Source organism: Aeribacillus composti, assembly GCF_007827555.1.
Lineage (GTDB): Bacteria > Bacillota > Bacilli > Bacillales > Aeribacillaceae > Aeribacillus > Aeribacillus composti.
Map to the genome: position 1 here is coordinate 1 of NZ_VISS01000031.1, position 51,524 is coordinate 51,524.

The following is a 51,524-nucleotide window of genomic DNA, read 5'->3' on the forward strand; positions in this document are numbered from 1 at the left end:
TCGGAGAGAATTCGCAAACATTTTGCGAGGTATTTCCGATTTTAGTCCAAAATAATTTGAAAAAAGTGGTTCTAAAATAGTGTGCTAATTTACATTTCTATCATTAAAAGGATTAAGTAACGGATTAGGTTCAGGTACATTCTTTATGAGTTCTCCCTTTTTTAATGGAGAAGTTCCTTTTTCCTTGGTTTTGGCTGGGGCATCCATATTATGTTTATCTTTTTTAGGGTTTGATTCAGTGACAACCTTTGCAGAAGAAACTATTAATCCGAAAAAGACAATACCAAAAGCAATTTTTCTTGTGGCATTAATAGGAGGAACAACATTTATACTAGTTTCCTATGTTTGCCATCTTGTGTTTCCAAATTATCAAGCATTTCAAGATCCAGATTCTGCAGCTTTGGAAATTGCTTTGTATATTGGTGGAAACCTCTTTCAGTCTATCTTTCTAGCAGGATATATAACTGGGGCAATCGCTTCTGGACTTTCTTCCCATGCAAGTGTTTCTAGACTTCTTTACGGGATGGGACGCGATGGTGTGCTTCCAAAGAAAATTTTTGGTTACATCCATCCTAAATTCCGGACACCAGCTTTAAACGTATTAATCGTTAGTGCATTTACATTATCGGCACTATTCATTGATCTTGTCATGGCTTCTTCCTTAATAAATTTTGGGGCGCTAGTTGCTTTTACCTTTGTTAATTTATCTGTCGTTGCCCATTATTTTATTAAAGGGAAACAAAGAAAAGGCATCGATATAGTAAAATATCTTATTTTACCTATCATTGGAGCATGTTTTACTTTATGGCTTTGGACTAGTTTGGATACAAAAGCTCTCTTGCTCGGTTTTGGATGGTTTGTAATCGGCTTTATTATCCTGTTGTATATAACAAAATTCTTTACTACTAGACCACCAGAACTTTCCGTTGACCAAATCGATGATGTAACAATGTAAACGCTTATAAGGGGGAGAGTGTGATGGAAAAGGCAGATATGATTCTATCAAGTAATTATGTTTTTACGGGATTGGAAAATACTCCAAAAAAGGCTTCTATTGCGATTAAAGGCAATAAAATCATGGCAATCGGCACAAAAGAAGAGGTCAAATCATTCGCAGGTAAACATACGGCTATTTATGATTTTGATCAGGAATTGATTCTTCCAGGATTCCATGATTTTCATATGCATTTAATGATGGGGATAATATTTCAGAAAGAAAGTGTACAGTTATATAATGCCAGATCTTCGGAAGAAGTGGCAGAAATGGTAGCAAAATATGCTGAAACAAGGCCCGACGCTGAATGGATTTTTGGGATTGGATGGGATCATACAAATTGGAAAAATAAACAGCTTCCACATAAATCTATATTAGATATGTATATTTCTGATCGTCCTGTTTTATTATTTAATACCGAAGTTCATTATGCATGGATTAATAGCAAAGCTATTGAAATCGTTCAACTAACAAAAGATACCCCTGATCCTGATTATGGGGAAATCGGCAAGGATAGTGACGGTGAATTAAACGGACTTCTTTTTGAACATGCAATTGGGTTTGTATCTGAAACAGCCTTTAACTTTTCAAAAGAAAAACGGGCAGAACTTTTCCAGGAATTGCTAAATAAATTGGCCAAATATGGGATTACATCGGTCCATGATTTATTTGCCGCGAAAATTGCCCCTAATCAACTGGATGATTTAAAGGTTTATTCGGATTTTGATAAGAAAGGACTCCTTACAGCACGGATTCATTTTTCACCTGAATTAAAAATGGATCTGAGCGAGGCTAAACAATTAAAGAATAAATATCAATCTAGCAAATTAAGGATGACAGGCTTAAAACAGTTTATCGATGGAGTTGTTACGGGACATACAGCTTATTTGCTTTATTCTTATAAAGATCGGCCAGATACGAAAGGGGGAACCACCTTACCTCCTGAAAAAATCAAGCAATTAGTGAAACAAGCTGATAAAGAAGGATTCCAAATTCGCTTTCATGCAATTGGAAATGGCGCAGTCCGCCTAGCTTTAGACGCCTTTGAAGAAGCTAGAAAAGAAAATGAAATCAGAGATTCGAGACATGTGATTGAACATGTGGAAGTATTGCATCCTGACGATGTGAAACGGTTTGCAGAGTTAGGAATAATTGCTTCTTTTCAACCATATCATATTGCTTTAATGGAGCAAGAAGCTTATACAACAATGGTTGGAGAAAATCAGCAACCCCTTTTCTTCCCAATTAATACAATTTCAGAAAGTGGAGCTGTAATTGCATTTGGTACAGATTTTCCAGTTGTTTCATTAAATCCAATGCTTGGCATATATAATGCTGTTGCTAGAAAGGATTTAAAAGGCAAGCAATGGGGAGAAAATGAAAGCATTTCATTATCAGAAGCACTGAAAAATTATACGTCAACACCTGCTTATGGTTCATTTAGAGAAAACGAACTCGGCACATTAGAACCTGGGAAGCTCGCTGATATTGTCGTATTAGATAAAAACTTATTTGATATATCCATCGAGGATATTCCTTCTACAGAAGTAAAAATGACAATCATGGATGGTAAAGTAGTATATACAAATGAAAAAGTGTCGTAAATATGACTGCCGAAACAATTTTAAGAGGCTGTTCTAAACAGCAATGTACTTCTCAATATTAGAACTGCTCTTATAAAAAATACTAGGGAGGAGAAAGAAAATGACCAAAGTAAAGATAGGTCTTATTCAATTAAGCTGCGGGGAAGATATTGACAAAAACATCCAAAAAACTATCAAAAAAATTAAAGAAGCTGCCAATAACGGAGCAAAAATTATTTGTTTACAAGAATTGTTTGCCTCTCAATATTTTCCCCAATCCGTTGATGTCCAAAACTACGAATTGGCAGAAGATGTAAATAGCGCTGTTCTATCCAATATGAGTGAATTAGCAAGAACTTTACAAATCGTATTAATTGTTCCTTTCTATGAAAAAGCTGGCTCAGGTATATATTTTAATAGCGCAGCAGTATTTGACTCAGATGGAAAACGCTTAGGCATTACGAGAAAAAATCATATTCCAGACGGTCCTCAATACCATGAAAAATATTACTTTGTCCCAGGCAATACTGGATATCCCGTTTATGATACTGCCTATGGGAAAATTGGAATTGGCATCTGTTGGGATGAATGGTTTCCAGAGGTTGCAAGAATTTTAAGTTTAAAGGGAGCAGAAATTTTATTTTTCCCTTCCGCAATTGGATCTGAACCAGATTATCCTGAATTATCAACGAAACCATCATGGCAAAAAGCCATTTTGGCACACGGAATTTATAATGGAGTATTTGTAGCAGCAGTTAACCGCGTAGGAAGAGAAAAAGAGATGAGTTTTTACGGAGGATCCTTTATTAGTGATCCGCTTGGAAATATTTTATCTTCCCTTGATGACAAAGAAGGTGTCATCGTACAAGAAGTAGATTTAAGTGAAATTGAAAAAACAAGGAGAATACTACAGTTTTTTAGGGACCGTCGTGTAGATACTTATGAACCTTTGTTACAAAAGGAAATACTAACTAGATATTAATTATAGAACAGGACCCAAACCGTATAGCGAATTGGGCCCTTTCTTTTTTATTTACCCGAAACAATGACCTATGATCTATAAAGGAGGGGGGGCTAATAAGTCGTTTTTACGGCTTATTGACGCCCCATTAATGTTTTAGAAACGTTGATATATCGGTGTTTATGATTTTTTGCTTTCATTGGCGATTTGACTTTCTGGACACCCCCATGGACACATCTCAATCCACGCATCCATAAAGGATGCGACTTCAACTTCAGCAGGTGTGACAACGTCATAGAGATTTCAATCCACGCATCCATAAAGGATGCGACTTCAAACTCACTCGCTGTTCGGACTAGATTCCGAATTTCAATCCACGCATCCATAAAGGATGCGACGTTTTAGTCAGTTTTGGATCAGCCGTCGTAAATATTTCAATCCACGCATCCATAAAGGATGCGACACGATCTCCATTAATCGTGAAATCAATGAGCTAAATTTCAATCCACGCATCCATAAAGGATGCGACGGGTTGTGTGGAAGTCTCGATTACAATTAATCAACATTTCAATCCACGCATCCATAAAGGATGCGACTTCAATGTCATGTTCGCCTTCGCCGTGAAGGTCATTTCAATCCACGCATCCATAAAGGATGCGACGCGTTCTTTATCAAACGACAGGCGGACGTTCGTACATTTCAATCCACGCATCCATAAAGGATGCGACTTTTCTTTTTGGCCAATGAAGCGCTGTCTATCCTCATTTCAATCCACGCATCCATAAAGGATGCGACTTTGTTTCAGCATAGTCAACCGGGTATTCAGAATATTTCAATCCACGCATCCATAAAGGATGCGACGTCAATACGGAACGGCAGCACTAAACGACATAATCATTTCAATCCACGCATCCATAAAGGATGCGACGGAATTATTCGAAAAAGTGTTGTATATGAAGACCATTTCAATCCACGCATCCATAAAGGATGCGACTGCGATGGGACACGCAGACTGCTATGGCAATGTTATTTCAATCCACGCATCCATAAAGGATGCGACGCAGGTCTAAAAATATTAACGACTTTGCTTGATGATTTCAATCCACGCATCCATAAAGGATGCGACGCCGTTAGGGCTTATCGCAGGTATCAAACGAATATTTCAATCCACGCATCCATAAAGGATGCGACGAGCGTTGCGACAAGGCCCAAATGCCGTCATTCAAGATTTCAATCCACGCATCCATAAAGGATGCGACGTAAAATATTCGTAATTCTGTACGAACGTTTTTATTTCAATCCACGCATCCATAAAGGATGCGACCATTGCAACAACTGCAAGCATTAATGTTGCAAAAATTTCAATCCACGCATCCATAAAGGATGCGACATTATTCGCGGCGAATCGATTAGTACGATGATACGATTTCAATCCACGCATCCATAAAGGATGCGACCGAGATTCTCGCTATCGACAAAAAAGGTATTGGCATTTCAATCCACGCATCCATAAAGGATGCGACAAATGTTCCGTTAAAATCAACAGACTACGAACAAATTTCAATCCACGCATCCATAAAGGATGCGACGTAACTAATAATTGATATAAGGGGAATGATATGAATTTCAATCCACGCATCCATAAAGGATGCGACGTATATAAATAAAAGTAACGTTAAACAAACGATAATTTCAATCCACGCATCCATAAAGGATGCGACACGTTGACCAAGCGATTAGCTTCACGTTATTCATATTTCAATCCACGCATCCATAAAGGATGCGACAGCGATTTTTCCTCAAAATTACTTAAATTGATGTAATTTTAACAAAAAACCGCCATTTTCTTTATAAAAATAAAGAACTTTTTTCAAAAAAAAATAAAATATGGAAATGATTTCAAAAAAATCAGGTGCGAATGTATCAAGAATTTCAAGCTCACTATACATTCGCACTAAAAAATTATAGGATCCTCTAAATCAAGTGATGCTTTCACACCTATATGCTCTACTCTAGACTTATAATTGTTTCCTAGTTGATAGAACCTGAGACTATCTTTATTTTCATCAATAATATTGGTGAGTTCTAATTTTAAAGCTGTAAATTGGGCTGCATCGACGTTACATTCAAAAACTGAATTTTGGACTCGTTGGCCATAATTTTGGCATACTTTCGACACTTTCCTTAATCTTTTTTGTCCTGCACTGCTTACAGTACTAACATCATAAGTTATTAAAACTAACAAAATTTACACCTACTTCCATAAAAATGGTGGGTACTCATCCAAATCATCACGTAAATAACGGGCCAATAGTAAAGCTTGTGCATGTGGAACTAATCCCCAAGTTATTTTTTCGCCTAAATATGGATGTGTTATCTTGTCTTGTTTTCTATTTTGCCATGCAGATAAGAATTTCTTTCTAGCTTCATCTGTCATAATTACAGCTCCATTTTCTTTTTTTATAAAATCCTCTTTGTTAACAATTTTTTTATTAATCAATGTTAAGACAAACTTATCTGCGTAAACACCCCGCAATTCTTCCATTACATCTAAAGCTAAAGATGCTCTTCCTGGCCGATCTCGATGCAAAAAACCTACATATGCATCGAGACCAACCCCCTCCAACGCTGATGCCATATCATTTGCCAATAACGTATAAGCAAATGAAAGCATTGCATTCACGTTATCTAATGGCGGTCTTCGTGATCGCGAGTGGAAATAAAAATCTTCTTTTTGCTGTAATATCATCTGATTAAACAGTTTATTGTAACTTATAGCAGCTTGTCCTTCCAAACCTCTTAATCTTTCTAAATCTTCACACTCTCGCACATCATGAATGATAGATGATAAATGTTGAGAGATTTCTTTAAAAAGAGCTACATCCACTCGTAATGGATAATCTCTAGTCATTCTTTCTATTATCCATTTATTGTTATAAATCTTTCCAATAATAAAGTTACGTGCAATTTTTACCGACATAACTTCATCTTCAGACACACGATATTGTTTCTTTCTAAGGATGACGTTACCTTTGCTTTTTCCGATCACTCTTGCCAGAAATCGACCGTTCTTAGTTAAAAAAACTAATGAAATATTTTTTTCTGCACAATATCCCATTAATGCAGGACTTGCACCAGTATAGCCAAAGGATACGATTGATTCTAAATTATGAAGCGGTAATCTACCTATCTTCTCATTCTCTTTTAAAAGGACAATATTATCGCCGTCTAATGATAAATAAACATCTGATTGAGTGATAAATAATGTGTTAAGCAGTTTTTTCATTCTTTTATCTTTCCTTCAATATAACTTTTTACAGTCCGCTTATTCATTAAATTTGGCAAACAAATATTTTGGAGGGAACAGTTTTTGCAAAAAGATCCAGTTTTCACTTTAGGCGTATACTTGCGCTTATAATGATCATGCATTTCTAAGACAATTGACCTTACTTTATTTTTATTTTCTAATGTTATAGGTATTTCTACTCTCCGTTTTATCTCGTTATAAAACATATATCCTGTGTTTATTTTGCAAAGTAACATCTCCTCTAAACACATAACTTGTGCTGTTAATTGCAATATATCTGAATCATTTATTTTCGGCTTTCCACGTTTATATTCTATAGGATAGGCAACATATTTTCCTTCAGCACCCACTATTTCTACACCATTATTATCTTTAACAAATTCAACAACATCACAAACACCGGTAATTTTCAGTTCATTTGACTTTACAGGCATTGCTCGAACAATCAGTTTATTGCCACGCTTCTCTCGAATAAATGGCTTGTCAGCTTTTCGGTGAAGATATTGTCCTTCAATCGTTCTTACATTTTCTTCCCATTGCTGTTCAATATGAATGAGAGCCCATTGGCGTCTACAAAATTGAAAATGCTGAATACCGGACAACATTAAATAAATTTCTTCCTCATTATTTACCATCGATGACCACAGCTTTTAAACCATCTAGCTCATTTAAAGTGATCGTATAATCATCAATCGATTTTGGTTCTTCCACATTTTTTTCAATTTTTAATAAACGATGAACTTTAGCGGAAGAATATTGTCCCAGTTTTGAATTGTGCTCCCACCAATAAACTTTGTGCACTTCCATGCTTCCTTCAGGTCTCGCAGCAGATGCGTCATTCTCAAACAATGTAACAAGAGCTTGTTGGATTTTTAGCGCATCTTCATTTGTAAATCCTGTTTTTTCTGCCAATTGTGTGTTGATACTGCCGTAAAAAACATATACCCCAAAATCAACACGATGCTTCATTCCCATAGTATCAGAGCTTCGTTTCTCATTCGTTACAGAGTTGACACTTTTTGTAATCTGCATACTGACAATATCAACAGGGTCGACACTTGTTGCCGTATGGATTGAAACAGGACCACGAACACCGACAGATAAATCGGATCCTTTAAAGGCAAAAACTTGACCAAAAGCGCGGACATCGATCCATAACTGGCAAGCTATCTTGGCAAACTCTTCACTTGAACCGTTTTTAGAACTCATAATTTTCTTTAATTCCGGGTGTGCTTCTGCACGCTCCTTTAAACTTTGAAAATCATCGACTCTTCGATCATTTGATTGAACAAAAATGGACTCTCCCATATCCTGCAGTCGATTTCTGATTTTTCGTTTAATGGCCACATCCGAAATTTCCCCATGTCCGTCATAATTTTGTCTTGGACGATTTCCATTTAATGGATCTCCGTTTGGGTTGGCTTTTTTTACCGATAATACAACAGCAAAATCAATTTTATGATCTAAGATTGACATATTACATTCCTCCTACTTCATTAGTTGGTTCAGTATTTTTTTCTGATTTCTGATATAATGCATGTCGTTGGCTATAAAAACCTAATAGGTATTTACCAGATAACGGTTTGTTATTAAAATCTTCAAATTTCATTCTAGAAGCCACTTCATCAATTAGTTTGGACAAATATAGTCCTCTTGTCCCGAGCCTCATTTGATAAGGTTGAATACTTTCCTGAATGATCTTCCATGTTCTTTCGGGGTGTCTGGAAAAAGCGTTCATATATCTGATGGCATTCGTAGCTCGCGTTTCATCAGAATCCAAAGCTCGTCTTTCCAGCACATCCGCAATGGCCAATAACCTCCCAAATAAATAATCGCGGTCGTTATTTTCTGTATCTAGCGCCATATTTAATCCCTCCTGTTTATTAATTAAAGCGCAGGCAATACTTAGCGTTTTTTCCCATTCCCAGTTATCCATTGCTACTGGATTTGAAGCGCGATAAAAAGCGCTTCTGATAATATCCAGTGGAATTTTTTTACCATCGACAATACAAGGCAAGATGCGCTCCATCAGTCCTTTCACTACTTTATCGTTTGCATTCGGCCCATAAGCAGCAAACGCAATATCTTTAGTCGCGGGAGCTCCATAAAATTGAACCGCTTTCTTTTGTTCATCTTTTCGATAACGGTGAAGCCACGCGCAAGTTGAGTGCCATTCAACCAGTCGTTGTAAATACAGTTCCCTATTCATATTTCGATAATAAAGCACAGCAAGACGGCCCGTAGTAGCAGAATCAAGGATTAAAATATTCACCTCGGACTTTGTTGTCAGATTCGCTTTATACCCTTCCAAAGCTTTGGCTATTTCATTAGCAAATTCCTGATTCGTAAACGATTTTCTTTCTTTTTTTTCTAATGGTATGGGATGGATAGCAAAAGTATCTTCTGTCGGATCTGGTAGAGTAATTTCATCATTTCCCCATACGAGAAACACGCGTTGGTCAATGATTTTTCCCTGCCTGTTAATCAACCATTTCAGTGCATTATGCGCCTTTTGGGAAACATCATAACTAATGGTGGCTACCTCATTACTTTTATCGAAACGTCCCCTAAATGTAAAACCACTCGTGTCATTGGCTGAAATTAGTTTCGCTTTATCGCCAGCATTTCTAATTTTGTTTGCGTGTTTATCAGTGACTGGCAACTTTTTTCCTGTTACATAACAAAAATCTTCGTCGTTGTTCTTTAAGAGGTCTTTGTAGTAAGAAATAAATGAATCGTACATTTCAGAATCGTTCCAAACCTTTGTCAATATAGTATGAGGTGAATAAACATTGAAACGAACAAAAGCACTCTCCACTCCACCGCTAATGACTGAAAAGATAGGCGGTTTGCTTCCATATAAAGCTTCGTGTTTTTTATTCCATTTATCAATTAAACGCCCATTCGGATCTAGATACAAAATGTTTGCAGCCACTAAATCTTTAATAAGCCGCTTTTGGCTTAAATAGTGATAAATACTTTTTACTTTCTTTGTTGCATAAGGGGATTCTGCCCAATCTTTCAACTGTTGAATATAATAGCTAAAAGGTTCTTCTTTTTTTATTTTTCCACCATATGTAACAAAATCGCCTGCTACATAGCTTAATTTATCGTGAAGCGGGTAAGGAGCTATTTTTGAACCTGCTCGATTGGCAGAATCTTCTGTGCAAGGGATGACAGTCACTTCCTTAATGACTGTTGCCGAATGAAATTGCCCGTCTTCTGTGATATTCACTTCAATATGCGCGGTTTGAGTCGTATGAGAAATCGGCAACAAAGTATACTCTTGTTCATTATGCTTTTTTTCCATTACACCTACACGATCTAAATTGGCTTCATATGTCTCATATAAATTTAATAACCAGCTCATTTATTCACCTCCCCCTCCTAATTGATTTAGCAGTTCATCAGCAGATTCAATATTTGTTTTATCGAAATGCTTCGGATCCATTTTTTTGATTTTTCGAACATGTGTGCATTGATCCGGTCTAATAAACTGGATAATTCCATTCTTCATCACAGGATTCCATAAACGGACTTCCATTTCATTTCGACCCGTCTCATCTGGATAATTGATGCCGTGAACCATAGTGCCTAGATGAATATCGCCATAATCATCATAAAATCCTTCACCTTCACCAAATACACACGGTTCAACATACCCTTGGCATTCTCTAGTGCCTAAAAAGATATCTCTTCGCCCTCCAGCTTTCAGTGAACGTTTTAGTATGTTGTGATGCTTATGTTCGTTGCGATCAAAAGCAAGATCAGGACGGTGCGGATTAAAAACAAAATGTGCACGCACTTGATATCTTACGTCTTTTAAATACGTATAATGAGCCAGTGTATTTCCCCCACCATATTCAATTGGCCGAATGCCTTTGGATTCCATTCGAATCGGATTCATCACTCGAACTTCATCAATGATAAAAAGTATGGTGGGCTTCCAATAAATCGACTCAAGAATTCCTTTCAACGCCTGGTAGGTTGGCACTTGATAGGACAGCTTTTCACCTCCCATTTTTGTCAAAGGATCCGTGAATAAGGCGTAATCACCATAAACTTCAAATTCAATAGCGTTTCTCAATACAGACACCTCCTTTTTGAATTTTTTAATAATTTAATAATAATCTTTTTTCAGAAAATATTCAATTTAAATAATATATTATATGAAATATAATATTTGAATCTTGATTATGGTATAATAAATTGTCGCTTTTAAAAGCGTGGATTGAAAAATATATTATATTATTTGAAAGAGGGTGCACCAAAAGTAATTGGCACCCTTTTGATTGTACTTTATTTTATTTAAGACCCCAGACCCCTCTTAAGTAAGCATCTTTTAAAATATACTTACATCCAAATGGCTGTCATTTTCAAGGTTGAGGCCGAATTCCTTATCATATGCTCCCTCTTTTAAGGCTAGGACTTTGCCGTCTAAATAACGCACTAACCCATCATTTTTGATTAATTGTTCGCGTTCATAATCGAAGATGTTGATCGTATATTGCTGAGCCTTTCGCAAAAGCTGGGAAAATTCATAAATGCTTTTATTGCTATTGAATTCAGCGATAATTTCTTTACCATCACCATACGGAACAATTACGGAAGTAGTCATGTCGTCAATCACTCGGAAATGTTCAGCCGCTGTTTTATAGCTATTTACTAAAAATAACGGAGGAAGCGCACCATTTTTTTGAAAATATGCTTGGCTATAGGAGCTTTTTCTTCTATTGGCTATCAATAGCTCTACCATTTCTTTTTTCAATTTCGGTATAAAATAATTCAAACTCTGCTTGAATTCCGTATAATACTCTTTAAAATATCTTTCCATCGCTTGCATAGACAAGATGCTGCCACCATGATTGGCCTGATCGCGGCTTATATCAATCAAAATTCTTTTCGCAACTTCTTTTCCAACAGCTATTTCTTTTAAACGATTTAACTTTTCTTCTTCATGGTCTATAACATAAACATTTTGTATGTCCTTTTCACCGTGCCGATTGCATCTGCCTGCAGCTTGTGCAATGGAATCTAATCCTGCTAATGAGCGAATCACACAATCGAAACTAACATCTACCCCCGCTTCAATCAGTTGGGTGCTTACACAAATTACTTTATTACCCTCTTTCAGATGATCTTTTATTTCACCTAAAATTTTATTACGATGAGCAGCACACATTGATGTACTCAAATGATAAATTGGTAAATTTAACTTCTTCATTTTCAATTGAGTATATAGATCTTTCACAACTGATTTCGTATTTAAAATAACTAACACACTTTGTACTTCTCTTATTTTTGCCTCAATAAAATTGGATAGTTTTTCATTATTAAATGTTTCATTTGTTGCTTTATCAATGATTTCCACCCGTTTAAATGCATTAATTACATAATCTAGGTTTTTGACCATTTCCGCATCCGTATTTATTTCTAATTTATGCTCAACGAAGTCTAATGCTGGTTGAGTTGCAGTGCAAAGCACGATGCTGGAGCAACCATAAGTTTTTAAAAAGTTTAGTGCCTGATTAAATAGAGATACACATGAAATAGGAACTTTTTGCACTTCATCAAAAATAATCACTGAATGACTTAAATTATGTAGCCTCCTAATATTTCTACTCCCATTTGCGTAAAAAACGTTCAAAAATTGCACAATCGTTGTAAAAATAATTGGTGAATCCCAATTATCTTTGGCTAATTTTAATTTTTGTTGCACACTAATCAAGCCATCTTGATTTTCATCATCATCTATATCTTCAATAACGTTTGAATGATGCTCTAATATATTGGCATCATCTTTTAATATTTTTCTAACTTCTTCTGCGTTTTGTTCAATAATAGTTGTATAGGGGACTACAAAAATGATGTGTTTTTTGTTATAAAGTTTCGCGTGTTTAAGAGCATATCTTAAACTTGCTAATGTTTTCCCTCCACCAGTTGGGATAGATAACGTATATATTCCTGATGCTCTCTCAGCAAATTTATCACACTGATCAGACATTTCTTTTCTTAGAAGATTAATAGGTGTACAGGCATCCTTTTGTTTACTAAATGAATTGATTTTTCTCATGAGCCTTTCGTAGTATATATCAAATAACTCTTCATGATTGTTTATAGGGTCATTGGTTTTATTTTCTTCAAATAATCTTGTATTCGTTCTATCAGCATCAATTAAAGCACTAAATACAAATTTGGTTAAAAACATTAGTTGCTTTTCATAATTTCCTGATGACTCTTTTGCTAAAAATTGTTTTAACTCTTCAGCTGCTTTGTCAACATAATTATGAAAATCTCTCTCATTCATAACATATTTAAAAAAATATTGCTTTATCCTATCAAATTCAGGCAATTCTTTATCACGAACTCTTTTTAAGTAATTTGATTCTAAATCTGGATTTAAAAAATCTTGAAGATACGAGTGATGAGAAATTATCGCATTTCCCACCACTTCTGCTAAGAGACCTTTATGAGGATCTAACTTCTCGCTTGTATGAAAAATCTCATAGAGAAGTTTCCCACCTGCAGTTGAATGGTCAACACTTCCTCTTCTAGGCGGTGCATCAGGATTATTTACTGCTTCTAATATGTATTCTCTAAATTCATTTGTGCATTTTCCAAGATCATGAAGCACACCCGCAAGACCAGTTAAATGTCTTACACCTAGCTTTTCCCCATAGGATTCAGCTAAATCTCTTACTTCTAACAAATGATCTTTAACAGTTTGTATTTTATTATCACTTTCGCGTATATGGGCAATAAACTTCATTTAATCCCGCTCCCTGCGATATTTTTAAATATTTGCACCTACTCTAGATACACTAAAATTTCATATTAATATTCGATAAAGCAACGGGTAGCCTTTCAACCTCAAATTGGCATCGAAGTCTCATTTCTTTTCCCTCCAAGCTTTTCTATCATCATCCTATCATCTATTCCGGAACTTAATATGTCAGTTTAAAAAATTTTTTGACATTTTTTCTACTTCTTCCTTGACGCTTTGGCGAAGTTCACTCGGACCGAGCACCTGAACTGAAGATCCCATGCTTAATACAAAACTAGTTAATTCCGGCAACCCGGACATCGTCGCCCGAAAAATGATGGATCCATCTTGTTGTTGCTCTATTTCTTGATCCTCTGAATAGATCTTTTCACTTAAAATCTTGGAAAATGGTGGTTTTACATGCAATTCAACAAAATAGGTATCAGCATAAATACTCGTTTTACCAATATAGTCTTCAAGCCGAAATGATTCATCACGCTGAAACCTTTCTTCATATATTTGATAATCTTGAATTCTAGTTAATTTAAAATCACGATAATCATTTCTCAGCTCACAATAAGCAATGCAATACCAAAATTTTTTATACGGAATCAGTTTGTAAGGATGAATGATGCGTTCAGTGCGGTCTGAATTTAAAGCCTCATAAACAATCTTCACTTTTCTGCGAGCCGCGATTGCAAAATCTAATTGTTCATACTTATCTTTTTCATGATTCCAATCGACATTTGCTTTTTCCTCTAAAATAATTGGCTGCCATTCAGACGAAGACTGAATCTGCTGTTTGGAAATACTTTGAATCTTCATGACGGCACTTTCAAAATCATCGAATTGCAAAAAGGTAGGATGATTTTTTAAATATTCACTTGCCTTTACTAATGCTTCTAATTCTTTTGGTGAAAGCGACAAGTATTCAAAAATATTGCTTTTCGGCAGAACATAACCTCCATATCTTCCCCTAGCTGTCTGAATATGGAATCCAGCCATTTCTAATTGATCTCGATAAACTCGAATAACCCTTTCACTTAATTCAAGTTCTTCTGCTAATTCTTTAATTTGCATTCGTCCTCGTGATTTCAATAAAAGAAGCATTCGAAAAGCATTGACAATTTTCGACATAATGATACCTCCAAAATACCTAACAACATTTACGTGTAATATTTTACCATAGTAAATTAATCCTATAGATAATCTGTATGGAAAATTTATAAAACTTTTGAAATTAGGTCTATTAGAACAGAGTGTGATCGCTTCAACCACAGAAGATGCTCTTGCCATCGGCTTTTCATAGTAAAGGTATCTTTAGCACACGTTAGGTGGACAAAGGCATGGACATTTCATAAAAAACCGTCGAGCAGAAATTGAGGAAGATATTTTTGAAGGAAAACTTACAGAAGATAGGATCATTTTGAAAATATAGGTGAATTGGTATTCTTGATATTCTTTATCCACAACTAAATGCAAGACAACTTGATTACGTGTCAAAATTTTATCCTCATTCCTGCTCTTTTTTCGCGCATACAAGCAAGGCTCTTTGCAGAAGGACAGTGCTCGCAAACGGCGTCATTGTTTTTTTGCTAATAAAATCCTAAAGGGGAAAAGTTACAATGAATCCATCTTTATTTCCTTTTTCACTGATTTCCTAAGTCAGCTAAATCAATTGCTGGGATATACAGTTGAAAATAATGAAGAAAACGTTGATAGTTGATCTCGTTAACAGCAAAACAGCTGCAGACATCGGCAGATTCATTTTTACCACATGAAAAGCATTGTTTCTTTGATTTCTTCTCTTGCTCTGTTCATGAACGAACACAGAGGACTGTGTGTGAAAGCGGGACGAATAACGTAATGCAGATTTCCATAAAATAACGGTGATTCGCTCTGTTATTCTTTTCAGCCGAACCATTTCTAAATTTGCAGCATGCTTTTTAAAAAAATGAAGCAAAAGTGTTGACTAATTTATAGTAATCTTATAGGATTTAATTGACTAATTAGTCAGTCAGGGGGGGTATAGTGCAGGCAGAAGCTCGAAGACAGGAAAGAAAACAGCAATTATTGCAAATTGCATTAGAATTATTTGCGACAGTTGGCTATGAAAAAACGAAAGTCTCAGATATCGTCGCAAAAGGCAATGTGTCCCAAGGGACATTTTATTGGTATTTTAAAAGCAAAGAAGCGATCGCGCTTGAGATGCTGGAAATAGGTCGTGCCCAACTTTTAGATGCAATCAAACTAGGGTACCGCACAAAAAAAGTGGACTTGCAAGATTCCGTTGCTTCCACGACACAAATGTTTGAACGTATTTTTCATTTCGCTGAAAACAATAAGTATTTCATGAACATATTGCTAAAAGGCATTCATTCTCAGCCAAAGATACAAGAAAAAGTGGAAGAGATTAAAGCAGACATGGAAACAGCTTTTGCGGAAAATATTGCACAGGCCAAAGAACTGAAAATGATCTCGCGTGAAGTAGATCCAAAATTACTGGCAGTATTCATCATGAGCCTCCTGGAAGGAGTTTTAGCCAGATGGCTATTTCAATCGCCATCATCAAAAGATGCATTACAGCAAAAAACACTTCAACAGCTCATTGAAGAAACTGTACACTTTGAATTTTTTGGAATCTTTGGTGTCTAATGAAGGAGGATAAACATGAAAAAAATAAGATGGTTCATTTCACTCATTGCAATAGCAGCTCTAATACTTTCAGCATGCGGCAATAACAATGATCAAAAAGAAAAACAAACTCAAGATCAAGAGAAAAACGCATTACAGGAAATCAAAGATAAAGGCGAAATCACTGTCGGCATTATGGGTACTTATGCACCTTATAATTTTATGAATGAAAACAAAGAATACGACGGCTTTGACGTTGACATTGCGAAAGAATTGGCAAAACGTCTAGGAGTTAAAGCAAATTTTGTTGCACAAGAATTTTCTGGTTTAATTCCTGGGCTTCAAAAAGGTAAATTTGATATTTTAGTAAGCCAAGTGACAATCACAGATGAACGGAAAAAACAAATCGATTTTACAGAACCATATATTACAAATAAAGTCAAAGTGATCGTTCGGGAAGACAATAATGACATCAAATCTGTTAATGATTTTAAAGGAAAAACAATCGGAGTTGGACTTGGTACGAATGATGAAGCATATTTGCGAAATGAATTATTGCCAAAAGTGGGCGATTTTAAAATCAACACATATGATGACGTGATTACAACATTAAAAGACTTGGATGCTGGCAGAATTGATGCAACGATCAACAATGTCTATGCATTAAAACCAGTCATTGAAGAAAACGGCTATAAAATTAAAGCCGTCGGCGATCCAATTAAGGAGGACCAAGCTGGCGTTGCTGTGAAAAAAGGCAATAAAGAATTGGTAAATGCTTTAAATAAAGCATTGAAAGAAATGAAAGAAGACGGAACATATAAAGAAATTTATGTAAAATGGTTTGACGAAGAGCCGACCGAAGAATGATGAAAGTAGGTTGCCAAAATGGACTTAGTCATTGAAAACTTGCCATTTTTGTTAAAAGGGGCATATTATACATTACTCATTACTGTAGTTTCCATGTTCTTCGGTTTAATCATTGGTTTAATCATTGCGATTGCCCGGCTTAAGGGCAATCGCATTCTGCGTGGTATAGCAAGAGCCTATGTGTCCATTATTCGGGGGACACCGGCATTGGTGCAAATCGTCATCGTTTATTATGGCTTAGTTGATTATGGGATTGAATTAGGCCCATTAACTGCTGCGTATATTGCACTAAGTATTAACATCGGTGCTTATGTTTCAGAAGCGTTTCGCGGTGCGATTCAATCCATACCAAAAGGGCAAACAGAAGCAGCGCTCGCAACTGGTATGACGGAACGCCAGGCGATGCGCCGAATTATCATCCCTCAAGCGATTCGCTACGCTATCCCCCCACTTGGCAATACATTTGTCGGAATGTTAAAAGAAACATCGCTCGTATCCGTTATTGCGGTCACAGAATTAATGCGCTCTGCTCAATTATTAGTGGCGCAATATTATGTTTACATGCCGTTTTATGCAGCCATTGCAGCGATGTATTGGATTATGAGTACATTCTTTACATTTTTATTAAATAAAATCGAAAAACGGCTGTCTGTTTATTAAGGTGGTGACAGCATGATAGAGATTAAAAATTTACAGAAAAATTTTGGACAGCATGAAATATTAAAAAATATTTCATTATCCATTCCAGCCCATCAAGTAGTGGCAGTCATTGGTCCAAGCGGTTCAGGAAAAAGTACGTTTTTAAGATGCATCAACGGACTTGAAACAATTACAGGCGGCACCATTACAGTCGACGGTCACGTGATTGATGCAAATGCTTCAAAAAAAGCACAACAAAAAGAAATTTATGCCATTCGTCGAAAAACAGGGATGGTGTTTCAACAATTTAATTTATACCCGCATAAAACGGCCGTCCAAAATGTAATGGAAGCTTTATTAGTAGTGAAAAAAATGCCGAAGGAAAAAGCATACAGCATCGCAGCCAATTTGTTAGAAAAAGTCGGGCTTGCAGCAAAAGAAGATGCTTATCCGTCTCAGCTGTCAGGCGGGCAGCAACAGCGTGTAGCGATCGCAAGAGCTCTTGCGATGGAACCGAAGTTGATGCTATTCGATGAACCGACTTCTGCACTTGATCCGGAGCTTGTAGGAGAAGTATTAAAAGTAATGAAAGAATTAGCAGAAGACGGCATGACGATGATTATTGTAACGCATGAGATGAAATTTGCCCGGAGTGCCGCTGACCGCATTTTATTTATGGCAGACGGCGTTATCGTAGAAGATGCGAAGCCAGCAGCATTTTTTGAACATCCGCAAACAGCGCGGGCACAAAAATTTTTGCAACAAGTTACAGAGTTTTAAAAGAGAGGAATTGAACAATATGCAAATTAAAGCAACATGGCAGGGCGGCCGTGCTTTTGAAGCAGTCGGTCCATCCGGATACAAAATGGCAATGGATGCCACGGAAAACTACGGTGGAGAAGGAAGTGCCGCAACCCCAACAGAAATGCTCCTAGCGGCTCTTGCCGGCTGCATTGGAATTGATGTAACGATGATTTTAAGACATGAATTAGATCATATTGAGGCAATTGATATTACAGTCGACGGCACGCGTCGCGAAGAATTGCCCTCTTCTTTCACCGCTTATACCATCACATTTACAGTAAATGGGGATATAACGCCGAAAAAAGTTTGGCGCGCCATCCAATTAGGCAAACAAAAATATTGTGCGGTTTCTGCATCTTTAAAGGGCGACGTTACGTTCAAACTAATATTGAACGGCAAAGAAATTCCTGCTGAAAAAGAGTGAAAAAACGAAGTAAAGTTTTGATTACAAAGGATATTGAAAAATCTTTTGCAATCATTTTTTATACAAATTTTGTTTTAGCAACTGCCTTTAACTACCTATTTTCTTGTTTCTAACAGCTGTTCCGCTGTCCAAGCCGGAGTGTTTGCGGTTTTAACTAACTATTTTCTTGATTGGGGCTGTCTAATAAGTCGTTTTTTCGGCTTATTGACGGCCCCCCTTTTATGAAATATCGATGTTAATGATTTTTGGTTTTCAATAGGGATTTGACTTTCTGGACAGCCCCGTGCCACATTTTTTGTTTTTGCTGAAAAAAATAAACGACCTTTTCCCGCAATTCATTTGGAAAAGGCCGCAATTCGGATATCTATTCTTTTTCCAATCAATTTTTGTAACCTTCTTCACAAAAATCGTTCTGCCATTTTTTATTTATAAATTTTCGACAGCACGCTCATCTTCTTTTACATAGGAATATGCTAGCTCATGGAAGGACACTTGATTTCCAATAACATAATCATGTTGTTTTCGATTTTCATGCGCTTTTTGGAACACATCGCTGTGGAACCAGCCTTCGAAGCTTTCTTTGTTCTCCCATGTTGTGTATACACGAACTTCGTCATAATCTTTTAATCCGTCTGTTACTAAGAGATCTAAACGAATGAACCCAGGAAATTTCTCAATTCCCTTTCTAATTTTAAAACGCTCCACTAACTTTCCGGAATATCCTTTTTTCACGCGAATGGAATTGGTAACGATGTACATTCTTTTTTCCCCTTTCTTTTGAATCGTTTTGGAATAAACATTGGTTTTCCATCCATATCATGGATGGAGACAGAAATACCAAATACCTCTTCAAACATTTTTTCCGAAAATACTTCCTCTGGACTGCCTTGTTGATAAATCGTCCCGTCTTTCATCACGATTAAGCGGTCACTATACTGTGCGGCTTGATTCAGATCGTGAAGAATCATGATGACCGTCCTGTTATACTGTTGATTGATCGTTTGGACAACCTCCAAAATTTCCAATTGATGTACAATATCTAAAAACGTGGTCGGTTCATCCAATAATAAATATTCAGTACTTTGGGCAAGAACCATCGCAATCCACGCTCTTTGCCTCTCGCCTCCTGATAAGGAAGACAAGTGTTGATGTTCATATTGTTTCACATTGGCAAGAGCTAACGCCCAATCAACGATTTCTTTATCTTCTTGACTGAATGGGGCAAATTTGCGTTTATAAGGGTTCCTGCCGAACTCTACTAATTCACGTACGGTAAAATCGAGCGTAACATCATGTGTTTGCGGCAGCATAGTTAATTGTTTTGCAATATCTTTTCGATTCGCAGAAACGATATTTTTTCCATCGAGAATGATCTCGCCATTTTGGGGCTGTAATAAGGCAGCGATGAGCCGCAGCAAGGTGGATTTTCCTGATCCATTAGGCCCAATAATGCTAATCACTTCACCCTTTGGCAATTCCAGATTCATTTCGTTGATGCCGAATCGTTTGGAATGGTGGTAAGTCAGATCTTTAACGGTGAGCATGCTTCACTCCCCCTTTAAAGACCAAATATAGGAAAAACGGACCGCCTAGAAAAGACAGCAGGATCCCTACCGGCAGTTCAATAGGATCAAACCAGCTTCTTGCCGCAGCATCTGCGAACACAACGAGTATGCCGCCGCCTACACAGGATAATGGCAGCAAATAACGATAATCGTTTCCGACGAGCAATCGAATGATATGCGGAACGATAAGACCTACAAATCCTACCAGTCCGGCCACACTGACGGCTATTCCAGCTAAAAGAGCACTGACAAAAATTAAGAAAAATCTGCTTCTTTCCACTTGATGGCCTAATAAAGTGGCCACCTCATCCCCCAGCATCAACATGCGGATATGTTTGATGGAAAAAAACGCTAATGCCAGTGCAAAAATGGCATAATAAACAATCATCTCTACATGCACCCAGCTTACGCCGCTAATCCCGCCATTTAGCCACGGCAGAACCGCTTGAACTTTGTCGCTATGTAAAATCATAATACATGACATGATCGCACCTAAAAAGGCGTTGATTGAAATCCCGACCAGCATAATTCGAACAATGGAAGTTCCATCTTGCCAAGCTAGCAAATAAATGAGCATAGCCGTAAGAAAAGCGCCTAGAAAGGCTGCTAAAGGCAAAATGTGCAGTTGATCGGGATACAGCACCATGATCACCGTCGCTGCCAGTCCTGCCCCAGACGTCACGCCAATAATACCGGGATCCGCAAGCGGGTTTTTCATTACACCTTGTAAAATAGCACCCGAAACCGCTAAACACATGCCGACAAGCAGCCCAACGAGAATCCTTGGGAGCCGCAAATCCCAAACAACACGGTACACTAACGATTCCTTATCGCCCATATCCGCAAAAATTTCCTTAAATGAAATAGAGATACTGCCTGCTGTCAGGCTATAGAATACGCTTAGAAACAATAAGATGATCAGAATGATGATAAGCCATATTCGTTTCTTTCGATTCATCATGAATCCTTTCCTATATCTTTCAAGCTTTGACGCATATATTCCACTGCTTCTGTGATCTTTGTCCCCGGATTAGTGCCAAACAAATTCGATGGCAGCACCACAATGTTTCCTTTTTTTACTGCATCTAAGTTTTTCCAAGCTGCATTTTTTTCCATTTCTTGTTTAAATGCTTTTTCTACCCCGCTAGGATCACCGTGTGTGATTAAGTAAATGATATCTGGATCAGCTTCCACCACACGTTCTACCGCTAATTGAGCGTATTGCGGATATTCTTTTAACTTTGGAAAGTTCGATGCTACATTGATTCCACCCGATTTTTCTAAAATATCTCCTGCCAATGACGTTGGGAGAGCTGCTAAAAATGATCCAGGTGCTCCATAAACAAGCAATGCTTGAGCTTCGGAAGCTTCCGTTTGCTTCTCAACGACTTGCTCGATTTGTTTAATCAACTCTTGAGCTTTCGATTCTTTACCGAGAAGAGTTCCATATGTTTCGATGTTTTTCTTTATATCTTCAATGGAATTCGCTTCCGTCATGATAGTTTGTATTCCTTGATTCTCCAATGCGGGGATGTTTTTATCAAAACCAACATTGGCAATTAACACATCTGGCTTCAAACTTACGATCTTCTCTATATTCGGCTGGTGTGTATTTCCGATTTCTTCTACTTTTACTAATTCTTCCGGTATCTCTACCTTCGTACTAGGCCTGCCGACAATTTCCCCTCCTAATTGATGAATGATATCCATATCACCGATCGTTAATGAAGCAAATTTTTTCGGATGAGTGTCAAAAGCAACTTCACGACCTGATGCATCGGTCACTTTCACTTTGCTTTCTGTTACTTTTGTCCCTCCTGTTGATTCAGTTCCTTTTACCCCGCATCCGGTAAATAAGAGCAATAAGAAAAACGTGAGGGTGATTTGGAAAAGTTTTGTTTTCAAAAGTATCCCTCCTTTATCATTTTAATTAAAAATGATTATCATTGTCAATTGTTATTTTCAAAATTTTCAACCATTTACTTGTTCTTCTTTAATTTTGCATGTATGACAAGTCTCCCTTCTCCTCCAGGAAACGTGTAATCACAAGTAGATAAAGTTAAAATTTGATCATTCGGTTCGATATCAATATCGGTCTTATAAATGGAACGATTTTTTAACTGATTGACAAATGATAAAAATTCGTCATCAGAGGAAAATTCAGTATCGATATAATAAAAATCTGTAGTCGTTTTATATACTGAAAATATTTCAGCATCGTAGCTTTCATATAACGTATCAAAATAAATGGTGCGGTGATGCTGGAAAAACGATTCATCCAGATATTTATCTAATTGTCCAAACATCGTGTCATCTTTCATACGATGTCCGTAAAGGATAACATTTTGATTTAGGCCTTTCACATCATTTCGATAATCCATAAAAATGCTTCCAGCCCTCGATTTCTCTTTTTTATAATTTCTTGTTAAATAAAACTCATTGTTTTCCGCTTGAAGAATCGGATACGAAATGTATGTGTCGGGAATTTCAATCCAACCAACAATATCTTGGTTAATGCGCTGCAATTCAATAAAAGACGAACGAATTCTTTCAAAGTCCTTGCCTTCGTGAGAAGTTCTCTCGGTACGATTTTCTTGATAAACCTCTTGTATTTCAGCTAAAACTTGCCGGTTTGTATAGTAATCGTAAAGGATACTTATAATTTGATACGCTGAAAAAAACAAAATCCCAATGCAAACAATGCTAACGAGTTTCCCAATGATCTTTCTCAATCCCCGATCATTCATGTCGCATTGTCATTCCTTCTAGCAACTCCCATTGGCACAACATAAAATCCGCTTTGATCATTATGATTGACTATGGCTCTTACCCCATAAATGCTTTCAATCATTCCTTCCGTGATCACTTCTTTTGGAGAACCTTCCGTCACAATTTCGCCGTTTTTCATCACAATAATCCAATCACTATAACGAATGGCTTGATTCATATCATGCAGCACCATCACAATCGTAATGTTATACTCCCTGTTTAACTTCTTGATGAGCTCTAAAATTTCGAATTGATAATAAACATCCAAATATGTTGTCGGTTCATCCAAAAACAAAATAGGGGTTTTTTGCGCCAATGCCATCGCTATCCAAACTCGCTGTCTTTCTCCCCCAGACAGCTGTTCTACTTTTTCTTTTCGTTTTGATTGTAAATTGGTAATGGAAAGCGCCCAATCAATCACTTCTTCATCCTCTTCTGAGTTATGATGATGAAAAAATCTTTTATACGGCATGCGGCCGTAGCTCACCAGGTTTTCGACATTGATATCAAAAGGAATTTCATTTTTTTGATGAACAACCGATAGTTTCTTCGCCAATTCCTTCGGCTTATATTGTTGAATCAATTTTCCGTCCAAAATAATCTGGCCTTTTTGCGGTGCATTGTGGCTAGACATAACTTCTAATAATGTGGACTTTCCGCATCCATTCGGACCGATAATCGTCGTAATTTTACCAGGTTCAACAGCAAGGTTAATTGATTTTAACTGATCCTCTTTTTGATTATATGAAAATGAAACATTTTTAACCTCCATAGATGCGATCACTCCTTCTAATCAATATAATCAAAAAGGGACCGCCGATTAATGACATAATAATGGATGCAGGAAGTTCCGTCGGCGCTAAAAACACCCGTCCGATTGTGTCGGCCGTTAAAATAAGCAAAGCTCCTGATAAAATGGAGAATGGTGTTAATATTTTATAATCTGAACCGACTAATAGCCGTCCAATATGGGGAATTAGCAAACCGACAAATGCAATGACCCCAACAGTTGCGGTTGTGACGCTTGCCAAATAAACTGCAATCGCAGATATAATAACCCGAGCTCTTGTCACGTGAAGCCCCAGATTTCGCGCCGTTTTATCTTGTAAAGCCAGCATGTTGCACCAAGAATAAACGAGCAAGGACAATATTAAACCGATGGAACCATATATAACAATTGTTTGAACATCGTCCCACGTTTGTTGAGATAATGTTGATGCAGTAGCTTTCGCAGAACTGGTTGTCGTATAACCTCTGTAGTTAAAGGATTCATATAATGCAGTAAACACCGCATTGACTGCCACCCCAACTAAAATTAATCGAAGGGGGCTGAGCCCTGATTTCCATGAAAAGGAATAGACAAGAAAACAGGCAAGTATCCCTCCAAGAAAAGCAAACAGCGGCATCCAAAAAAACAACGTAGGAAAGAAGCTGATCATAGTTAATGCAACAAAATTGGCTCCTGAAGAAATCCCGATGATCCCAGCTTCCGCCAAAGGATTTCTCATGACTGCCTGCAATAATAATCCCGATACCGCCAAATTTGCTCCAGCAAAAAGGGACACAATGATCCGCGGAAATCTCATATCTTTTATGACTTCTACATCTTCATTTCCACCAAACAAAAGGCCTCTGATCAACTCAGCAACGCCAATTTCCAAACTTCCGTTCACAATAGAGAAAAAAGTGACAACAACCAGCATTGTGGTCACCACTGCAAAAGTTAGCCACGTTTTCTTCATGGATCAGCACCCTTTTCTTTTTTGTCCGCTTATTCATGAAACTCAGGATACAAATATTTCACCAATTCATCTAAAGCTTCATCCGCTCGAATGGTTGCGGTAGTCGGGAACAATTCTTCTTCCAGATCATACACCCTGCCATTTTTGACAGCATCAAAATGCTTCCATATATCGTTCTTCTTAAATTCTTCATCGAACATTTTGACTACTTCCTCCGGCATGCCGTGAGCAAGCCTTAATATGACATCGGGATTGGATTCATATAAATATTCTGTGTTAGATTCTAAATACTCCACTTTCTCTCCTTGAATCACGTTGTTTCCACCCGCCAATTTCACTAGATCGCCAATATAGGAATGCTCTGTTGCCACTAAGTAACTTCCGGGAACTCCGAGTAAGATTAAAACATTTGGTTTTTCCAAGTTACGAGTTTTTTTCTGGATTTCTTTTACTTTTTTTTCGAATCTATCAACGATCTTCTTCGCTTGTTTTTGTCGTTCATATTTTTCTCCGAGTGCAAGAATTTCCTTTTCCATTGATTGAAGACTGGTTAAATCCAAAAAATCTACTTGAACGTTATGTTTTTCAAACACTGGCTCTAAATCATATTGAATAGTTGAAACAGAGTATACATCAGTAGGTTTTAAAGACATCAAAACTTCCATATCAGGATTTTTAGCATACCCCACTCTTTTCGCATTCTTATACCGCTCCGGCAGTTTTTTGCTGCTTGTGGGGACGCCAACTAAATCAATATCTAACGCATCAAAAATTTCCGTAACGGCAACAGATAATGAGACAACTCGATGATCCTGTTTTTTCGGCTTTTTTTGTTCCGTTGATTCAGCAGCAGATGAAGAACAACCGGCGACGACAACCAGCAGCATTATCAAAAGGATCAGCCATCCCATTCTTCTTTGTTTACACACTTAAACAAAGCCTCCCCGCTTTCGACCGACCTAAAAAGTCGTTGTCATATTTTTTTAAATAAGAAAATGTTGTCTTGATGCGCATGTCCGCATCAAGACAACAGTCAGGTTATTTTTTCAAATGAATAAGGAGCCTTGAGCGATTCTTCCAAACTATGATGGCAAGAGATCCTAGCAGCAATGCCAAATACAAACCAATTTGGGAAAGATCAGCCGTTTTGGCATTCACGGTTGAATTATTTGAGTTATTGGAAGCGTCATCGTCTGTCGACTGTTGATCTGCATCTCGGTTAAAGGTTAGTGAATCGTCATCGCTATTGCTATTTTGTTGATTTTGATCCTGATTTTGGTTTTGATCTTGATCGCTGGAATTCGTATTCCTCGTTGGAACATCTGTTCCATCATATGGTTTTACACTATCTGGATCAAAAGCAATTTGGATATCATACGTATTGTGATATTGAAGATCTGGAATATCCACCTTGATCTTAGCATTCACTTTTTTAGATAAATCTTCGATCGGGAAACCTACTACTCTTGTATCTTCTTTTTCATTTTTGCTTCGCACTTCCACATCTTGATATTGGCCGTTTCTTTCCACTTGTAATTTCGTGATCCATGAGCTTTTTAGCAATGTGAACGCAACATCTAATTGTCCATTTTTTACAGTTAATAGTGCCGGGCTGACAACATAATCATTGACCATTGACGGTTCTTCTGTACCATTTTTTAATACAGTAAATTCCACGGTATATAGACCGTCAGCCAACTCATTTCTTGTTTGTCCGCCATTGTTATTTCCAGAATTTTGATTGTTATTGTTCGATGGATTGTCTCCAGGCTTATTTGTACCCGGATCTTTCCCAGGATCTTCTGGTTTTTGTCCATCCTCATCCGGCTGATCCTTCTTTACTGGTTTGATGCTGTCTACATCAAACTGGATTTGAACCGTATAAGATCCATCATAACCATATTGCGGTATAACAACTCTTGTTTGAACATTCAGTTTTTTCGTTAAATCGTCCACTTCAAACTTGACGACTCTTGTGTCTTCTACGTCATTCGTCGATACAACCTCCGCATCGACATATTGACCGTTTCGCTCTACTTGAAAGCTTTTAATCCATCCGCTGTTTTTTAACGTCACGGAGACGTATTTTTTGCCATCCTTCACCGATAAGCGAGCCGGTTTCACAGTATAGCCATCCATCATCGAGATATCTTCTGTCTTGTCTTTTAAGACCTTAAAGTCAATCGTATATTCACCGTCTTGAAGCTCTTCAGCAGGCTGTTCATCCTGATCGCCATCTTCTCCCGGCTGCGGATTTGGCTCATTATCTCCAGGAGCTGGATCATTCGGTTCCTCGCCATCTTCTTGTCCTGGATTTTCAGGCTCTTGGCCTCCTTCTTCCGGCTGCTCCGCCTGCACTGGTGTAATGCTGTCTACATCAAACTTGAATTGAACGGTATGCGTCATTTCATACATGTTCGGAACCGAAACAGTCAATTGAGCATTCAATTTTTTTGTTAAATCGTCTACTTCAAACTTGACGACTCTTGTATTTTTTTCTACATTTGTCGATACAACCTCTGCATCGACATATTCTCCATTTCGCTCTACTTTAAAGCTTTTAATTAATGAACTGCTTTTTAACGTCAATAAGACGTATTTTTTGCCGTCCTGCACTGTTAAACGGGCCGGCTTCTCTGTATAGTTATCCATTGATGAGATATCATCTGTCCCGTTTTTGAACACTGTCAAGTCAATCGTGTATTCTCCGTCTTGAAGCTGTTCAGCAGGCTGTTCATCTTGATCACCATCTTCTCCAGGAGCTGGATCATTTGGTTCCTCGCCATCTTCTTGTCCCGGATTTTCAGGCTCTTGGCCGCCTTCTTCCGGCTGTCCATCCTGCACTGGTGTAATGCTGTCTACATCAAACAAGAATTGAACAGTATGAACCGTATCATATACCCCTGGTACGGCAACTCTTGTTTGAACATTCAGTTTTTTCGTTAAATCATCTACTTCAAATTTGACGACTCTCGTATTTTCTGTCTCATTCGTCGATACAACCTCCGCATCGACATATTCACCGTTTCGTTCTACTTGAAAGGTTTTAATCCATTCGCTGCTTTTTAACGTCACTGAGACGTATTTTTTGCCGTCCTGTACTGTTAAACCAGCTGGCTTCACAGTATAGCCGTCCATTGTTGAGGTATCTTCTGTCCCGTTTTTCAAGACCCTAAAGCCAATCGTATATTCGCCGTCTTGAAGCTGTTCCGCAGGCTGTTCATCTTGATTGCCATCTTCTCCCGGCTGCGGATTTGGCTCAGTATCTCCAGGAGTTGGATCTTTCGGCTCTTCCCCATCTTCTTGACCTGGATTTTCAGGCTCTTGCCCGCCCTCTTCCGGCTGCTCCGCCTGCACTGGTGTAATGCTGTTTACATCAAACAAGAATTGAACCGTATGAACTGTATCATATACGCCTGGTACGGCGACTCTTGTTTGAACATTCAATTTTTTCGTTAAATCATCCACCTCAAACTTGACGACTCTTGTGTTTTCTGCTTCATTCGTCGATACAACCTCCGCATCGACGTATTCACCATTTCGTTCTACTTGAAAGGTTTTAATCCATTCGCTGCTTTTTAATGTCACTGATACATATGTTTTGCCGTTCTGCACTGTTAAGCCGGCCGGCTTCACGGTATAGCCGTCCATTGTCGAGGTATCTTCTGTTCCGTTTTTCAAGACCCTAAAGCCAATCGTGTATTCTCCGTCTGCTAAAGCCGATTCAGCAAAAACAGGCTGTATTTTGACGGTCGGCAATAATAGCAGGACAACCATAAAAATGGCAAAAAACTTTCTAATCCTTTTCTTCACAAGAAACCTCCCCTTCTACGAAACTTTAAATCTAGATTTGAATTTAAAAGTTAGAAATGCTGCAGATAATAAAAATAAACCGATGAAAACATAAAGTGACGTGCTGTCACTAGTTTCCGGATTATTTTCTGTCTGCTTGTCTGTTTCATTTTGATTGTTTGTTTTATTTTGACTACTTTTTTCATTGCTTGTTTTTGTAGAAGCAGAGGTAGATGATTCGTTTGAACTATTAGAATCTGAGCTAACAGCTTTAATGCTATTTTGATCAAACTTTAGTCTTATTGTGTAATGGCTGTCATAAACACCCTCTCCAGGAAATTCTTCTTCTGGAATATAAACATGTATTTGAGAGGTTACAATGTCGGGAACTTGATCTACTTCAAATTGCGCAACTCTTTTATTTGCAGAAGTATCTGTGCTTATCACTTTTGTATCTACATTAGAGACTTTAAATTCTTTAATCCACGAACTATGATTTAATCTTACTTGAACAAAGTATTTGCCATTTTTCACAATTAGTTTTGCAGGCTTTTCCCAATAATCATTGGCTATGGATACCGAATCATTATCTGCTTTTAAAACTTTATAGTTGATGGTATATGTTCCATCAGCCAAGGAATTATTCGCCGATGCCGGCAATGAAGCATAAAAAACTACAAAAAGTAAAAAGACGACTGAAAAAATTTTTTTCATTTTTTGATCCGTACCCTCCTTTAAAATTTAATTAATAGATTGTTATATTCCAGAATTAAATAGCTTTCCCCCTTTCGGCCACTTATCAATAATGATTCTCAATCTCAAGAGTCATTTTATTAATAACGATTCTCATTGTCAATAAATTTTTATGAATCTTCCAGTTTTCCATCATTATAGAAATTTTTCATTTAGTAGTTTTTTATTCAGTGGGATACTCCGTATTAGAAGACTTTAGTCGAATTTTTTACAGGAAAATAGAAAAATCTTGTTTAATTGAATTTCATCCATAAAAAAATAATTTGTATTTATCGGAATGATTGATTCGCTTTATGTCTGAAAAATTATTCGGACAGTGTATTATTCATGTGAATATAAGCTATCGATTAACAAAATGAATAGAAGAAAAAATGGAGATGCAACAAATTAGATCAGTTCCCTTTTTTCGGAAACGTGGTAGGGTAATAAAGCTGTTAAGGCCAAGGGGAAAATGGAAGATTTGGAGTATTTTTAAAAAATACTGTTTCATTGATTAAACTTTATTAAGAAAATTTAATGTTTGTACCAGCACTTTCTTCTTTATGTATCGATAACGCAATATGAACTCCATAAAAATATGTATGGAGAAGCTGTTATCTCCATAAAAATAAGTTTAGTTTCTATAAAAAAGTAATATAGAGCAGATACAAAAACGGTAAAAATTAGACATAAACTTTTTTTAAAAAGTTTGAATACGAAATGGAGTGTGAAATGAAATTAATTATTTTTGAATAATTTTTTTAAATAATATTCGCCAGCTGTTCTATATGAGTTTACAACTGGGCAATAAAGTATTGAAAATACATATAAGCATTTCTTCAAACAATAATATTTTCGCTGCACCTACAATGAAACTTCAAAACAAGCTCATAATACTAGTAACTCTCATTTCTTTTTATCAATTTGGCCGATCTGTACAATCAACTGTTGACTTTCAAATTATTAAGATCTATTATTATAGAAAATTAAACCTAGCTAAATAGTATGATTTAAATTTAAAACGACTCAATTAGATGGTACAGATTTTTGAATGGATAAAAGGTGCAGACGACAAGCGGTAAGTACAGATTTAGCATTACTCATCTACTAACAGGGTGTGGATCAAATACATCCTCTCGTTCATCATTTGACACTGCAAAGATAGTGATTCAAAAGCTTGCATATGACAGAGCCTATCCTTATGCAAATGAAATCATATATAACTTATGACTGCACAGTCAGTTGGATTAAAATGTTCAGGCATTTAGAATGCTCATTCCTCAAACGCCGGCTGCAGCACTTTCAAATTTTTGTACAGCCACTGTCAATTTTATTAAAGCACATCATTAAGTCATAGGGTGCCATTGCATGAAATAATATTAAGAGCTTAACATGTCGGAATTTTTTGAATTTTATATTGATATGTAGTTTTGGAGAATATTTATAAAACTACCAGACTTAAGCTTGAAGGAAAGAGGTGGATAACATGCTGGAAATTAAAAATGTACATAAATCATTTGGGAAAAACAAAGTTTTAAACGGAGTTGATTTAAAAATAGATAAAGGGGATGTTGTCGTCATACTTGGACCGAGCGGATCAGGAAAGACAACATTGCTAAGATGCATAAATTTTCTTGAAAAAGCAGATCAAGGTCAGGCAATTTTTGGGGATATTCAGGTTGATCTTCATAAAGCAACTAGAAAACAAATTCATGCAATAAGACAAAAGACTGCATTTGTATTTCAAAATTACAATTTGTTTAATAATAAAACAGCATTAGAAAATGTAACAGAGGGGCTTATTATTGGCAGGAAGATTCCAAAAGAAAAAGCGAATGAAATTGGAAAAAAAGCATTGGATAAAGTAGGACTGTCCCACAAATACAATGCTTACCCTAGTGAATTATCGGGCGGGCAGCAGCAAAGGGTTGGCATTGCAAGAGCGATTGCTTTAAATCCAGACATCATTTTATTTGATGAACCAACTTCAGCACTGGATCCGGAATTAGTTGGTGAAGTTTTAACAGTTATGAAGCAAATTGCCAAAGAAGGAACAACAATGTTGGTTGTAACTCATGAAATGTCTTTTGCGAAAGATGTTGCCAATCGGGTGATTTTTATGGATGGCGGAGTCATTGTAGAAGAAGGATCACCTAAAGAAATTTTCACACATCCAAAAGAAGAAAGAACAAAACAGTTCTTAAAGCGGGTAATACCCGAGGATTTTACTTACTATATTTAAACAATTGAACAGCCTCTGTCCTTTCACATCACTGTAAATACAGACCCAAACACAGAATTCCTAGCCCTAAACGATTCAAATACGAATTGTTTAGGGCTTTTGCCGAATATTGATTGATTTCCTTCAATATCCTTTACGAGCACCACTATTCAAGCTGTTTCCACTGGGCATCCTACGGAATGAACATATCAGGATGTGGAAGCTCCCGTAAAAATAAAGAACCTTCGAAACGATCCGAAATTTCCCATTAAAGTATTAAATAGCCATCACTACCAAATATTTTAACAACACGACAAGCAAAAGCAAGTTTCTCAAGAACGTGGTAAAATAATAGCATCAGCATAGCACTGTTCAGCAGCGTAGTATTCTTTCGAAATGCATGAGTACAAGCACTTTATTGATCCAACAGTAATGCAAAATTCTCACACCGTTATGCGAAGAAGTTTTTCAAGGAAGATTTCGATCAAGTGGCAATTATACAAAGCTGAATATCTATCCATATGTTTCCAGAAAAAATGTCCTATTCTTTTGAAACCCGGCAAAATGTAAAGCATCGTTGTCTGTGCAATGAACAAGCAGTTCATCGGTTTTACCCAGATTTTATCCTATACGTTCGCCAACTTTTTCTAAAATAGGTAGTTTTGAAAACGTTTACTTTTTATAATTTGTCAGATCTCCTGACGATAATATTGAGAATGCTGCATTTTAAAAAAATAATCTATTTAAAGACAGTTTAAATGGGATGCTGCTTTTAATAAAGACGGAATATTTTCATTATAGATTATTAAAACCATTTTAAGGAGGTGGAATTATTCAATTAATGATTGCAGATGTTGTGCTTGAGCCTAATACCATGAAATTGGTAAGATCGCTGCCGAATGTAATGAATTGATGACGACACCTTTGATTTGTGAAACTGCTGAACAATCGGCAAGATTAATTAAAAATAACTATGAACTAACAGAGATTTTTATATATGCTGACCCCGTGTTTTTCTACTTAGCAAAAATCGCGTTTCCTATTAGTAATTTTTCGTATTACATCCCTTTTGCAGGATAAATGATCGGCAAAGAATCGATCAATCAAAAAGGAAAGCCAGGCCGAATTTAGGAAAAATCAATATCACGAAATTAGCAAAACACGTAAATGAAAAAAGAAAAGCAAATATTTAGTTTTCTTCATAACTGTAAATCCTTGGAGAATTGGCTGCATTTATAGAAGCAAACAAAATGTAATCTGCGATTCTCGGTGTTTGGCTGACCATGTAGAGATTCTTTTTTCGCTATATTACTCTTTATGTTACCTTCGGCGGTATGAGCTTCTGGCGCAGAATATTTTGGTACGAATCTTGTTTAGGCTTTCTAATTGTTCAGAAATTTTTTTCAATAATGATCGACAAAACGGGTGATTCTTGTTCATTTCAATTGACCCTTCATTATTGGATTTAGGACTGTAAAAATGCAAAAGGGGGGCAAGAATTAATGAGGAATTCATTAGGCTATCCACAATTACTTTCGCAGTTGCGTCAAGACGATTCCCTAGACCTTTTGGCAGACCGTATTGGTGAAATGCTTGAATGTCCAATTACGATAGAGGATTCCAATCATCAGATCATTTCCTACAGCAGACATAAAGAAAATGTAGATGAAGCAAGAATGGCCACGATTATGAGTAGAAAAGTGCCAGATAAAATCATTAACAGCCTTTGGAAAAATGGGATTATGGCAAAACTGTTCGAAAGCGATGAACCTGTTATTGTCCCTGCAATCAAAGAAGTTGGACTAGGCAACCGTGTCGCTGTTTCGATTCGAAAACATAATGAGGTTTTAGGTTTTATATGGGCACAAATCAATGATAAAACAATGGACGATGATCAATTGCATTTGCTCAAGGAAGCTGCAAAGCTTGTGAAAAACCAGCTCCTCCTTCAGCGAATAAGAAAACGAAAAGAAGAAGAGAGTCATCAAGAATTTCTATGGAAGCTATTAACAGGTCATCTGAACGATGTGTCTAAGATTAAACACCAGGCTAAACGAGTTGGGGTTAATCTGGATGGAAATCTTGCTGTTGCTATCATTAACTTTGAAAATGATATAACACAAGCTATTGAAAAACATGCCTATTATTTAGCTGAAACATTGCACCAAGTTCAAGTAGTCAGCAAATTATTTGATCAAAATCAACTAATATTGCTTACCCGGCTCAGAACAGAAAAAGAGGCGATTAACGCTCTTTCCGGTTTTATTAAAGATTTTATCAACAAAATAAGTATGCGTTTACAAATCCGAAATATATCTGGTGCTTTCGGCTCCGTTTATCATTCTCCGGAGCATGTTCATTGCAGCTATAAACAAGCATTGAAAGTATTAAGGCTTAAGGAAAAATTCCCCGATGAATTACAGCAAAAGTATAGTTTTCAGGAGATCGGCATCTATCAGTTTTTAGATGAACTTTATCAAATCCGAGTTCGTGACCACTATCAAAGTGAGGCAATCAAAAAATTAAGAGAGTATGACCTCAAGCATCACACCGATTTATTGCTTACGCTTAAAAGTTATTTAGAATGTGACTGCAATGTTTATCAAGCAGCGCAATTATTACATGTTCATCCGAATACGTTAAATTACCGTTTAAAAAGAGTTGTAGAAATAACAGGAGTAAACCTGAAAGACCCTAACCAGAAAATAACATTATTTCTGGATTTAAAACTTGAAAGCATGAATGTCGAGTAATTTGTATATTTACACAAATTACTTTTGCGGTTTTCTGATTTTTTCATAAAGTAAGGTTCAACTAAAAGAGATATGATAGTGGTGCAGATGTTATTTTAAGGAGATGGTGAGGATGATCATCGGGGTACCGAAAGAAATTAAAAATAATGAAAATCGTGTAGCTATCACACCTGCAGGGGTTGTGCAATTAATAAATGCAGGACATAAAGTTGTTATTGAAGCAAACGCTGGAATCGGAAGCGGTTTTACCGATGAAGAGTATAAACAGGCTGGTGCCGAGATTGTTGAAAGAGCTTCAGAGGTTTGGGAAAAAGCAGAAATGATTCTGAAAGTAAAAGAGCCCCTCCCGGCTGAATATGTATATTTCCGAAAAGGGTTAATTTTATTTACCTATCTCCATTTGGCAAATGAACCGGAATTGGCCAAAGCTTTAGTGGAAAATGAAGTAACCGCTATTGCTTATGAAACAATTACCGTCAATAATACACTGCCATTATTGACACCAATGAGCGAAGTTGCCGGCCGCATGGCAGCTCAACTCGGGGCGCAATATTTGGAAAAATCTAAAGGAGGAAAGGGAATACTGCTAAGCGGTGTTCCTGGTGTCAAACGCGGGAAAGTCACGATTATTGGCGGCGGTGTAGTCGGAACGAATGCAGCAAAAATTGCACAAGGCCTTGGTGCAGATGTAACAATTATTGACTTAAATCCTGCTCGCCTGCGTCAATTAGAAGACATTTTTGGTTCAACTGTGCAGACGTTAATGTCAAATCCTTATAATATTGCAGAATCTGTCAAAGACTCCGATTTAGTTATCGGTTCGGTGCTGATTCCCGGTGCAAAAGCACCTAAGCTTGTAACGGAAGAAATGGTAAAATCTATGCAGCCCGGGTCAGTCATAATCGACGTTGCTATTGATCAAGGCGGAAACTTTGAAACGATTAATTATGCAACAACTCATGACAATCCTATTATCGAAAAATATGGAGTGCTGCATTATGCAGTCGCCAACATTCCAGGTGCGGTTCCACGTACAGCAACAATTGCCCTAACAAATGTCACGATTCCATATGCTGTGCAAATTGCTTCCAAAGGTGTAATCAAAGCAATTAAAGAAAGTGAAGCGATTAAAACAGGCGTGAACGTCATGAATGGAAATATAACCTTTAAAGCAGTAGCACATGACCTTGGCTATGACTATGTTCCAGTCGATGACGTTATCTCCGAACGATTGTATTCTTAAAACGCTGATGAAACACCCTTCATGCTTAGCTGTGAAGGGTGTTTTTAGGATTCTTTAAATGGACGAACGTTCATTTGCATTTTTATTCCATCTTTTTTTCGGCACATCATGCCAATTATTGAATAATAATTCTCAACAACACTCAGCAACTGAAAATTAGATGTGTGTATTATGCCACTGTGTACGGATTTTTCATATCATAAAATCCAGAAGGGGAGATCGCGTCCAACAACGATCTCCCCTTCTTATGTATCTACTATTCTTCTAATAGCAATGATTTAAGTTCTTCTAATCCTTTTTGACGCTCAATTGGATCCAGAAACCCCACACATGAATAGATTCTTAAGCAATAAAAAAACACCCATTCACAATTGACCATCAGCTAAAATGAATGGGCATTTAAAAATTTTTAGAGCATATGTTCAGGAAAAACCTACTTTGGGACTGGAGGCTGCTTTATTTTATCGAGTAGAGGACTCTACATAACCTTTCTGACCCAGCACATAGAAGACATCTTGACGACTCTCCAAAATGTAGGAGGGAGCAGGCTTGCCTCGGTTCGCCCGGTGACCAGCAAGGTGAGCCTCGCTCTTCTCCCAGGCTTTCCAAGCCTCTTCTGATTCCCAGCGAATCATAACGAGTACTTCTTCATTCCCTTTTCTCTGCCTTTTCTTAAGCACGCTTAAATCGATAAAACCCGGCTGCTGTTCGATTATTCCCTGTGAAGTGAAGCGGTCAACAATTCGATCGGCATGTCCTTCTGTCACTAAAATAGTTTTTATTTGAACAAACACTCACATTACTCCTTTCATTGTGATTATACATTATTATAATTGATAACAATTATCATTTTCAATAATACCCGCAAGAAATATTCATCTTTTTTCAAAACGCTTCTCAATCAATTCATTTAAAAAGATGATGGCCAATAGCAAAGCGCCTGATCCGCAGCACAACATATGACGATATGGCTCCGCTGTCCCCATCAGATGAAAAATTGAATTGCCGGCACACTATCACTATTTAATTGTTCTCTACTTGTCCGGCTTTCGTATCAGATACTCCATTAGCCAAGATAATATTCGTTCATTATTTTAAAAAACTATTTTAATATAAAAGTTCGCAACAAAAAAACACACGTTTATGAAGTCAAACGAAATCAGCTCCTAACATGTGTTTTTTACGTGGCAATATTGTTGCCAATCTTGATAAATAAGTTTAAATTTTATCCAAGACAGGTGTCTTTTTACGAACACAAGTTTTACAATGCTTTTAAGGCTGCGGGAGAGCAAGCTCTTTATTGTCAAAATGGCTTTCCATTCAAATTCCGCATGTGTGTAACACCGTAAGGATAAACTCTTTTGGTTTTCATAATAAAACTCCCCATGAAGATAAACAGATTTTTATTTTTTAATCTGTCTACCTAATGGGGAGGCATATCAAAAATCAAAACGTCATTAAAACAAAAAACACATAAACATCAATATATAAACGTTACTAAAACATTAAAGGGGAGGTCTATAAGTCGAAAAAACGACTTATTAGACATCCCTCTTTTTTTCGTCGTGACAAAAAATTTTTAAAAACGGATTATTTTCAATTATATTCTATTATTCTGCAATTTTTTTATATTATCTCTGCTTTAAAATCATTGACTTATCAGTCTCTTTTCTTTATTATAGAAACAATTATCCACTGATGAAAAGTGGCTGTTTTAAACTTTATTCATTCCACACCTTTGTTTCTCATCCAAGAAATTAGCTATAAACCGGTTCTTTTTCGTTTACACCAGAGATCGGTTCTTGTCCGTTTAGACCGAGCGTCTCTGCTGTTGAAGTATGAAGTTCATGGAAAAGATCCGGGTTTTCCACTAGTGACACACCATAAGAAGGAATCATTTCTTTAATTTTCGGTTCCCATTTATTCAGATGTTGAGGAAAGCATTTTTTAATTACTTCAAGCATTACGTGTACGGCAGTAGAAGCTCCAGGAGAAGCACCTAGCAATGCAGCAATCGAGCCATCTGCAGCCGTAACAACTTCTGTACCAAATTGAATCGTTCCTTTACCGCCAGCTTCAGTATCTTTGATAATTTGCACACGTTGGCCTGCGACGACTATATCCCAATCCTCTGATTTAGCCGTCGGGATAAATTCACGCAACTCATTCATGCGCTTTTCTTTCGTTAACAGAAGCTGCTCGATCAAGTATTTTTCCAAAGAAAAGTTTTTAAAGGCTGATGCCAACAAAGTTACGAAATTGTGCGGTTTTACGGAAGCAAACAAATCCAAATTTGAACCAGTTTTTAAGAACTTAGGCGAGAAGCCTGCAAACGGTCCAAAGAGCAATGTTTTTTTGTTGTCGATATACCGTGTATCAAGGTGCGGAACTGACATAGGAGGTGCACCAATTTTAGCCTTACTGTAAACTTTTGCATGATGCTGCTCTACAACTTCTGGATTATTACATACCATAAATAATCCGCTTACAGGAAAACCACCAATATGTTTACCTTCTGGAATACCAGATTTTTGAAGCAAGTGCAGACTTCCCCCGCCGGCTCCAATAAATACGAATTTAGCCTTATGGATTTCAACTGAACCGCTATTGAGATCCTTCACTTTCAATTCCCACAAACTGTCGCTTGTGCGTTTAATATCCTTAACACTATGCTTGTAGTATATTTCGACCTCTTTCTCTTTTAAGTAGTCAAATAACATGCGTGTTAAAGCTCCAAAGTTAACATCCGTACCTGAGTCGATTTTGGTTGCTGCGATCGGTTCATTCGATGTACGTCCTTCCATTATAAGCGGAATCCATTCTTTCAGTTTTTCCGGGTCATCAGAAAATTCCATTCCTTGGAATAATGGATTGTTTGATAGCGCTTCAAAACGTTTCTTTAAATATCTCACATTATTTTCCCCTTGGACTAAACTCATGTGGGGCAGCGGTCTGATGAATTCCTGCGGATTTTGTATTAGATTGTTTTTTACAAGGTAAGACCAAAACTGTCTGGAAACTTGGAACTGTTCATTAATTTTTATAGCTTTGCTAATATCAATAGATCCATCCGGTTTCTCGGGTGTGTAGTTAAGCTCACATAGTGCAGCATGCCCCGTTCCTGCATTATTCCATTCATTAGAGCTTTCTTCTCCTGGTTTGTCGAGCTTTTCAAACACTTTAATTTCCCATTCCGGCGCTAATTCTTTCAACAGTGTCCCTAAAGTCGCACTCATAATTCCGGCACCAATTAAAATAACGTCTGTGTTAGTTTGTCTGCTACTCATTTTTCCCCATCCTTATCCCCCAATATTTGTAGAAAGGATGCAGGCGACCTGCCTAATTCAAAGCTCTCCATGGCTTTCGCCACACGCCTTTTCTACAACAATTATATCTTAATTATAGTATATCATTATTTAAGTATAGTTCATTATTAGTATTTCTAATTAAAGTCCATCACGATTATTTATAGATTTACAGATTCTATATCAACTTTATACAACCAGACCGCTAAAATTAATTTTTTCTTGAAAATGAATCATTTTACTCCATCAACATATCCCATTATTCACCAATCAAAAGATATCACCTGAACGAATGAGATGTGCTGTTTAAATAAGAGTTTCTACCGATAAAGAAGATCAAAAAAAATCCATAAGCAGTCAAATAGAGCTCTTTATGAGATATATCTTGGTTAAAGGGGGATATCGATGAAACGCGAACAGTTACACAAAATAAAACAGATAAATCATCTCTTCAAACAACAGATGATGAACATGTCACTCAATTATAAAATCAGTCACTTATTCTGCCTCCCAAAATAGATAATTTTAACAAACAGTTCCAATTGTTTTTTAGGATTTATCCCTTTGTTTGCTTATCTTGCCAGCAGCGATGATGTTCTGTCATTTTTTGGCGTGGATTTTCACTCTATGCAAAAAAACACAAATTTTTACATATAGGATGTATGTTTGAATTTGATCATTTAATATTAAGTCACTTTACAGAGGATCGACCACATAAAAAAATGAGCCACTTGATTTCCCAATTTTCAAAACCTCTCTTATGCTTGGAAGTGTCAGAACATTCAAACATAAGAGAGGAAGAAAAGGATGATCAGTATGGCTCAATTTCATATCAAGGATAAGTAATTTCCTATGATCCTGAAGCTCTAGTAATTTTTTGAATCAATATTTTTCAATTCCTTGAAAAACCGCTTGAAGCATCTTTTCAATCTCGATGACCGGATCTAGTTCCTTTTCGAAAATAAACCAATCATATAAAGTTCCCCGCATGCACCTGGAAATGATCATGGCCAGCTCTTGTATTGAAAAATCTTTGGTGAACTCCCCTTTTTCCTGTCCCTCTTGTAAGTAATTTTCAAGAATGTGATATAATCTTCGATTCGTATCCGCCAGAAACTTTGCGCTTTGGGGATTCATATAAATCGTTTGCATTAACTCTTTCCCTAAATCGTTTTTCAAATACTTCATTTGTGTGATGGAAAGACGTATAATTTTTTCCTTAGCAGATAATTCATTCGGCAATGTTTTGCAAAATTCATCATAAAAGTTATCAATTTCCTTAAACTTTTCCAAAAAAATTTCTGACTTCGAAGCAAAATGCCCATAAAAGGCTCCCTTCGACGTTTTGCTTTTCTCGACGATTTCATCCACAGTGACTTGGTTATATCCTTTTTGACTAAACAGCTCCAAAGCTGTTTCCAAAATTCTTTTTTTGGTTTTAAGCGCTTTTTTTTGCTTTGCATTTAATGTCATAAAAAAATCCCCTTTTTTCCTAGCTCAACTTGTCTTTTATTATATCTAATGGTCTTGGAAAACCTATTATACAAAATATTCTAAATTAACAAAATATTATTGACAAATCAAATGTATTGAAATAAACTATGGTCTATAAAGACTACAGTCTATTTTTTATGTAAGCGTTTACTATAGGGGGTGAAATCTATGGATATTATTGGAGAAAGAACGATAATCGATTTGCTTCATGAAAAATGCAGGTTGCACGGAGATAAACCATTTCTTGTCTTTGAAGATAATAACAAAAAAACCACCATGTATACTTATCAGACGTTTTTGCAAAAAGTGAATAAATTCAGCCGAGTACTTTTGGATTTAGGGATTCAAAAAGGCGACCGGGTTACTCTCCATCTTCCAAATGGTTCTGACTTCATTGTCTGCTGGTTTTCATTAGCTAGAGTCGGTGCGGTTATGGTACCAACAAACATCCTCTCGACTGCAAATGAAATGGAATATACAATAGCCCACTCGGAATCGGTTCTCCTAATTACAGAAGAGGGGTATTTGGAAAAGTTTCAATCAATTCAAAGCAAATTGCCAAATCTTAAAAAAATATTGTTAAGCCGCTGCAAAAATGATCTATACAAAGAAATAAGCATGGATCATTTAATTGAAAAAGCAGAGGGAGACATTCCTCCTATATCCCTCAAAAGCGATGATATTGTCTCCATCATGTATACTTCGGGAACAACTTCTAAGCCGAAGGGATGCATGATTACTCATGCCAATTATCTTTATACTGGCGAGGCTGTTTCGAAGACCCTGAACTTTACCCCAGAAGACAGGGCTTTGATCGTACTTCCTCTTTTTCATGGCAATGGCCAATACTATCTGTTTATGCCTGCCTTAACCGTTGGAGCAAGTGTTGCCATCACGGAACGGTTCAGTGCTTCCCAATATTTTAAGCAGGCAAAGAGATTGCATGCAACAGTCGGTTCATTGTTTGCAGCTCCCATCCGCATGATTTTAGCACAGCGTTTTGATGAGGCAGACAAAGAAAATCCTCTCCGCTTAATCATCTTTGCCCAATCGGTCACGCCTGAACAACTGCAGGAATTTGAACAAAAATACAATGTACCGCTGTTGCAGCTATACGGAATGACAGAAACTGTAGCACCGCCATTAATGAATCCATTATATGGGCAAAAGGATAATACCGGAATCGGAAAGCCCATCCTCAGCGCCGAAGTCAAACTTGTGGATGAAGCGGGAAAAGAAGTACCGGTCAACAAACCCGGTCAGATCATTGTAAAAGGCATTCCGGGGCGCACTATTATGAAAGGGTATTTCAAAAATGAAAAGGCAACCAACGAAACTATTCAAGACGGCTGGCTGTATACAGGGGACAACGCCATTATGACAGAAAACGGTTATTTTTACTTCGTTGATCGGAAAAAGGATATGATCAAACGTGCTGGAGAAAACGTAGCGGCAATGGAAGTAGAAAATGTAATCATGGAACATCCGGACGTGTATGAAGCCGCTGTCATCGGCGTGCCTGATGAGATGCGGGATGAGGCCATTAAAGCGTTTGTAATTTTAAAAGAAGGCAGACAAACGACGGAACAGGAGCTGATTGAACATTGCCGGAACCGTCTTTCAAAATTTAAAATACCGAATACCATCGAGTTTGTGAAGGACTTTCCTAGAACGTCTGTCGGAAAAATTCAAAAACATTTGTTGAGGAAATCCGAAAATGTACTTTAAAATCATTCAATTTACCTTTATGAACCTGCTTTTCCAACATGTTAAACCTCGGAATGTCATTAATGGAATTCCGCCGTTCCAGTGCAAGCGATAATGAAATAACCGTGAATTCCCTCAAAAAGAGAATTTGAATTTGATTATTAGATATGTGAGATGAGGGGTGTATTTTTATGAACAAAATCCGTATCTTGTTTGCCAGCTTATCAGGGTCTGTCATTGAATGGTATGATTTTTACCTATATGGTACTGCTACGGGACTTGTGTTTTCATTTCTATTCTTTCCAAGTCATGATCCGGCTGTAGGATTGTTGCTTTCTTTTGCAACCTTTGGCATCGGCTATGCAGCCAGACCTATCGGCAGCATTATCTTCGGTCATTTTGGTGATAAGATGGGAAGAAAGGCCGCTTTAATATTTACACTTATTGGAATGGGCGGAAGTTCATTTTTGATTGGTCTTCTTCCTACTTATGAGCAAATTGGTATTTGGGCGCCGATTATACTCGTCCTTTTAAGGCTCATCCAAGGTATTTCCCTTGGGGGTGAATGGGGTGGAGCTGTTCTGTTGGCCACCGAATATGCCCCGAAAGGCCTTCGCGGACTGTATGGTTCCATTCCCCAGTTAGGTGTACCTATCGGTTTAGTTCTCGGTTCATTAAGCTTAACGGTTATTAGTTATTTTACTTCTGATACACAATTTTTGGCATGGGGATGGAGGATTCCGTTTTTATTTAGTGTCGTTCTGATTGGACTCGCGCTCTGGATCCGAAGCGGAATTGAAGAGACTCCTGCCTTCAAACAACAAAAGGAAGCTGGAGCAATTGCGAAAATACCATTTTTGGAAACGTTCAAAACGAATTGGAAAAGTGTTTTGCATGCTATCGGTTTAAAAATTGGGGACGGATTTTTCAATGTATTCTTAATGTCATTTATTCTTTCTTATTCTACGGTGTACTTGGGGTATTCCAACCAAGTGGCACTAACAGCCCTTACCATTGGCTGCGCGACTATGATTATCACCATTCCGGTTGTAGGATACTTGTCTGATTATATTGGTCGAAAACTTATTTATATTGTCGGATTAATTTTATTGTTTATCTTATCTATCCCTTATTTTTCATTGGTTGACGAGGGCGCTTCCTGGTTATACATCATGCAAGGCGTGATGCTGGGAATCATCTGGGCATCGATTTTCGCAACACAGGGCACCTTATTCTCCGAATTATTTCCGGCAAAGGTTCGCTACACAGGTTTATCCTTCGGGTATCAAGTGGCAGCCGCCATTGTTGGTTTCGGTCCGATGATTTGGACAACAATGGCCGAATCCTTCGGTCCTTCCCCATGGGTCTTTGGCGGATTTATGATGGGAGGCATTATATTATCCCTTATTTTAAGTCTGTTAGTTCCGGATACGAGAAAACGTTCGTTATACGATCATCATATTGAAACAGCTGAAAATAATTTCAGCATAAAAATGTAAGGTAAAATAAGATTTCTATCCTTCCACAGGGTACCATAAAATTATTGAATGAGGTTACCCTGTTTTCATTTTTAAATAAACTCCTTTGGTATATCTATGTGTGGGGCCTAATTATGGTGTGAATGCCTCTTACGCAGTTGCTAGAAACGAAAAACTCAAGGTTGGAGCCACTCCCTGAAGGAAAGGGGATGCCTTGACATTATTTGAATCTCTCATGCTCGCTATTTCCTCTGGGGGTGGATGGACCAATACTGTCTTTTTTAAAAAAGTAATCCGCTCTTGAGTTGGCGGCTCAGAGTGGATACAGTTAGTGCCGCTGAATCGGCTGGTCCCCCTGACAGAGAATCGTTTAAAGACGGTTATCAATGTTCGTCGTACGAATAACTTTTTCATTTACCAACAATTTATACGTTTATTATATCTTTTGTACAAAAAATGAAAGACTGCAGCCAAGGAATTTCCGTCCTAAGGTACTTTCCATCATTAGGAAACGGTTTATTTATTCATTGAAATACAATGTTACTCGAAATGGAATGTATAGATATCACTTCTCTTGCTCCGTAAGCATCTCCAGCAATTTTTTCAAAGCAAAGGAGCGGTACCGACCCTTTTTCGTGATAATACCAAGATGCCAAAGAACCTTTTCTTTCAAGGGAATAATAACAATATCCGGATTATTTTGTTTTCCGCCTATCACTTTCGGCAGCAATGTGATCCCCATTTTTGATGAAACAAGCTCCAAAATTAAATCCCATTGGGAACTTTCATAGGCGATATTCGGGGTAAAACCAGAATTTTTGCAGGTGTTAATGATAAATTCATGCAACGTAAAGTTTTTTGCAAATAATATAAAGCTTTCCTTCTCCAATTCTTTGACGGACACCCTTTGTTTGCAGGCCAGAGAATGATCCTTGTGGATAAAAAGGACGAATTCATCCGTAAAAAAAGAAGAAATGTGAAAAATGGATTCATCCACCGGCAGAACCACAATGCCGACATCAATTTCCCCCTCTTCCACCAGCTGCTCTACCACCCTTGCGCCAACCTCCACCAACTCCAATTTGACATTCGGGTATTGTTGATGGAAGTTTCCGGCAATGGAAGGGAAAAACAACGTTCCAATAAGGGGAGGAATGCCGATTTTAATTTCTCCAATGGCGACGTTTGCCAGTTCATCCAGCAGCATTTTCGTTTCTTCCAAAATACTCATTAACTTTTTTCCCTGTTCATAAACAACTTTTCCTGCATCCGTCAATTGAATATGCCTCGTGGATCGTTCCAATAGTTCCATATGAAATTCCTCTTCCAGCTTTTTCACGGCTTTACTTAATGACGGCTGGGATAAATAGGAGTGCTCCGCAGCCTTTGTAAAACTCTGATGATTGGCCACCTCAATAAAGGATTGAATGTCCCGAAGTTCCATCGAATCCCCCTTTTTATTCCCAAATGTAATAAATAAGATTCATTTTATTTATTTTACTTTACCGTTTGTCCCTGTGTAAACTTTTATGTAAGCGGATGCAAAAAAGGAATTTTGAAAGCGATTCCATCATGCACTCATTTACTTGTTCTTATTTTTTAACGGAACCGGTGGAAAAAACAAACAGAAATTATTATTTGCTAAAGGGAGGAGAAACCATTGAAGACACTTACATCCTTTTTCAACCGGGTGGTGCAGCGTTATTTGCCTGATGCCTTGCTGTTCGCCATTATTTTAACGTTTTTAGTATATTTATTAGGTGTTTTCTTTACAGACAACAGTCCAGTGGACATGGTCACCCATTGGGGTTTAGGTTTTTGGGATTTACTGGAATTTACCATGCAGATGACCCTTGTGGTTGTAACCGGCTATATATTAGCAAACACTCCCGTCATTAAAAGGTTCTTGGCGAAAGTAAGCACCTTTGCACGCACCCCTGTCCATGCCGTCATGCTTGTAACCATTGTTTCATTAATCGCCTGCCTGATTAATTACGGTTTCGGGCTGGTGATCGGCGCTTTGTTTGCCATACATGTTGCCAAGTATGTTCCATCCGTCGACTACCGTATTTTAATTGCCAGTGCATACAGCGGATTCCTCATTTGGCACGGGGGATTTTCCGGTTCGATCCCACTTACCATTGCAACCCCGGGCCACTTTTTGGAGGAATCCATGGGCGTGATCCCAGTGACGAAAACCCTTTTTAGCCCGACAAATTTGTTTATTGTTATTGCCCTTTTGATCACCTTGCCGCTGTTTAACCGTTATTTGTTAAAAAATGCAGAGAGCCAGCTCGAAGATCGAACGAAATGGGTGATTCCAAATGAAGAAGCAGCAGCAGTAGAACATGTGACACCTATGACACCAGCAGAAAAATTGGAAAACAGTCGGACAATATCCCTGATCATCGGCATTATGGGAATTGCATTTATTGTTTATCATTTTGTTGTAAACGGATTTAACCTAAACATTAATATCGTCAATTTTATTTTCCTTTTTCTTGGAATTTTGCTTCATCAAACACCGAAAAGGTTTCTGGATACGGTAGCGAACGGCGTTAAAAACGCCAGTGGGATTATCATCCAGTTTCCCTTTTATGCTGGAATTATGGGAATGATGATTCATTCAGGATTGTCTGAGCAAATCGCATTATGGTTCGTCAGTGTTTCGACCGAACAAACCTTGCCTTACCTCTCCTTTCTTAGCGCTGGCTTAATCAATATCTTTGTTCCATCCGGGGGCGGGCAATGGGCGGTTCAAGGACCGATTATGATTCAGGCAGCAATGGAATTGGGAGCAGATCCGGCCAAAACAGCAATGGGGGTAGCCTGGGGAGATGCTTGGACAAATATGATCCAGCCGTTTTGGGCGCTTCCCATTTTAGCGATCGCAGGCCTCCACATCCGAGATATTATGGGATTTTGCGTCATGATTCTAATTTTCAGTTTTATCCCGATCTCCATTGGATTTCTGCTGTTTTAAAGTTTCAGTTGTCCCACAACAAAAATTTTCCCAATATTCTATGTTTTGCAAACAAATCCCAAGAATGCTGTTATGACGCCAGCATTCTTGGGATGGATTTTTTAAAGTTTATCAAAAACTATCATTTGCTTTTAATCCTTTTTTTGTTCCTTCTCCGTTTGACGGGATTGACGGTATCCCGGGTGTTTTGACAATGGTTCCCTTTTTATTGTTCCAATTAGGAACATGATCGTTCCAGCATTCTTGTCTAATGATGGGACTGGATGCATATTTTCTTGTAAAAAATACTCCCACTTTGCTGTTTCTCCTAAAAAAATGTTGCCGTGCTTGCTGTGCTGTGCAGAAGGTTACTATCTCTCCCGTTAGATACTGAGGATGAATCGAATCCCGGCCGATGAGCTTTTTCAAATAATTTTTGACATAATCCAATTAAAGCAGACCGTTTTGTGTCCTGAATTTGTGCATTACAAAACCAAATCTTTCACAGCCAACTCAATCATTTTCATTTTTTCCTCATTCATCATTTTCTTCTCCTTCTAAACTATTGGATAATTCCAATTTCAATTTCCTATTGAAAACGTTAATAATAGATAAAAAGATCGGTTCTATCACTCAAAAACCGTAAACCAGAAAAAATCACCATCTCTTTTTTCATAGAGGAGAAGAAAAATTAAGAGAGAATCGCAAAAGGGAAAGCCTATTGCATTTTATAGAAACCTATTCGCAAAAGACATATCAGTCAAACGATGTGATTTTTTTTTCGATAATCTGTCTCCCAAAACACAAAATAGATAATTTTAACAAACAGTTCTAATTGTTTTTTGGATTTGTTCCTTTGTTTGGTTTTCTCGCCAGCAGTGGTGTGATGTCTGTCATTTCTGACGTGGTTTTTCACCCTATGTCGAAAAAAACTACTAACTTTTATATATAGGGGCTATGTTTCGGTAAATCCGTTTTTTGTCACAAAAAGGAGAAAATACAGCAAAGAAACTCCTGACTCATAGGAGCAGGAATTGTTTTTGTCATCGTTTGACAGAGTATTTTTCTAAAAAAAATTGTACAGCCAGTAGAGAATTCTCGAAGCATATTTTACGCAATCAATGCAGAAGTGGATCGAAGCCTGAAGAGATAGGCTGCGAGGTGATGAAGCAGGAAATTCTCATAGAAACATGGAGAAGCACGCCACTTTAGTTAGGGTGTGAGGTTCCACCGCGGTAGAAAACTGCTAATCCATTTCCAAAAAGCTACTTTCAGATAAAAATCGAAAAAATATAAAAGCAAGTGGAGAGAAACGCATTGTTTTTCTCCACTTGCTTCATTTTAGGGACTTATCGGACACCTCCGCCCGAAAATTGAATAGAAACTAGTGAGATTAAACAGATACGCTGAATGTACTTCCCGATGAGATGGCTGCACCATCAATAGTATTGCCTTTCCCATAATATGCCTCGCGCCATGCTTCAACGTATATTGCGCTAAACTCACTAGTTCGTGCCATTTCTGCTTTTGTCATCACCATTGTCCAACCATTATTTTGTGAATAATGGGCAATGACATTATTACCTGCATCTTTGAACTCCACAAAGGATATTCGGCCTTTGCCGGCAAAACTTTGGGATGCTTTTGCGATAATACCTTTTCTATCTGGAGACACAACGGAAATATAGCTTTTCATAAGATTTCTGTAGCCCGCAGATTCACCGCCACAGATACCTTTGGCGGCATCTTTTTTTGCCTGTTCAATAATAGCCTCTCTGAATTCTTCTTCACTCATGGCAGGGGCTGTTTTCGTGCAGAAATCGAACCTGGTAAAGTCAGGGGACGGAAAGCCATTCATCCGCAGCCTATTGTCAATTTTTGTTCCAAGCAATATATTGATTAAGTTGACATCTAATGGTTTTATACGACTTATTTTCCATTCACTCCTTTGCATAGGATTTCGCCTGATACTTTGCTGGAAAATATCTGGAGATAACCACTACTTACCTATCCGGGTTTAAGATGTTGTTTAGTAGTTGTAGTACACCGTCAGCTTTATATTTTTATATGTTTTATAACCGGGAGACAAACTGCTGACGTTGGTTCCCGTATAGTAAAGTTGATATGTGCCATTCGCAAGCGTGCCAATCAATCCTGCAGAAATTTCTGTTTTGTTACCAGATCCCCATGGTGCCGATGTCCATCCGGAAATGTTACTGGTTGTTATATACAATCTGTTTGACAGGATTGCGCCAGAATACGACATCGTGTTACAATCAGCAACGACCTTTGTAATGACCGCATCTGCCGGTAATCCGGAGACATTAATTGTAGCAATAGACGAGGAACCACTCTCACCCGGGTCAAGATACAGACTCATTGAACCGATTGTTCCAGAGGATGAGGTGAATGTTTTCGATGACGAAGCGGCGAATGCGGTTGTTGTCATGAAAAATACTACGACCATCACAAGCAATAAACTGATTAACCTCTTTGCTTTCATATGAGCACCCCCTTTCAAATGTTATTTTTGAGGATTCACCAGCCCATAGAATAATTGACCCTCATTATATATATCGTCCATATATTACCATTATTTACACAAAATTTCATATTTGTCACTTACACGTACCGCGGCATCGTAATGGCAAATTTAGTACCGATCTCTTTGAACGCTATCAGCATAGCGAACAAGCATTATTGCTTGCAATGATGGAAATAGTGGTAAACGGTGTTTCAACTCGGAAAGTACAAAAAATTACAGAACAATTATGTGGCAAGAAATTCTCGAAATCCACTGTTTCAGCCCTTTGCAAAAAACTAGATCCTTTAGTCCATGAATTTAGAATGAAACCCCTACAAACTCATTACCCTTTTTTAATTGAGATGCCTTGTATCTTAAAGTGCGGGAGAATAGTCCAATTCATGTCCTATGAATCCTTAATTCTTTCTCTTTTTCATCAAGCTGATTTAAGTAAAGAAGAATTGTTCGATTTAATTGAAAAAAGCAATCGTGATCAATCAAGAAATATTCTATATAGTTTGAACGGAACCTCTTTTCATACACCCATTCCCAACCAAAAATTGGTTGAATGGATTAGCCAACAAATAATCAAAATACAATTTTAAAAGTTCCTGTCCTTTCATGAGGCAATTCCTGAATTTTCTTCATTGACTAAATCGAAATAAAAGCAGAGGGAGCTCCGAAAATCTTTACGGATTTCCGGCTCCCTCTGCTTAATTTTCCCTCAACACAATCTCTTCCAAGCACTCCCACATGACGGCCCTTTTGTTTTTATCTTTGATTATATTTTCTTTTAGAAACAAGGAGTAAGCCGATCATCCATGCTGATCAACAAATGATTGAATATTGAAGTAGCCGTATTTGGCAATACAATAACATAATTCATAAAAAGAAGACCTATTATAATTCTTTTTTTAAAACCATCTTCGCCACACACTCCACATGTCTTGAGTGGTAATCGCAGATAAATCGATTTAGCAGTGTTTACCTTAAAATGGTCAACTTTTAATCTTACCGGTTTACTTCTAAATACCGGAGTTATATATTTATTAATGTTTTCAATAATAAGGTCTAATGCTCTTTTTAGTAACAAAATTAATATAAATAGACAAAATTTCACTAAACAGGTTCGTAAATTTATTACTCAGTATTTCTTTTATCAATTTTTTAGTTTTCTTTACAGATTCCTCCTTTTTCTGTTTCCTCTTCTCTTTCTTTTTCCTTATATGTGTAATGACCCCTTCTTTCATTCTAGCTAAAATAAAGTTTTACTACGAAACTCATATTTTTTACTTTTTTCCTATTTTCAATTGTACTTTTGACTATAAGATGCTGTGAATTGTAAACGTAAAATAATTTCCACCTATTATGAAGGGGATCACTTAGCGCTTAGTTTAATCTACATTTTAAGGTTATTATTTTTTGGAGTAAAATATTTTATTTCAAGCTGTGAATAGTTTTGTACAGCAAGTTATTGACTTATTAAAATTCCCTTTGTCCCTCTACCTTCAACATTTCCTTATCTATAATATCTACTAATTCTTGACTACTATATATACATAACTACCTCTTTATCCTCGTCTTCAATTTGTATTTCAACTTGAATTCGTATTTTTGTCTGTTTTCCTTTATAAGTCACATCAAAGGTTCCAAACTCTATGAGCTTATTATCTTCATTTGTTCTTTCTATTTCCTCTTGAATCAATTTAATATCTGATATTAGGTCAATAAAGTAGACACAAAAATTTATAAACTTTTTTAGCAGCTAGCGCGCTATCGCTTGGTGGTCTTTTAAAAATAATTACGACGTTTCCTAATTATTTTTAAAAGGTAAATTTTCTGGTCTAACTATTCTATATAATATGTTCATTAAGCTCCCTTTTTATAGTACATACGTTCGTATTCGGATGGCGAAAAATACTCTGTTGCGGAGAGAATACGTTTATTGTTGTAAAATATTTCTATATACTCAAATATGCTCTTTTTTGCTTCCTCCAAAATATAACGAACAGTTTGACGTTTAAAGTCTTCCTCGTACCGCCTTTGTTTTTTTGTCATGTAGAACCTCATTTTTTAGTCTATTATTAGTGTCTACTTTTTAGTCTAACATCAGTTATGTTACATTAACTAAAACAATAAAAAAACAGATTGATAAAGACTACTTATTAACTGTAGTTGAGCAATTTTCATTACAATAATTACCATGTAAAAAGAGACAAACGGAGTACCCCTTATGCCACATGAAGCTGTTTTTTAACGAC

41 protein-coding genes, 1 pseudogene and 1 CRISPR repeat array are annotated in these 51,524 nt (G+C 37.2%); of the genes and pseudogenes, 16 read left to right on the top strand and 26 right to left on the bottom strand.

What is annotated here, in order from left to right:
- The first annotated feature begins 145 nt into the window (after window positions 1–145).
- From FB379_RS14715 to FB379_RS14725, 3 genes are all read left to right on the top strand, one after another.
- Complete coding sequence (locus FB379_RS14715) at window positions 146–955, top strand: APC family permease (protein WP_144598273.1); 810 nt, start codon at window positions 146–148, stop codon at window positions 953–955.
- Window positions 956–978: 23 nt separating this feature from the next.
- The gene (locus tag FB379_RS14720) at window positions 979–2,598 is read left to right on the top strand and encodes an amidohydrolase (protein WP_144598274.1); all 1,620 of its coding nucleotides are present in this window, start codon (window positions 979–981) and stop codon (window positions 2,596–2,598) included.
- A gap of 100 nt (window positions 2,599–2,698) precedes the next feature.
- Entirely contained in the window at window positions 2,699–3,559 is an 861-nt protein-coding gene (locus FB379_RS14725) for a carbon-nitrogen hydrolase (protein ID WP_144598275.1), read from the top strand.
- Between the two features lie 214 nt (window positions 3,560–3,773).
- A CRISPR array of direct repeats spans window positions 3,774–5,325; the repeat unit is 32 nt; unit sequence ATTTCAATCCACGCATCCATAAAGGATGCGAC.
- A gap of 167 nt (window positions 5,326–5,492) precedes the next feature.
- Here the strand turns inward: FB379_RS14725 and cas2 are convergent.
- The 8 genes from cas2 to FB379_RS14765 form a co-directional block, all read right to left on the bottom strand.
- Complete coding sequence (cas2, locus tag FB379_RS14730) at window positions 5,493–5,783, bottom strand: CRISPR-associated endonuclease Cas2 (RefSeq protein ID WP_094244427.1); 291 nt, start codon at window positions 5,781–5,783, stop codon at window positions 5,493–5,495.
- Window positions 5,784–5,792: 9 nt separating this feature from the next.
- Window positions 5,793–6,824 (bottom strand): type I-C CRISPR-associated endonuclease Cas1c, encoded by a 1,032-nt coding sequence (gene cas1c / locus FB379_RS14735; RefSeq protein ID WP_144598276.1) that lies wholly within the window; start codon window positions 6,822–6,824, stop codon window positions 5,793–5,795.
- Window positions 6,821–7,480 carry a CRISPR-associated protein Cas4 gene (gene cas4, locus FB379_RS14740; RefSeq protein ID WP_130158742.1) on the bottom strand — a complete coding sequence of 220 codons (660 nt, stop codon included), beginning with the start codon at window positions 7,478–7,480 and terminating at the stop codon, window positions 6,821–6,823. The genes cas1c and cas4 overlap by 4 nt, the downstream gene beginning before the upstream one ends.
- A complete protein-coding gene (gene cas7c / locus FB379_RS14745; RefSeq protein WP_144598277.1) occupies window positions 7,470–8,321 on the bottom strand; it encodes a type I-C CRISPR-associated protein Cas7/Csd2 in 852 nt (283 codons plus the stop codon). The genes cas4 and cas7c overlap by 11 nt, the downstream gene beginning before the upstream one ends.
- A gap of 1 nt (window position 8,322) precedes the next feature.
- On the bottom strand, window positions 8,323–10,215 hold the full coding sequence (gene cas8c / locus FB379_RS14750) for a type I-C CRISPR-associated protein Cas8c/Csd1 (protein WP_144598278.1): 1,893 nt from the start codon (window positions 10,213–10,215) through the stop codon (window positions 8,323–8,325).
- Window positions 10,216–10,932, bottom strand: coding sequence for a type I-C CRISPR-associated protein Cas5c (gene cas5c / locus FB379_RS14755; RefSeq protein ID WP_144598279.1), 717 nt, complete (start codon window positions 10,930–10,932; stop codon window positions 10,216–10,218). It abuts the gene before it with no gap.
- Between the two features lie 255 nt (window positions 10,933–11,187).
- On the bottom strand, window positions 11,188–13,614 hold the full coding sequence (gene cas3, locus FB379_RS14760) for a CRISPR-associated helicase Cas3' (RefSeq protein WP_144598280.1): 2,427 nt from the start codon (window positions 13,612–13,614) through the stop codon (window positions 11,188–11,190).
- A 183-nt stretch (window positions 13,615–13,797) separates the two neighbouring features.
- Window positions 13,798–14,745, bottom strand: coding sequence for a helix-turn-helix transcriptional regulator (locus FB379_RS14765; RefSeq protein WP_158640207.1), 948 nt, complete (start codon window positions 14,743–14,745; stop codon window positions 13,798–13,800).
- Between the two features lie 894 nt (window positions 14,746–15,639).
- On the opposite strand from FB379_RS14765, the gene FB379_RS14770 reads away from it, so the two are divergent.
- Genes FB379_RS14770 through FB379_RS14790 form a run of 5 tightly spaced genes read left to right on the top strand, consistent with a single transcriptional unit; the run spans window position 15,640 to window position 18,976 of the window.
- Window positions 15,640–16,263 carry a TetR/AcrR family transcriptional regulator gene (locus FB379_RS14770; RefSeq protein WP_232515597.1) on the top strand — a complete coding sequence of 208 codons (624 nt, stop codon included), beginning with the start codon at window positions 15,640–15,642 and terminating at the stop codon, window positions 16,261–16,263.
- A 15-nt stretch (window positions 16,264–16,278) separates the two neighbouring features.
- Window positions 16,279–17,109: a substrate-binding periplasmic protein gene (locus FB379_RS14775; RefSeq protein ID WP_144598282.1), complete on the top strand. Its 831-nt coding sequence runs from the start codon at window positions 16,279–16,281 to the stop codon at window positions 17,107–17,109.
- Between the two features lie 18 nt (window positions 17,110–17,127).
- Complete coding sequence (locus FB379_RS14780; RefSeq protein WP_130157528.1) at window positions 17,128–17,769, top strand: amino acid ABC transporter permease; 642 nt, start codon at window positions 17,128–17,130, stop codon at window positions 17,767–17,769.
- Window positions 17,770–17,781: 12 nt separating this feature from the next.
- Window positions 17,782–18,528, top strand: a complete 747-nt coding sequence (locus FB379_RS14785; RefSeq protein WP_066250100.1) for an amino acid ABC transporter ATP-binding protein — start codon at window positions 17,782–17,784, stop codon at window positions 18,526–18,528.
- A gap of 19 nt (window positions 18,529–18,547) precedes the next feature.
- Window positions 18,548–18,976 carry an OsmC family protein gene (locus FB379_RS14790; protein ID WP_063387719.1) on the top strand — a complete coding sequence of 143 codons (429 nt, stop codon included), beginning with the start codon at window positions 18,548–18,550 and terminating at the stop codon, window positions 18,974–18,976.
- Between the two features lie 426 nt (window positions 18,977–19,402).
- On the opposite strand, the gene FB379_RS14795 is transcribed toward FB379_RS14790, so the two are convergent.
- The 10 genes from FB379_RS14795 to isdC form a co-directional block, all read right to left on the bottom strand.
- Window positions 19,403–19,735 carry an antibiotic biosynthesis monooxygenase gene (locus tag FB379_RS14795; protein ID WP_063387718.1) on the bottom strand — a complete coding sequence of 111 codons (333 nt, stop codon included), beginning with the start codon at window positions 19,733–19,735 and terminating at the stop codon, window positions 19,403–19,405.
- Window positions 19,705–20,520 (bottom strand): ABC transporter ATP-binding protein, encoded by an 816-nt coding sequence (locus FB379_RS14800; RefSeq protein WP_130157530.1) that lies wholly within the window; start codon window positions 20,518–20,520, stop codon window positions 19,705–19,707. The genes FB379_RS14795 and FB379_RS14800 overlap by 31 nt, the downstream gene beginning before the upstream one ends.
- On the bottom strand, window positions 20,507–21,502 hold the full coding sequence (locus FB379_RS14805; RefSeq protein WP_144598283.1) for a FecCD family ABC transporter permease: 996 nt from the start codon (window positions 21,500–21,502) through the stop codon (window positions 20,507–20,509). Before FB379_RS14805 ends, FB379_RS14800 begins: the two co-directional genes overlap by 14 nt.
- On the bottom strand, window positions 21,499–22,446 hold the full coding sequence (locus tag FB379_RS14810) for an ABC transporter substrate-binding protein (RefSeq protein ID WP_311066557.1): 948 nt from the start codon (window positions 22,444–22,446) through the stop codon (window positions 21,499–21,501). Before FB379_RS14810 ends, FB379_RS14805 begins: the two co-directional genes overlap by 4 nt.
- A gap of 74 nt (window positions 22,447–22,520) precedes the next feature.
- Window positions 22,521–23,288, bottom strand: coding sequence for a class B sortase (srtB, locus tag FB379_RS14815; RefSeq protein ID WP_144598284.1), 768 nt, complete (start codon window positions 23,286–23,288; stop codon window positions 22,521–22,523).
- Window positions 23,285–24,082 carry an ABC transporter ATP-binding protein gene (locus FB379_RS14820; protein WP_130157533.1) on the bottom strand — a complete coding sequence of 266 codons (798 nt, stop codon included), beginning with the start codon at window positions 24,080–24,082 and terminating at the stop codon, window positions 23,285–23,287. The genes srtB and FB379_RS14820 overlap by 4 nt, the downstream gene beginning before the upstream one ends.
- Window positions 24,072–25,052, bottom strand: coding sequence for a FecCD family ABC transporter permease (locus tag FB379_RS14825; RefSeq protein WP_063387712.1), 981 nt, complete (start codon window positions 25,050–25,052; stop codon window positions 24,072–24,074). The genes FB379_RS14820 and FB379_RS14825 overlap by 11 nt, the downstream gene beginning before the upstream one ends.
- 29 nt (window positions 25,053–25,081) lie before the next feature.
- A complete protein-coding gene (isdE, locus tag FB379_RS14830) occupies window positions 25,082–25,963 on the bottom strand; it encodes a heme ABC transporter substrate-binding protein IsdE (protein WP_063387711.1) in 882 nt (293 codons plus the stop codon).
- Between the two features lie 127 nt (window positions 25,964–26,090).
- Window positions 26,091–28,865, bottom strand: coding sequence for an NEAT domain-containing protein (locus FB379_RS14835; RefSeq protein WP_144598285.1), 2,775 nt, complete (start codon window positions 28,863–28,865; stop codon window positions 26,091–26,093).
- A gap of 15 nt (window positions 28,866–28,880) precedes the next feature.
- Entirely contained in the window at window positions 28,881–29,558 is a 678-nt protein-coding gene (isdC, locus tag FB379_RS14840) for a heme uptake protein IsdC (protein WP_063387709.1), read from the bottom strand.
- 1,504 nt (window positions 29,559–31,062) lie between these two features.
- On the opposite strand from isdC, the gene FB379_RS14845 reads away from it, so the two are divergent.
- The 3 genes from FB379_RS14845 (at window position 31,063) to ald (ending at window position 35,793) form a co-directional block, all read left to right on the top strand.
- Complete coding sequence (locus FB379_RS14845; RefSeq protein WP_063387708.1) at window positions 31,063–31,818, top strand: amino acid ABC transporter ATP-binding protein; 756 nt, start codon at window positions 31,063–31,065, stop codon at window positions 31,816–31,818.
- A 1,481-nt stretch (window positions 31,819–33,299) separates the two neighbouring features.
- A complete protein-coding gene (locus tag FB379_RS14850; RefSeq protein ID WP_144598286.1) occupies window positions 33,300–34,550 on the top strand; it encodes a PucR family transcriptional regulator in 1,251 nt (416 codons plus the stop codon).
- Between the two features lie 112 nt (window positions 34,551–34,662).
- Complete coding sequence (gene ald, locus FB379_RS14855; RefSeq protein ID WP_144598287.1) at window positions 34,663–35,793, top strand: alanine dehydrogenase; 1,131 nt, start codon at window positions 34,663–34,665, stop codon at window positions 35,791–35,793.
- 461 nt (window positions 35,794–36,254) lie between these two features.
- Here ald and FB379_RS14860 read toward each other — a convergent pair whose 3' ends face one another.
- From FB379_RS14860 to FB379_RS14870, 3 genes are all read right to left on the bottom strand, one after another.
- Window positions 36,255–36,587 (bottom strand): antibiotic biosynthesis monooxygenase family protein, encoded by a 333-nt coding sequence (locus tag FB379_RS14860; RefSeq protein ID WP_066250125.1) that lies wholly within the window; start codon window positions 36,585–36,587, stop codon window positions 36,255–36,257.
- Between the two features lie 963 nt (window positions 36,588–37,550).
- Window positions 37,551–39,080 (bottom strand): malate:quinone oxidoreductase, encoded by a 1,530-nt coding sequence (locus tag FB379_RS14865; RefSeq protein ID WP_144598288.1) that lies wholly within the window; start codon window positions 39,078–39,080, stop codon window positions 37,551–37,553.
- Window positions 39,081–39,980: 900 nt separating this feature from the next.
- Window positions 39,981–40,571 (bottom strand): TetR/AcrR family transcriptional regulator, encoded by a 591-nt coding sequence (locus FB379_RS14870; RefSeq protein WP_144598289.1) that lies wholly within the window; start codon window positions 40,569–40,571, stop codon window positions 39,981–39,983.
- A 189-nt stretch (window positions 40,572–40,760) separates the two neighbouring features.
- Here FB379_RS14870 and FB379_RS14875 point away from each other — a divergent pair, with 189 nt between their 5' ends.
- Window positions 40,761–42,320 (top strand): AMP-binding protein, encoded by a 1,560-nt coding sequence (locus tag FB379_RS14875; RefSeq protein WP_144598290.1) that lies wholly within the window; start codon window positions 40,761–40,763, stop codon window positions 42,318–42,320.
- Window positions 42,321–42,490: 170 nt separating this feature from the next.
- Entirely contained in the window at window positions 42,491–43,798 is a 1,308-nt protein-coding gene (locus FB379_RS14880; RefSeq protein WP_144598291.1) for an MFS transporter, read from the top strand.
- A gap of 544 nt (window positions 43,799–44,342) precedes the next feature.
- Here the strand turns inward: FB379_RS14880 and FB379_RS14885 are convergent.
- On the bottom strand, window positions 44,343–45,221 hold the full coding sequence (locus tag FB379_RS14885) for a LysR family transcriptional regulator (RefSeq protein ID WP_063388774.1): 879 nt from the start codon (window positions 45,219–45,221) through the stop codon (window positions 44,343–44,345).
- A 216-nt stretch (window positions 45,222–45,437) separates the two neighbouring features.
- Between FB379_RS14885 and FB379_RS14890 the strand changes: the two genes are divergently transcribed.
- Window positions 45,438–46,760, top strand: coding sequence for a short-chain fatty acid transporter (locus tag FB379_RS14890; protein WP_144598292.1), 1,323 nt, complete (start codon window positions 45,438–45,440; stop codon window positions 46,758–46,760).
- A gap of 111 nt (window positions 46,761–46,871) precedes the next feature.
- Here FB379_RS14890 and FB379_RS14895 read toward each other — a convergent pair whose 3' ends face one another.
- From FB379_RS14895 to FB379_RS14905, 3 genes are all read right to left on the bottom strand, one after another.
- On the bottom strand, window positions 46,872–47,054 hold the full coding sequence (locus FB379_RS14895) for a hypothetical protein (protein WP_144598293.1): 183 nt from the start codon (window positions 47,052–47,054) through the stop codon (window positions 46,872–46,874).
- A gap of 1,078 nt (window positions 47,055–48,132) precedes the next feature.
- Complete coding sequence (locus tag FB379_RS14900; protein ID WP_144598294.1) at window positions 48,133–48,534, bottom strand: hypothetical protein; 402 nt, start codon at window positions 48,532–48,534, stop codon at window positions 48,133–48,135.
- A gap of 234 nt (window positions 48,535–48,768) precedes the next feature.
- A complete protein-coding gene (locus FB379_RS14905) occupies window positions 48,769–49,242 on the bottom strand; it encodes a hypothetical protein (protein WP_094244402.1) in 474 nt (157 codons plus the stop codon).
- 119 nt (window positions 49,243–49,361) lie between these two features.
- Between FB379_RS14905 and FB379_RS14910 the strand changes: the two are divergent.
- Both FB379_RS14910 and FB379_RS14915 read left to right on the top strand, forming a co-directional pair.
- Window positions 49,362–49,663 (top strand): annotated as a pseudogene (locus FB379_RS14910) (transposase); the annotation flags it as partial.
- Between the two features lies 1 nt (window position 49,664).
- Window positions 49,665–49,868 (top strand): hypothetical protein, encoded by a 204-nt coding sequence (locus FB379_RS14915; protein ID WP_144598295.1) that lies wholly within the window; start codon window positions 49,665–49,667, stop codon window positions 49,866–49,868.
- 1,264 nt (window positions 49,869–51,132) lie between these two features.
- Here the strand turns inward: FB379_RS14915 and FB379_RS14920 are convergent.
- Window positions 51,133–51,321 carry an IS3 family transposase gene (locus FB379_RS14920; RefSeq protein WP_158640208.1) on the bottom strand — a complete coding sequence of 63 codons (189 nt, stop codon included), beginning with the start codon at window positions 51,319–51,321 and terminating at the stop codon, window positions 51,133–51,135.
- Window positions 51,322–51,524: the final 203 nt, after the last annotated feature.

Bases quoted from the DNA above. Each gene is read 5' to 3' on its own strand.
- FB379_RS14715 (WP_144598273.1), top strand. From the start codon at position 146: ATGAGTTCTCCCTTTTTTAATGGAGAAGTTCCTTTTTCCTTGGTTTTG.
- FB379_RS14720 (WP_144598274.1), top strand. From the start codon at position 979: ATGGAAAAGGCAGATATGATTCTATCAAGTAATTATGTTTTTACGGGA.
- FB379_RS14725 (WP_144598275.1), top strand. From the start codon at position 2,699: ATGACCAAAGTAAAGATAGGTCTTATTCAATTAAGCTGCGGGGAAGAT.
- cas1c (WP_144598276.1), bottom strand. From the start codon at position 6,824: ATGAAAAAACTGCTTAACACATTATTTATCACTCAATCAGATGTTTAT.
- cas4 (WP_130158742.1), bottom strand. From the start codon at position 7,480: ATGGTAAATAATGAGGAAGAAATTTATTTAATGTTGTCCGGTATTCAG.
- cas7c (WP_144598277.1), bottom strand. From the start codon at position 8,321: ATGTCAATCTTAGATCATAAAATTGATTTTGCTGTTGTATTATCGGTA.
- cas8c (WP_144598278.1), bottom strand. From the start codon at position 10,215: ATGAGCTGGTTATTAAATTTATATGAGACATATGAAGCCAATTTAGAT.
- cas3 (WP_144598280.1), bottom strand. From the start codon at position 13,614: ATGAAGTTTATTGCCCATATACGCGAAAGTGATAATAAAATACAAACT.
- FB379_RS14765 (WP_158640207.1), bottom strand. From the start codon at position 14,745: ATGTCGAAAATTGTCAATGCTTTTCGAATGCTTCTTTTATTGAAATCA.
- FB379_RS14775 (WP_144598282.1), top strand. From the start codon at position 16,279: ATGAAAAAAATAAGATGGTTCATTTCACTCATTGCAATAGCAGCTCTA.
- FB379_RS14780 (WP_130157528.1), top strand. From the start codon at position 17,128: ATGGACTTAGTCATTGAAAACTTGCCATTTTTGTTAAAAGGGGCATAT.
- FB379_RS14785 (WP_066250100.1), top strand. From the start codon at position 17,782: ATGATAGAGATTAAAAATTTACAGAAAAATTTTGGACAGCATGAAATA.
- FB379_RS14790 (WP_063387719.1), top strand. From the start codon at position 18,548: ATGCAAATTAAAGCAACATGGCAGGGCGGCCGTGCTTTTGAAGCAGTC.
- FB379_RS14795 (WP_063387718.1), bottom strand. From the start codon at position 19,735: ATGTACATCGTTACCAATTCCATTCGCGTGAAAAAAGGATATTCCGGA.
- FB379_RS14800 (WP_130157530.1), bottom strand. From the start codon at position 20,520: ATGCTCACCGTTAAAGATCTGACTTACCACCATTCCAAACGATTCGGC.
- FB379_RS14805 (WP_144598283.1), bottom strand. From the start codon at position 21,502: ATGATGAATCGAAAGAAACGAATATGGCTTATCATCATTCTGATCATC.
- srtB (WP_144598284.1), bottom strand. From the start codon at position 23,288: ATGAATGATCGGGGATTGAGAAAGATCATTGGGAAACTCGTTAGCATT.
- FB379_RS14820 (WP_130157533.1), bottom strand. From the start codon at position 24,082: ATGGAGGTTAAAAATGTTTCATTTTCATATAATCAAAAAGAGGATCAG.
- FB379_RS14825 (WP_063387712.1), bottom strand. From the start codon at position 25,052: ATGAAGAAAACGTGGCTAACTTTTGCAGTGGTGACCACAATGCTGGTT.
- isdE (WP_063387711.1), bottom strand. From the start codon at position 25,963: ATGGGATGGCTGATCCTTTTGATAATGCTGCTGGTTGTCGTCGCCGGT.
- isdC (WP_063387709.1), bottom strand. From the start codon at position 29,558: ATGAAAAAAATTTTTTCAGTCGTCTTTTTACTTTTTGTAGTTTTTTAT.
- FB379_RS14845 (WP_063387708.1), top strand. From the start codon at position 31,063: ATGCTGGAAATTAAAAATGTACATAAATCATTTGGGAAAAACAAAGTT.
- FB379_RS14850 (WP_144598286.1), top strand. From the start codon at position 33,300: ATGAGGAATTCATTAGGCTATCCACAATTACTTTCGCAGTTGCGTCAA.
- ald (WP_144598287.1), top strand. From the start codon at position 34,663: ATGATCATCGGGGTACCGAAAGAAATTAAAAATAATGAAAATCGTGTA.
- FB379_RS14865 (WP_144598288.1), bottom strand. From the start codon at position 39,080: ATGAGTAGCAGACAAACTAACACAGACGTTATTTTAATTGGTGCCGGA.
- FB379_RS14870 (WP_144598289.1), bottom strand. From the start codon at position 40,571: ATGACATTAAATGCAAAGCAAAAAAAAGCGCTTAAAACCAAAAAAAGA.
- FB379_RS14875 (WP_144598290.1), top strand. From the start codon at position 40,761: ATGGATATTATTGGAGAAAGAACGATAATCGATTTGCTTCATGAAAAA.
- FB379_RS14880 (WP_144598291.1), top strand. From the start codon at position 42,491: ATGAACAAAATCCGTATCTTGTTTGCCAGCTTATCAGGGTCTGTCATT.
- FB379_RS14885 (WP_063388774.1), bottom strand. From the start codon at position 45,221: ATGGAACTTCGGGACATTCAATCCTTTATTGAGGTGGCCAATCATCAG.
- FB379_RS14900 (WP_144598294.1), bottom strand. From the start codon at position 48,534: ATGAGTGAAGAAGAATTCAGAGAGGCTATTATTGAACAGGCAAAAAAA.
- FB379_RS14905 (WP_094244402.1), bottom strand. From the start codon at position 49,242: ATGAAAGCAAAGAGGTTAATCAGTTTATTGCTTGTGATGGTCGTAGTA.
- FB379_RS14915 (WP_144598295.1), top strand. From the start codon at position 49,665: ATGTCCTATGAATCCTTAATTCTTTCTCTTTTTCATCAAGCTGATTTA.
- FB379_RS14920 (WP_158640208.1), bottom strand. From the start codon at position 51,321: ATGACAAAAAAACAAAGGCGGTACGAGGAAGACTTTAAACGTCAAACT.